General features: G+C 71.3%; 52 protein-coding genes and 3 tRNA genes (2 of these 55 cut by a window edge). 35 read left to right on the forward strand and 20 right to left on the reverse strand.

Translation table 11 applies throughout. The annotated features are described in order from the left end of the window. The 11 genes from dnaA to LCH29_RS27725 all read left to right on the forward strand — a co-directional run. On the forward strand, positions 1-1,040 hold the 3' portion of the coding sequence (gene dnaA, locus LCH29_RS27675) for a chromosomal replication initiator protein DnaA (RefSeq protein ID WP_446464421.1). Its footprint begins 937 nt before the window's first position; 1,040 of the gene's 1,977 nt are visible here — the last part of the coding sequence; its start codon lies beyond the left edge, outside the window; the stop codon is at positions 1,038-1,040. Positions 1,041-1,937: 897 nt separating this feature from the next. Then, complete coding sequence (gene dnaN / locus LCH29_RS27680) at positions 1,938-3,068, forward strand: DNA polymerase III subunit beta (RefSeq protein WP_123102369.1); 1,131 nt, start codon at positions 1,938-1,940, stop codon at positions 3,066-3,068. A gap of 112 nt (positions 3,069-3,180) precedes the next feature. After that, a complete protein-coding gene (gene gnd / locus LCH29_RS27685) occupies positions 3,181-4,059 on the forward strand; it encodes a phosphogluconate dehydrogenase (NAD(+)-dependent, decarboxylating) (RefSeq protein ID WP_446464422.1) in 879 nt (292 codons plus the stop codon). Positions 4,060-4,109: 50 nt separating this feature from the next. Then, entirely contained in the window at positions 4,110-5,255 is a 1,146-nt protein-coding gene (gene recF, locus LCH29_RS27690) for a DNA replication/repair protein RecF (RefSeq protein WP_446464423.1), read from the forward strand. Then, positions 5,252-5,776: a DUF721 domain-containing protein gene (locus LCH29_RS27695; RefSeq protein ID WP_446464424.1), complete on the forward strand. Its 525-nt coding sequence runs from the start codon at positions 5,252-5,254 to the stop codon at positions 5,774-5,776. Before recF ends, LCH29_RS27695 begins: the two co-directional genes overlap by 4 nt. 380 nt (positions 5,777-6,156) lie before the next feature. Next, the gene (gene gyrB / locus LCH29_RS27700) at positions 6,157-8,187 is read left to right on the forward strand and encodes a DNA topoisomerase (ATP-hydrolyzing) subunit B (protein ID WP_446464425.1); all 2,031 of its coding nucleotides are present in this window, start codon (positions 6,157-6,159) and stop codon (positions 8,185-8,187) included. Positions 8,188-8,231: 44 nt separating this feature from the next. Then, on the forward strand, positions 8,232-10,844 hold the full coding sequence (gene gyrA, locus LCH29_RS27705) for a DNA gyrase subunit A (RefSeq protein ID WP_446464426.1): 2,613 nt from the start codon (positions 8,232-8,234) through the stop codon (positions 10,842-10,844). A 3-nt stretch (positions 10,845-10,847) separates the two neighbouring features. Next, a complete protein-coding gene (locus LCH29_RS27710) occupies positions 10,848-11,669 on the forward strand; it encodes a DUF3566 domain-containing protein (protein WP_446464427.1) in 822 nt (273 codons plus the stop codon). Between the two features lie 71 nt (positions 11,670-11,740). Then, positions 11,741-11,814: transfer RNA gene (locus tag LCH29_RS27715), tRNA-Ile, on the forward strand. Positions 11,815-11,993: 179 nt separating this feature from the next. Further along, positions 11,994-12,128, forward strand: a complete 135-nt coding sequence (locus LCH29_RS27720; protein ID WP_003958712.1) for a DLW-39 family protein — start codon at positions 11,994-11,996, stop codon at positions 12,126-12,128. A gap of 142 nt (positions 12,129-12,270) precedes the next feature. Continuing rightward, the gene (locus LCH29_RS27725) at positions 12,271-13,686 is read left to right on the forward strand and encodes a hypothetical protein (protein WP_446464428.1); all 1,416 of its coding nucleotides are present in this window, start codon (positions 12,271-12,273) and stop codon (positions 13,684-13,686) included. 103 nt (positions 13,687-13,789) lie between these two features. Here the strand turns inward: LCH29_RS27725 and LCH29_RS27730 are convergent, their stop codons facing one another. Further along, the gene (locus LCH29_RS27730) at positions 13,790-15,397 is read right to left on the reverse strand and encodes a serine/threonine-protein kinase (RefSeq protein ID WP_446464429.1); all 1,608 of its coding nucleotides are present in this window, start codon (positions 15,395-15,397) and stop codon (positions 13,790-13,792) included. Between the two features lie 48 nt (positions 15,398-15,445). Further along, positions 15,446-15,991 (reverse strand): helix-turn-helix domain-containing protein, encoded by a 546-nt coding sequence (locus LCH29_RS27735; protein WP_446464430.1) that lies wholly within the window; start codon positions 15,989-15,991, stop codon positions 15,446-15,448. Positions 15,992-16,109: 118 nt separating this feature from the next. Between LCH29_RS27735 and LCH29_RS27740 the strand changes: the two genes are divergently transcribed. Further along, positions 16,110-16,182, forward strand: a tRNA-Ala gene (locus LCH29_RS27740). Positions 16,183-16,483: 301 nt separating this feature from the next. Continuing rightward, positions 16,484-17,629 (forward strand): response regulator, encoded by a 1,146-nt coding sequence (locus LCH29_RS27745; protein ID WP_446464431.1) that lies wholly within the window; start codon positions 16,484-16,486, stop codon positions 17,627-17,629. Between the two features lie 96 nt (positions 17,630-17,725). Here the strand turns inward: LCH29_RS27745 and LCH29_RS27750 are convergent, their stop codons facing one another. Next, positions 17,726-18,451: a DUF5324 family protein gene (locus LCH29_RS27750; protein ID WP_446464432.1), complete on the reverse strand. Its 726-nt coding sequence runs from the start codon at positions 18,449-18,451 to the stop codon at positions 17,726-17,728. A 283-nt stretch (positions 18,452-18,734) separates the two neighbouring features. Here LCH29_RS27750 and LCH29_RS27755 point away from each other — a divergent pair, with 283 nt between their 5' ends. Together LCH29_RS27755 and LCH29_RS27760 are read left to right on the forward strand one after the other, a co-directional pair. Then, the gene (locus LCH29_RS27755) at positions 18,735-19,268 is read left to right on the forward strand and encodes a peptidylprolyl isomerase (RefSeq protein ID WP_123107042.1); all 534 of its coding nucleotides are present in this window, start codon (positions 18,735-18,737) and stop codon (positions 19,266-19,268) included. A 94-nt stretch (positions 19,269-19,362) separates the two neighbouring features. After that, the gene (locus LCH29_RS27760) at positions 19,363-20,241 is read left to right on the forward strand and encodes a rhomboid family intramembrane serine protease (protein WP_446464433.1); all 879 of its coding nucleotides are present in this window, start codon (positions 19,363-19,365) and stop codon (positions 20,239-20,241) included. A gap of 327 nt (positions 20,242-20,568) precedes the next feature. Here LCH29_RS27760 and crgA read toward each other — a convergent pair whose 3' ends face one another. Then, positions 20,569-20,826: a cell division protein CrgA gene (crgA, locus tag LCH29_RS27765; protein ID WP_446464434.1), complete on the reverse strand. Its 258-nt coding sequence runs from the start codon at positions 20,824-20,826 to the stop codon at positions 20,569-20,571. 145 nt (positions 20,827-20,971) lie between these two features. Between crgA and LCH29_RS27770 the strand changes: the two genes are divergently transcribed. The 6 genes from LCH29_RS27770 to LCH29_RS27795 all read left to right on the forward strand — a co-directional run bounded on the left by LCH29_RS27770 (position 20,972) and on the right by LCH29_RS27795 (position 25,496). Then, the gene (locus LCH29_RS27770) at positions 20,972-21,742 is read left to right on the forward strand and encodes a DUF881 domain-containing protein (protein ID WP_446464435.1); all 771 of its coding nucleotides are present in this window, start codon (positions 20,972-20,974) and stop codon (positions 21,740-21,742) included. A gap of 21 nt (positions 21,743-21,763) precedes the next feature. Next, positions 21,764-22,459: a class E sortase gene (locus LCH29_RS27775; protein ID WP_446464436.1), complete on the forward strand. Its 696-nt coding sequence runs from the start codon at positions 21,764-21,766 to the stop codon at positions 22,457-22,459. Between the two features lie 84 nt (positions 22,460-22,543). Next, positions 22,544-22,720: a hypothetical protein gene (locus LCH29_RS27780; protein WP_039938336.1), complete on the forward strand. Its 177-nt coding sequence runs from the start codon at positions 22,544-22,546 to the stop codon at positions 22,718-22,720. Then, the gene (locus LCH29_RS27785) at positions 22,717-23,367 is read left to right on the forward strand and encodes an aminodeoxychorismate/anthranilate synthase component II (protein ID WP_446464437.1); all 651 of its coding nucleotides are present in this window, start codon (positions 22,717-22,719) and stop codon (positions 23,365-23,367) included. Before LCH29_RS27780 ends, LCH29_RS27785 begins: the two co-directional genes overlap by 4 nt. After that, a complete protein-coding gene (locus tag LCH29_RS27790; protein WP_446464438.1) occupies positions 23,364-24,722 on the forward strand; it encodes a class E sortase in 1,359 nt (452 codons plus the stop codon). Before LCH29_RS27785 ends, LCH29_RS27790 begins: the two co-directional genes overlap by 4 nt. 33 nt (positions 24,723-24,755) lie before the next feature. After that, on the forward strand, positions 24,756-25,496 hold the full coding sequence (locus LCH29_RS27795) for a class E sortase (RefSeq protein ID WP_446464439.1): 741 nt from the start codon (positions 24,756-24,758) through the stop codon (positions 25,494-25,496). A gap of 90 nt (positions 25,497-25,586) precedes the next feature. On the opposite strand, the gene pknB is transcribed toward LCH29_RS27795, so the two are convergent. The 6 genes from pknB to LCH29_RS27825 all read right to left on the reverse strand — a co-directional run bounded on the left by pknB (position 25,587) and on the right by LCH29_RS27825 (position 33,669). Then, positions 25,587-27,563: a Stk1 family PASTA domain-containing Ser/Thr kinase gene (gene pknB, locus LCH29_RS27800; RefSeq protein WP_446464440.1), complete on the reverse strand. Its 1,977-nt coding sequence runs from the start codon at positions 27,561-27,563 to the stop codon at positions 25,587-25,589. Positions 27,564-27,734: 171 nt separating this feature from the next. Next, on the reverse strand, positions 27,735-29,207 hold the full coding sequence (locus LCH29_RS27805; RefSeq protein WP_446464441.1) for a peptidoglycan D,D-transpeptidase FtsI family protein: 1,473 nt from the start codon (positions 29,205-29,207) through the stop codon (positions 27,735-27,737). Beyond that, entirely contained in the window at positions 29,204-30,631 is a 1,428-nt protein-coding gene (locus LCH29_RS27810; protein ID WP_123106730.1) for an FtsW/RodA/SpoVE family cell cycle protein, read from the reverse strand. Before LCH29_RS27810 ends, LCH29_RS27805 begins: the two co-directional genes overlap by 4 nt. Before the next feature lie 22 nt (positions 30,632-30,653). Then, a complete protein-coding gene (locus LCH29_RS27815) occupies positions 30,654-32,231 on the reverse strand; it encodes a PP2C family protein-serine/threonine phosphatase (protein ID WP_446464442.1) in 1,578 nt (525 codons plus the stop codon). 75 nt (positions 32,232-32,306) lie between these two features. Beyond that, on the reverse strand, positions 32,307-32,831 hold the full coding sequence (locus LCH29_RS27820; protein WP_446464443.1) for an FHA domain-containing protein FhaB/FipA: 525 nt from the start codon (positions 32,829-32,831) through the stop codon (positions 32,307-32,309). Between the two features lie 10 nt (positions 32,832-32,841). After that, a complete protein-coding gene (locus LCH29_RS27825; protein WP_446464444.1) occupies positions 32,842-33,669 on the reverse strand; it encodes an FhaA domain-containing protein in 828 nt (275 codons plus the stop codon). A gap of 308 nt (positions 33,670-33,977) precedes the next feature. Here LCH29_RS27825 and LCH29_RS27830 point away from each other — a divergent pair. Next, a tRNA-Leu gene (locus LCH29_RS27830) sits at positions 33,978-34,064 on the forward strand. 304 nt (positions 34,065-34,368) lie between these two features. Here LCH29_RS27830 and LCH29_RS27835 read toward each other — a convergent pair. Then, the gene (locus tag LCH29_RS27835) at positions 34,369-35,022 is read right to left on the reverse strand and encodes an FMN-dependent NADH-azoreductase (protein ID WP_446464445.1); all 654 of its coding nucleotides are present in this window, start codon (positions 35,020-35,022) and stop codon (positions 34,369-34,371) included. A gap of 119 nt (positions 35,023-35,141) precedes the next feature. Between LCH29_RS27835 and LCH29_RS27840 the strand changes: the two genes are divergently transcribed. The 4 genes from LCH29_RS27840 (at position 35,142) to LCH29_RS27855 (ending at position 38,487) form a co-directional block, all read left to right on the forward strand. Further along, positions 35,142-35,522 carry a winged helix-turn-helix transcriptional regulator gene (locus LCH29_RS27840; protein ID WP_446464446.1) on the forward strand — a complete coding sequence of 127 codons (381 nt, stop codon included), beginning with the start codon at positions 35,142-35,144 and terminating at the stop codon, positions 35,520-35,522. A gap of 162 nt (positions 35,523-35,684) precedes the next feature. Further along, on the forward strand, positions 35,685-37,130 hold the full coding sequence (locus tag LCH29_RS27845) for a DUF2252 domain-containing protein (RefSeq protein WP_446464447.1): 1,446 nt from the start codon (positions 35,685-35,687) through the stop codon (positions 37,128-37,130). A gap of 39 nt (positions 37,131-37,169) precedes the next feature. Further along, a complete protein-coding gene (locus LCH29_RS27850) occupies positions 37,170-38,093 on the forward strand; it encodes a hypothetical protein (RefSeq protein ID WP_446464448.1) in 924 nt (307 codons plus the stop codon). Positions 38,094-38,136: 43 nt separating this feature from the next. Next, complete coding sequence (locus tag LCH29_RS27855; protein WP_446464449.1) at positions 38,137-38,487, forward strand: rhodanese-like domain-containing protein; 351 nt, start codon at positions 38,137-38,139, stop codon at positions 38,485-38,487. 2 nt (positions 38,488-38,489) lie between these two features. Here LCH29_RS27855 and LCH29_RS27860 read toward each other — a convergent pair whose 3' ends face one another. From LCH29_RS27860 to paaA, 6 genes are all read right to left on the reverse strand, one after another. After that, on the reverse strand, positions 38,490-39,644 hold the full coding sequence (locus LCH29_RS27860; protein WP_446464450.1) for an acyl-CoA dehydrogenase family protein: 1,155 nt from the start codon (positions 39,642-39,644) through the stop codon (positions 38,490-38,492). A 197-nt stretch (positions 39,645-39,841) separates the two neighbouring features. Then, entirely contained in the window at positions 39,842-40,951 is a 1,110-nt protein-coding gene (locus LCH29_RS27865; RefSeq protein ID WP_446464451.1) for a 2Fe-2S iron-sulfur cluster-binding protein, read from the reverse strand. Next, positions 40,951-41,466, reverse strand: a complete 516-nt coding sequence (gene paaD / locus LCH29_RS27870) for a 1,2-phenylacetyl-CoA epoxidase subunit PaaD (protein ID WP_446464452.1) — start codon at positions 41,464-41,466, stop codon at positions 40,951-40,953. Before paaD ends, LCH29_RS27865 begins: the two co-directional genes overlap by 1 nt. After that, positions 41,460-42,161 carry a 1,2-phenylacetyl-CoA epoxidase subunit PaaC gene (paaC, locus tag LCH29_RS27875; RefSeq protein WP_446464453.1) on the reverse strand — a complete coding sequence of 234 codons (702 nt, stop codon included), beginning with the start codon at positions 42,159-42,161 and terminating at the stop codon, positions 41,460-41,462. The genes paaD and paaC overlap by 7 nt, the downstream gene beginning before the upstream one ends. Further along, positions 42,158-42,454, reverse strand: a complete 297-nt coding sequence (gene paaB / locus LCH29_RS27880; RefSeq protein ID WP_123101151.1) for a 1,2-phenylacetyl-CoA epoxidase subunit PaaB — start codon at positions 42,452-42,454, stop codon at positions 42,158-42,160. Before paaB ends, paaC begins: the two co-directional genes overlap by 4 nt. Continuing rightward, positions 42,451-43,407, reverse strand: coding sequence for a 1,2-phenylacetyl-CoA epoxidase subunit PaaA (gene paaA, locus LCH29_RS27885; protein ID WP_446464454.1), 957 nt, complete (start codon positions 43,405-43,407; stop codon positions 42,451-42,453). The genes paaB and paaA overlap by 4 nt, the downstream gene beginning before the upstream one ends. A gap of 253 nt (positions 43,408-43,660) precedes the next feature. On the opposite strand from paaA, the gene LCH29_RS27890 reads away from it, so the two are divergent. After that, positions 43,661-44,350 (forward strand): DUF5819 family protein, encoded by a 690-nt coding sequence (locus LCH29_RS27890; RefSeq protein WP_446464455.1) that lies wholly within the window; start codon positions 43,661-43,663, stop codon positions 44,348-44,350. 44 nt (positions 44,351-44,394) lie between these two features. Further along, a complete protein-coding gene (locus LCH29_RS27895) occupies positions 44,395-45,609 on the forward strand; it encodes an HTTM domain-containing protein (protein WP_446464540.1) in 1,215 nt (404 codons plus the stop codon). Between the two features lie 64 nt (positions 45,610-45,673). On the opposite strand, the gene LCH29_RS27900 is transcribed toward LCH29_RS27895, so the two are convergent. Beyond that, a complete protein-coding gene (locus LCH29_RS27900; RefSeq protein ID WP_446464456.1) occupies positions 45,674-46,567 on the reverse strand; it encodes a sigma-70 family RNA polymerase sigma factor in 894 nt (297 codons plus the stop codon). 159 nt (positions 46,568-46,726) lie between these two features. On the opposite strand from LCH29_RS27900, the gene LCH29_RS27905 reads away from it, so the two are divergent. Both LCH29_RS27905 and LCH29_RS27910 read left to right on the forward strand, forming a co-directional pair. Then, a complete protein-coding gene (locus LCH29_RS27905; protein ID WP_446464457.1) occupies positions 46,727-47,914 on the forward strand; it encodes an alkene reductase in 1,188 nt (395 codons plus the stop codon). 84 nt (positions 47,915-47,998) lie between these two features. Beyond that, positions 47,999-48,775 (forward strand): TrmH family RNA methyltransferase, encoded by a 777-nt coding sequence (locus LCH29_RS27910; protein ID WP_446464458.1) that lies wholly within the window; start codon positions 47,999-48,001, stop codon positions 48,773-48,775. A 142-nt stretch (positions 48,776-48,917) separates the two neighbouring features. Here LCH29_RS27910 and paaN read toward each other — a convergent pair whose 3' ends face one another. Beyond that, entirely contained in the window at positions 48,918-50,639 is a 1,722-nt protein-coding gene (paaN, locus tag LCH29_RS27915) for a phenylacetic acid degradation protein PaaN (RefSeq protein WP_446464459.1), read from the reverse strand. Between the two features lie 134 nt (positions 50,640-50,773). Here paaN and LCH29_RS27920 point away from each other — a divergent pair, with 134 nt between their 5' ends. Together LCH29_RS27920 and LCH29_RS27925 are read left to right on the forward strand one after the other, a co-directional pair. After that, a complete protein-coding gene (locus LCH29_RS27920; protein WP_446464460.1) occupies positions 50,774-52,315 on the forward strand; it encodes a 3-hydroxyacyl-CoA dehydrogenase in 1,542 nt (513 codons plus the stop codon). 2 nt (positions 52,316-52,317) lie between these two features. After that, positions 52,318-52,914 carry a TetR/AcrR family transcriptional regulator gene (locus tag LCH29_RS27925; protein WP_446464461.1) on the forward strand — a complete coding sequence of 199 codons (597 nt, stop codon included), beginning with the start codon at positions 52,318-52,320 and terminating at the stop codon, positions 52,912-52,914. Positions 52,915-53,070: 156 nt separating this feature from the next. On the opposite strand, the gene LCH29_RS27930 is transcribed toward LCH29_RS27925, so the two are convergent. Further along, positions 53,071-53,559: an Lrp/AsnC family transcriptional regulator gene (locus tag LCH29_RS27930; RefSeq protein ID WP_123101168.1), complete on the reverse strand. Its 489-nt coding sequence runs from the start codon at positions 53,557-53,559 to the stop codon at positions 53,071-53,073. A gap of 180 nt (positions 53,560-53,739) precedes the next feature. On the opposite strand from LCH29_RS27930, the gene pdhA reads away from it, so the two are divergent. The 3 genes in view from pdhA to LCH29_RS27945 are tightly spaced (each overlapping or abutting the next) and all read left to right on the forward strand, a layout consistent with a single transcriptional unit that may run on beyond the window. Then, on the forward strand, positions 53,740-54,867 hold the full coding sequence (pdhA, locus tag LCH29_RS27935; protein ID WP_446464462.1) for a pyruvate dehydrogenase (acetyl-transferring) E1 component subunit alpha: 1,128 nt from the start codon (positions 53,740-53,742) through the stop codon (positions 54,865-54,867). Next, positions 54,864-55,898, forward strand: coding sequence for an alpha-ketoacid dehydrogenase subunit beta (locus LCH29_RS27940; protein ID WP_446464463.1), 1,035 nt, complete (start codon positions 54,864-54,866; stop codon positions 55,896-55,898). Before pdhA ends, LCH29_RS27940 begins: the two co-directional genes overlap by 4 nt. Continuing rightward, positions 55,898-56,066, forward strand: partial view of a dihydrolipoamide acetyltransferase family protein gene (locus LCH29_RS27945; RefSeq protein ID WP_446464464.1) — the 5' end (the start) only. 1,124 nt of this gene lie beyond the right edge of the window; 169 of the gene's 1,293 nt are visible here — the first part of the coding sequence; its start codon is at positions 55,898-55,900; the stop codon falls past the right edge of the window. The genes LCH29_RS27940 and LCH29_RS27945 overlap by 1 nt, the downstream gene beginning before the upstream one ends.

Raw genomic sequence — 56,066 nt, forward strand, 5'->3', positions numbered from 1 at the left:
GTGAGCCGACCGCCCGGCTGAATCCCAAGTACCTCTTCGACACCTTCGTCATCGGCGCCTCCAACCGCTTCGCGCACGCCGCGGCGGTCGCGGTCGCCGAGGCGCCGGCCAAGGCGTACAACCCGCTCTTCATCTACGGGGAATCGGGACTCGGCAAAACCCATCTGCTGCACGCCATCGGGCACTACGCCCGCAGCCTCTACCCGGGCACCCGGGTGCGCTACGTGAGCTCCGAGGAGTTCACCAACGAGTTCATCAACTCCATCCGCGACGGCAAGGCGGACGCGTTCCGCAAGCGCTACCGCGACATGGACATCCTGCTGGTCGACGACATCCAGTTCCTGGCGAGCAAGGAGTCGACACAGGAGGAGTTCTTCCACACCTTCAATACGCTCCACAACGCCAACAAGCAGATCGTGCTCTCCTCCGACCGGCCGCCCAAGCAGCTGGTCACCCTGGAGGACCGGCTCCGCAACCGGTTCGAGTGGGGTCTGATCACCGATGTGCAGCCGCCGGAGCTGGAGACGCGCATCGCGATCCTCCGCAAGAAGGCGGTGCAGGAGCAGCTGAACGCGCCGCCGGAGGTGCTCGAGTTCATCGCCTCCCGGATCTCCCGCAACATCCGGGAGCTGGAGGGCGCGCTGATCCGCGTCACCGCCTTCGCGAGCCTGAACCGGCAGCCGGTGGACCTCGGCCTCACCGAGATCGTCCTCAAGGATCTGATCCCGGGTGGCGAGGACGCGGCACCGGAGATCACCGCCACCGCGATCATGGCGGCGACGGCCGACTACTTCGGGCACACGGTGGACGACCTGTGCGGCGCCTCCCGCAGCCGGGTCCTGGTCACGGCGCGGCAGATCGCGATGTACCTGTGCCGTGAGCTGACCGATCTCTCCCTGCCCAAGATCGGCGCGCAGTTCGGCGGCCGGGACCATACGACGGTGATGCACGCGGACCGCAAGATCCGGGCGCTGATGGCCGAGCGGCGCTCCATCTACAACCAGGTCACCGAGCTGACCAACCGCATCAAGAACGGCTGAGCGGGCCGCGGAGGCCGCAGAGGCACCCCGTACAGACACGCGCTGAGACACGCGCTGAGGCGCGCGCTGGGACGACCGCAATGGCACCGCAGACGCGCACAAGGGCGCTCCGGGACGGACAACTCCCGGGGCGCCCTTCGTCGTTCGGTCTCCCCGGCTGTTCGATTCCGTGCTCCGACAGGCCACTTCTCCACAGATCCACAGCGGATGGACCGTCCACACCTTGGGGACTTCTCCGTTGTCCCGAAACCGTCCACAGGCTTGGGGTGCAGGATGGGATCGGCCGAGGTCAGCCGGGTGTGGAATTGTGGTCAACGAGAGTCCACAGACTGTGGACAAATGAATTGCCCACAGGCCGTGCTTCGAGTTGTCCACCGGCCGCCCACAGCCACAGGCCGGTTGCCCACAGCTTCTCCACACGCCTGTCCACTGTTCGGCAACGAAACGGTCACGCTCACCGGACCGAGTGAAAGGCGTCACACCAAGGAGCCGGGTTGGGCTGTGGGGAAGGTGGGTAAAACTGGGGACGCCGCTGGGGAGAACCGGGCGTCTCCTGTGCATCGCGTGTGCAGAACTTTCCGGCGTCCACAGAACGACTGGGTTGTCCACGGGCGCCACCCACAGGAGCGGTGGACAAAAAACCGGTGCTGACCTGCACAAAGGCAGTTTTCCACGGTTTCCACAGGCCCTACTACTACGACCACACAGTTAGAGCCGGGAAATCGCTTCGAAGTGGGGCCTGTGCACAACTTCGGGCCGGGCCGCACGACACGTCTCGCCCCGACTTGACCCCGAGCCGCGCCGACTGTCAGCGGCGTGCGTCAGACTGGTCTCCGGCACATCAGCCGACGACGAAGGCCAGCAGGGCGAGCCAGCAACAGCAGGAGGCGGTTTCCGGTGAAGATCCGGGTGGAGCGCGATGTACTCGCGGAGGCAGTGGCCTGGACAGCCCGCAGCCTCCCGGCCCGTCCGCCGGTGCCCGTCCTCGCGGGCATCCTGCTGAAGGCGGAGGAAGGCGCTCTCAGCCTCTCCGGCTTCGACTACGAGGTCTCGGCCCGCGTCTCCGTCGAGGCCGACGTGGAGGACGACGGCACGGTCCTGGTCTCCGGCCGCCTTCTCGCCGACATCTGCCGCGCTCTCCCCAATCGCCCTGTGGAGATCTCCAGCGACGGCGTCCGCGTGACCGTCGTCTGCGGTTCGTCGCGCTTCACCCTCCACACACTGCCTGTGGAGGAGTACCCGGCGCTGCCGCAGATGCCGACCGCGACCGGCACCGTCCCCGGTGAGGTCTTCGCCGCCGCCGCCGCCCAGGTCGCCATCGCGGCCGGCCGGGACGACACCCTGCCGGTGCTCACCGGTGTACGGATCGAGATCGAGGGCGACACCGTCACGCTGGCCTCCACCGACCGCTACCGGTTCGCGGTCCGCGAGTTCCTGTGGAAGCCGGAGACGCCGGACGTCTCCGCCGTCGCGCTGGTCCCCGCCAAGACGCTGCTGGACACCGCCAAGTCGCTGACCAGCGGTGACACGGTCGCCCTGGCGCTGTCCGGCTCGGGCGCGGGCGAGGGGCTGATCGGCTTCGAGGGCGCCGGGCGCCGTACGACCACCCGGCTGCTCGAGGGCGACCTGCCGAAGTACCGCACGCTCTTCCCGACCGAGTTCAACTCCGTCGCGGTGATCGAGACCGCGCCCTTCGTCGAGGCCGTCAAGCGTGTGGCGCTGGTGGCCGAGCGGAACACGCCGGTGCGGCTCAGCTTCGAGCAGGGCGTGCTGATCCTGGAGGCCGGTTCCAGCGATGATGCACAGGCTGTGGAGCGCGTCGACGCCCAGCTCGACGGCGACGACATCTCCATCGCCTTCAACCCGACGTTCCTGCTCGACGGGCTCAGCGCGATCGACTCGCCGGTCGCCCAGCTGTCGTTCACCACGTCGACGAAGCCCGCTCTGCTCAGCGGCAAGCCCGCCGTGGACGCCGAGGCGGACGAGGCGTACAAGTACCTGATCATGCCGGTCCGGCTGAGCGGATGAGTGGCCGAGAATCGAGCGAATGAGCGGGTGTAGCCAACATCTGTGCGGACACCCGCGGGCGTAGGCTCGGTCTCGGGTACGAACCGCACTGACTACGGCATAAGGATCATTGATGGACCTCGGTCTCGTCGGCCTCGGCAAGATGGGCGGCAACATGCGCGAGCGCATTCGCCGCGCAGGCCACACCGTCATCGGATACGACCGCAACCCGGACGTCGCCGATGTTCACAGCCTCGGTGAGCTGGTGAGCAACCTCAAGGGTCCGCGCGTGGTGTGGATCATGGTTCCGGCCGGTGTCGCGACCCAGACCACCATCGACGAGCTGGCCGAGCTGCTGTCGCCCGGCGACATCGTCGTGGACGGCGGCAACTCCCGCTGGACGGACGACGAGAAGCACGCCGAGGAGCTGGGTGCCAAGGGCATCGGCTTCGTCGACTGCGGTGTCTCCGGCGGCGTCTGGGGCCTGGAGAACGGCTATGCGCTGATGTACGGCGGTTCCGCCGAGCACGTCGCCCAGGTCCAGCCGATCTTCGACGCGCTCAAGCCCGAGGGCAGCGCCGGCGCCGTCCACGCGGGCAAGGTCGGCGCGGGCCACTTCGCCAAGATGGTCCACAACGGCATCGAGTACGCGATGATGCAGGCGTACGCCGAGGGCTGGGAGCTGCTGGAGGCCGTGCACTCGGTCACCGACGTGCGCGAGGTGTTCCGCTCCTGGCAGGAGGGCACCGTCATCCGCTCCTGGCTGCTGGACCTGGCCGTCCGCGCCCTGGACGACGACGAGCACCTGTCCCGCTTGCGCGGATACGCCGACGACTCGGGCGAGGGCCGCTGGACCGTGGAAGCCGCGATCGACAACGCGGTGCCGCTGCCCGCGATCACGGCGTCCCTGTTCGCCCGCTTCGCCTCGCGTCAGGACGACTCCCCGCAGATGAAGATGATCGCCGCGCTGCGCAATCAGTTCGGCGGTCACGCGGTCGAGAACACCAAGTAACCAGCACCTCAAGGGTGTAGTACTGCCGGGGGAGGTCGGCGCAGCCCACCATGCACGTCACGCATCTGTCGCTCGCCGACTTCCGCTCGTACGCCCGGGCCGAGGTCGCCCTGGGCCCGGGCGTCACCGCCTTCGTCGGGCCCAATGGCCAGGGCAAGACCAATCTGGTCGAGGCCGTCGGCTATCTCGCCACCCTCGGCAGCCACCGCGTCTCCTCGGACGCCCCGATGGTGCGGATGGGCGCCGAGCGGGCGGTCGTCCGGGCCGCGGTGGTCCACGGGGACCGGCAGCAGCTGGTCGAGCTGGAGCTGAACCCCGGTAAGGCCAACCGCGCCCGCATCAACCGGTCCTCGCAGGTCAGGCCGAGGGATGTGCTCGGCATCCTGCGCACGGTGCTGTTCGCGCCCGAGGACCTGGCCCTGGTCAAGGGCGACCCCGGTGAGCGCCGTCGCTTCCTCGACGATCTGATCACCGCCCGTGCGCCGCGCATGGCCGGGGTCCGCTCGGACTACGACCGGGTGCTCAAGCAGCGCAACAGCCTGCTGAAGACCGCGGCGATGGCCCGGCGGCACGGCTCACGCGGCGGAGGCAGTGGTGACGCGGCGCTGTCCACCCTCGACGTCTGGGACCAGCATCTGGCCCGGACCGGCGCCGAGTTGCTCGCCCAGCGCTTCGATCTGATCTCCGTGCTCCAGCCGCTCGCCGACAAGGCGTACGAGCAGCTGGCCCCGGGCGGCGGCCCGGTCCTGCTGGAGTACCGCGGCTCGGCCGGTGAGGACCTGGCCGCGGCGGGCAGCCGCGAGGAGCTGTACGAGCGGCTGATGGTGGCCCTGGCGGACGCCCGGAAACAGGAGATCGAGCGCGGCGTCACGCTGGTGGGGCCGCACCGGGACGACCTCGTCCTCAAGCTCGGGCGGCTTCCGGCCAAGGGTTACGCGAGCCATGGCGAGTCCTGGTCGTACGCCCTCGCGCTGCGTCTGGCCTCGTACGACCTGCTGCGCGCGGAAGGCGCCGAACCCGTCCTGGTGCTGGACGACGTCTTCGCCGAGCTGGACTCCCGGCGGCGGGAGCGGCTGGCCGAGCTGGTCGCCCCCGGTGAGCAGGTGCTCGTCACCGCGGCCGTGGAGGAGGACGTTCCGGAGGTGCTGGCGGGCGTGCGCTACGCGGTGGCCGAGGGCGAGGTGCGGCGGGTATGACGGATCAGCCCCCGAAGAACCCCGAGCCCTCGGGCGTCGACCTGGCGCGCGTCGCGCTGCGCGCCGCCAAGGAGCAGGCGCGGGCCCGCGGCGCGGTCGCCCAGCAGAAGAAGCAGGCGCGTCGAGGGGGCTTGCGCTCCGGCGCGCGCGCCGATGGGCGCGATCCGCTCCCGCTCGGGGCGGCGATCAACCGGCTGATCACCGAGCGCGGCTGGGAGGCACCGGCGGCGGTCGGCGGGGTGATGGGCCGCTGGCCCCAGATGGTCGGCCCGGAGGTCGCCCAGCACTGTGAGCCCCAGCGGTACGACGAGGACGCCCGGGTGCTGACCGTGCGCTGCGACTCCACGGCGTGGGCGACCCAGCTGCGGCTGCTCGCACCGCAGCTGGTGGCCCGGCTGAACGCCGATCTCGGGCAGGGCACGGTGCGGTTGATCAAGGTGCTGGGCCCGGGCGGGCCGCCCCGGCGCTACGGTCCGCTGCGCTCCCCCGGCAGCACCGGCCCCGGTGACACCTACGGCTGACGGTGCCCGCCCGCAGGGCCCGTACGGACCCGCCCCGGGAGTCGCTCCGACGGTCGTCCCGAGGGTCGCTCCGGGCCCGCTTCCGGGCCCGTATGGACGCCTGAGCACAGGGTGACGGCTGAGACCCCGGTCACGGTAGCCGGTGGTTGACAGCTCGAAGCGCTGAGTGGCGGTGTGAGCCTCTTGGAGCCCGTCCCCGCATATGGGGAGTCGCTGGCGACCGGTTCAGGGCGGCACATGCGGACTCAGGCGCCAGCAAGCCCCCATTCTTGTCGGCGCTACCGGTAGACTGGGCGAGTACACCGTCGCCGCTGGCGCGCCGAGCGCTTGCGGACACATGTTGAACGACGCAGCCGCTCCTGCCTGCCCGGAGACGGCATGTGCTGTGCCAGAAAGGGCGCTTCGTGGCCGATTCCGGCAACCCCATCGAAAACATCACGTCCATCCCCGACGGCGAGGCCCTGGCTCCGCCGTCGTACGACGCCAGTGCGATCACCGTCCTGGAGGGGCTGGACGCGGTCCGCAAGCGACCCGGTATGTACATCGGTTCCACCGGTGAGCGCGGCCTGCACCACCTGGTCCAGGAAGTCGTCGACAACTCCGTCGACGAGGCCATGGCCGGTCACGCGGACAGCATCGACGTCACGATCCTCCCCGACGGCGGGGTCCGCGTCATCGACAACGGCCGCGGGATCCCGGTAGGGATCGTCCCCTCGGAGGGGAAGCCGGCCGTGGAGGTCGTGATGACCGTCCTGCACGCGGGCGGCAAGTTCGGCGGCGGCGGCTACGCCGTCTCCGGCGGTCTGCACGGAGTCGGCGTCTCCGTCGTCAACGCCCTGTCGACGAAGGTCTCGGTCGAGGTCAAGACGGACGGATACCGCTGGACCCAGGACTACAAGACCGGCGTGCCGACGGCGCCCCTGGCCCGGAACGAGGCCACGGAGGAGACCGGCACGACGGTCACCTTCTGGGCCGACGGGGACATCTTCGAGACCACCGAGTACTCGTTCGAGACGCTGTCCCGGCGCTTCCAGGAGATGGCGTTCCTCAACAAGGGCCTGTCGATCTCGCTGACGGACGAGCGCGAGGCCCATGTGGACGAGGAGGGCAAGCCGCTCTCCGTGCGGTACCACTACGAGGGCGGCATCGTCGACTTCGTCACGTACCTCAACTCCCGCAAGGGCGAGCTGGTTCACCCCACGGTGATCGGCTTCGAGGCCGAGGACAAGGAGCGGCTGCTCTCCCTCGAGATCGCGATGCAGTGGAACACCCAGTACTCCGAGGGTGTCTACAGCTTCGCGAACACCATCCACACCCATGAGGGCGGTACGCACGAGGAGGGCTTCCGGGCCGCACTGACGTACCTGATCAACAAGTACGCGCGCGACAGGAAGCTGCTCCGCGAGAAGGACGACAACCTCACCGGTGAGGACATCCGCGAGGGCCTGACCGCGATCATCTCGGTCAAGCTGGGCGAGCCGCAGTTCGAGGGCCAGACGAAGACGAAGCTGGGCAACACCGAGGCGAAGACCTTCGTCCAGAAGATCGTCAACGAGCACCTGACCGACTGGCTGGACCGGAACCCCAACGAGGCCGCGGACATCATCCGCAAGGGGATCCAGGCGGCGACGGCCCGGGTGGCGGCCCGCAAGGCGCGCGACCTGACCCGCCGCAAGGGGCTGCTGGAGACCGCGTCGCTGCCGGGCAAGCTGAGCGACTGCCAGTCCAACGACCCGTCGAAGTGCGAGATCTTCATCGTCGAGGGTGACTCCGCCGGTGGCTCGGCCAAGTCCGGCCGTGACCCGCAGTACCAGGCGATCCTTCCGATCCGAGGCAAGATCCTCAACGTCGAGAAGGCCCGGGTCGACAAGATCCTCCAGAACAACGAGGTCCAGGCACTGATCTCGGCCTTCGGCACCGGTGTGCACGAGGACTTCGACATCGCCAAGCTCCGCTATCACAAGATCATCCTGATGGCGGACGCCGACGTCGACGGTCAGCACATCAACACCCTGCTGCTGACGTTCCTCTTCCGCTTCATGCGTCCGCTGGTCGAGGCCGGGCACGTCTTCCTCTCCCGCCCCCCGCTCTACAAGATCAAGTGGGGCCGGGACGACTTCGAGTACGCGTACTCGGACCGGGAGCGGGACGCCCTGATCCAGGCCGGCCGCGAGCAGGGCAAGCGCATCAAGGACGACTCGGTGCAGCGCTTCAAGGGTCTGGGCGAGATGAACGCCGAGGAGCTGCGCGTGACCACCATGGACCTCGACAGCCGGGTCCTCGGCCAGGTCACGCTGGACGACGCGGCGCAGGCCGACGACCTGTTCTCGGTCCTGATGGGCGAGGACGTCGAGGCCCGGCGCTCGTTCATCCAGCGCAACGCCAAGGATGTCCGCTTCCTCGACATCTGAGTCGGCCACCCGCAGCCGCAGACGACAGAAGGACTTGACCAGCAATGGCCGACGAGAACAACCCCACCACGCCCGACGAACTCGCCGCGGGCGCCGCCATGCGCATCGAGGCGGTCGGCCTCGAGACCGAGATGCAGCGCTCGTACCTCGACTACGCGATGAGCGTCATCGTGAGCCGTGCGCTGCCCGACGTCCGGGACGGCCTCAAGCCGGTGCACCGGCGCGTGCTGTACGCGATGTACGACGGCGGATACCGCCCCGAGAAGGGCTTCTACAAGTGCGCCCGCGTCGTCGGCGACGTGATGGGCACGTACCACCCGCACGGTGACTCGTCCATCTACGACGCCCTCGTGCGGCTGGCCCAGTCGTGGTCCATGCGCATGCCGCTGGTCGACTCCAACGGCAACTTCGGCTCCCCGGGCAACGACCCCGCGGCGGCCATGCGGTACACCGAGTGCAAGATGGCCCCGCTGGCCATGGAGATGCTCCGGGACATCGACGAGGAGACCGTCGACTTCCAGGACAACTACGACGGCCGTAACCAGGAGCCGACGGTCCTGCCGGCCCGCTTCCCCAACCTGCTGGTCAACGGATCGGCGGGGATCGCGGTGGGCATGGCCACCAACATCCCGCCGCACAATCTGCGCGAGGTCGCCGAGGGCGCCCAGTGGTTCCTGGCGAACCCGGAGGCGACCCAGGAGGAGCTGCTCGACGCCCTGGTCGACCGGATCAAGGGCCCGGACTTCCCGACCGGCGCGCTGGTCGTGGGCCGCAAGGGCATCGAGGAGGCGTACCGCACCGGCCGCGGCTCGATCACGATGCGCGCGGTCGTCGAGGTCGAGGAGATCCAGGGCCGGCAGTGCCTGGTGGTCACCGAGCTGCCGTACCAGGTCAACCCGGACAACCTGGCGCAGAAGATCGCCGACCTGGTGAAGGACGCCAAGATCGGCGGCATCGCGGACGTCCGCGACGAGACCTCGTCGCGCACCGGCCAGCGCCTGGTCATCGTGCTCAAGCGGGACGCGGTCGCCAAGGTCGTCCTCAACAACCTGTACAAGCACACCGATCTCCAGACGAACTTCGGCGCCAACATGCTGGCGCTGGTCGACGGGGTGCCGCGGACCCTGTCGCTGGACGCGTTCATCCGCAACTGGGTCACCCACCAGATCGAGGTCATCGTCCGCCGGACGCGCTTCCGGCTGCGCAAGGCCGAGGAGCGGGCGCACATCCTGCGCGGCCTGCTCAAGGCGCTGGACGCGATCGACGAGGTCATCGCGCTGATCCGGCGCAGCGACACGGTCGACACCGCGCGCGGCGGCCTGATGGAGCTGCTGGAGATCGACGAGATCCAGGCGAACGCGATCCTGGAGATGCAGCTGCGGCGGCTGGCCGCCCTGGAGCGTCAGAAGATCATCCAGGAGCACGACGAGCTTCAGGCGAAGATCAACGAGTACAACGCGATCCTCGCCTCGCCCGAGCGGCAGCGGCAGATCATCAGCGAGGAGCTGACCGCGCTCGTCGAGAAGTTCGGCGACGACCGGCGCTCCAAGCTGGTCCCCTTCGACGGCGACATGTCCATCGAGGACCTGATCGCCGAGGAGGACATCGTCGTCACGATCACCCGCGGCGGCTATCTGAAGCGCACCAAGACCGAGGACTACCGTTCGCAGAAGCGCGGCGGCAAGGGCGTGCGCGGGACGAAGCTGAAGCAGGACGACATCGTCGACCACTTCTTCGTCTCGACCACCCACCACTGGCTGCTGTTCTTCACCAACAAGGGCCGGGTCTACCGGGCCAAGGCGTACGAACTCCCGGACGCGGGCCGGGAGGCGCGCGGCCAGCACGTCGCGAATCTGCTGGCGTTCCAGCCGGACGAGCAGATCGCCCGGATCCTGGCGATCCGCGACTACGAGGCGGTGCCGTATCTGGTGCTGGCCACCAAGTCGGGCCTGGTGAAGAAGACACCGCTGAAGGATTACGACTCGCCGCGCTCCGGCGGTGTGATCGCCATCAACCTCCGGGAGATGGACGACGGCCGCGAGGACGAGCTGATCGGCGCCGAGCTGGTCTCCGCCGACGACGATCTGCTGCTGATCAGCAAGAAGGCGCAGTCGATCCGGTTCACGGCGACCGACGAGTCGCTGCGGCCGATGGGGCGGGCGACCTCGGGCGTCAAGGGCATGAGCTTCCGCGAGGACGACGAGCTGCTCTCGATGAATGTCGTCCGGCCCGGTACGTTCGTGTTCACCGCCACCGACGGTGGGTACGCGAAGCGTTCGAACGTCGACGAGTACCGCGTCCAGGGTCGCGGCGGCCTCGGAATCAAGGCCGCCAAGATCGTGGAGGACCGGGGTTCGCTGGTCGGAGCGCTGGTGGTCGAGGAGAGCGACGAGATCCTCGCCATCACCCTCGGGGGCGGTGTGATCCGTACACGGGTCAGCGAGGTCAGGGAGACGGGCCGTGACACCATGGGCGTCCAACTGATCAACCTGGGCAAGCGCGATGCCGTCGTCGGCATCGCCCGGAACGCCGAGGCCGGTCGTGAGGCTGAAGAGGTCGAGGACGTCATCGAGACCGCGATCGAGGCAGCCGAGGAGGCCGCGTCCGAGGCGGCCGGGGGCACGCAGTCCCCGGCCGACGAGACCACCGAGGAGTAAGTCGTGAGTGGAGCCACGGGCGGAGCGGGTGGCGGTACGGGGGCCGAAGGGCGTCCGGGATCGAAGACCCCGCCCTCCGCGGGCGGTGCGTCCGCCGCGAAAGACGCCCGTGGCCCCGCCGCCGATTCCCCGGGCGGAGCCGACTCCCACGGGGGCACGGTGACGGACACCCGGAAGCTGCGTCCCGTGCCCGCCTCGGACCCCCAGCCCGAGCAGCAGCCCGAGCGGCAGGCGTCGAGCCCGCTGCCCAGTGAGCGGTCCGCCCCGCCGCAGCCCGAGCGGCCGTACCACCCGCCGCAGGCCTACGCGCCGCCGCCCGGCGGCGGTGCGGCCACGTCCGGCCGTGGCACCTCCGCGCAGCCCGCCGTGCCCGGGCAGCAGCCCCACGGGGCGGCGGCGCGCCGTCCGGGCCCCGGCACGGGCGGCGGTGCGCCCGCCGCGCGTCCGGCGCCGCGTACGCGCAAGGCGCGGCTGCGGGTCGCCAAGGTCGACCCGTGGTCGGTCATGAAGGTGAGCTTCCTGCTCGCGATCGCGCTCGGGATCTGCACGGTGGTCGCGGCGTCGGTGCTGTGGATGGTCATGGACGCCATGGGCGTCTTCAGCGCGGTGGGCGGGACCATCAGCGAGGCCACGGAGGGGCAGCAGGGCGGCGGCTTCGATCTGGAGTCGTTCCTGTCGCTTCCCCACGTCATGACGTTCACCTCGGTGATCGCCGTGATCAACGTGGTGCTGGCGACCGCGCTCGCCACGCTGGGCGCGTTCATCTACAACCTGTCGGCGGGCTTCGTGGGCGGCGTGGAGCTGACGCTCGCCGAGGACGAATAGCCGAGCGGGGACCGCCGCCGTTACCGATTTTGGGACTGGGCAGGTGGTGCGCTAATCTTTCGGTGCAGCGCGGGGCTATAGCTCAGACGGTTAGAGCGCTTCCCTGATAAGGAAGAGGCCACAGGTTCAAGTCCTGTTAGCCCCACCGGCGCGATCAGCCTGGACGGAGATCCTCCGTCCAGGCTGATTCATTTGGGTGCCCGGCGAGTTGATGACCGGATACCGCCCGAGCGATGCCGAGCATAGGTCACCGAACGGTATCGGTCGGTGTGTATCATCGGGCGCCAGAGGTCCCCTACGTCAAGAAAGAGACGAGGTAGCGCGGTGAAGAAGCTTCTCCTGGTCGCACTGGCCGCCATCGGCGGGCTCCTCGTGTACCGCCAGATCCAGGCGGATCGCGCCGAGCAGGATCTGTGGACGGAGGCGACCGACTCCGTGCCCGCAGGTTCGGGTGTGTGACCCCCACAGTCCCGTTACGAGGGCCCCGATCGCTGCAGCGGTCGGGGCCCTCGTCTTTACTCTCGCAAATGAATCGCTTGCATAAGCAAAAGTGACGTGCTGGTCGACCGGTATGCCGACCGGGACGACGAGGGGGGACGCGATGAAACACCGCAGCAGGGACAGGGCCGGTCTCACCGCGGTGGCGGCGCTGTGCGCCGTGGCGACGATGGCGGTGCAGCTCCCGGCCGCGGCCGCCGACAGCCCCACGGGGGCCCGGGAGTACGAGGTCCGGGGCACTCCGGTGCACGGCGCCGGGAGCGGCGCGGACGCCCCGTCCCTGAGACCCGGCCGGACGTACGCGGACCGGCTGGGACCCGGCGAGAAGCGGTTCTACCGCGTGGACCTCGACGCGAAGTCCGCCGCATACGTCTCGGCGGTCGCCGCGCCCCGGCCGGGCGCGGGCGTCGTCTCGTACCGCGACGGCGTCACGGTGACGCTGAAGAACCCCGCGGGCGGGATCTGCGACACCGTCCCCCGGCGGATCGAGACGAAGGGGGTCGCCTATCCCCTCGCCGACTACGTCACCCGCCAGACCGGCTCGGGCTCGGTGGCGTCCTGCCGCGCGGCGGGCCGGTATCTGGTCACCGTGGAGCGCCAGGCCGGCTCCGCGGACCCCGAGAGCTGGCCGCTGGAGCTGCGGCTGATGGTGGAGCCGCCGGTGAAGGGCGGCTCCACGGAACAGGCTCCCCAGGGCAGTTGGCACGCCGAGCCGCCCCGGCCGCCGTCCGGCAGCGCCAGGCCGCGGCCGGGCGGGCGGGGCTTCTCCGACGCGCCGCTGGTGTCCACCGGGGTGTGGCAGGACGACTTCGAGCCGGGGGAGACGCACTTCTACCGGGTGCCGGTCGACTGGGGACAGCAGATATCCGCCATCGCCGAACTCCCCGCCGACGGGGCGGACAAGAGCACCGCGCTGCTCCAGCAGGCGATCGCCATGCGCGCCTACAACCCGGCGCGGGGGCTGGCGAAGCGCGGCACCGCCCTGGCCCAGGAGGGCGAGCGGCCGCAGACCGAGGTCAGCACCGCCCCGGCGGCGTACGGGAACCGGTACGCGAAGGCCGACTACTCGGTGCGCGCCATGAGCCTCACCGGCGGCTACTACCTGGCGGTCACGCTCAATCCCCCGAATGTGGAACCCCACTTGGACCGCACGGTTCCGGTGACGTTGCGGCTGCGGGTCGCGGGCACGACACATGACGGCCCGTCCTACGCCGGAAACGCGGTCACGGCGGGCTTCGGGCTCACCGACGCCGAGAAGCAGGAGGCCCGCAAGGCGGCCTCGCCGATCCAGCCCGACCCCATGGGCCGCCCGGCGGGCGAGCATCGCGCCACGCTCCGGACGGTGGCCTACACGAGCTTCGGGACGGGCTCGCTGCTGCTGATCGGGCTGGGCGTATGGATCCTGACCGCCCGGCGCCGCGCCGCGGCGGACGGTCCGGGGGGTGGCCCGGGGGACGGGGCGGAAACGGCGGATCCGACGACCGGCCAGCACCGGTACGGGCCGCCGCCCGCCTGGTAGTTCGGCTCGGTGGTTCAGCTCACCGGTTCAGCTCACCGGTCAGTCCGCTGGTTCAGTCGGCTGGTTCAGTCGGCTGGTCCAGTCCGCTGGTCATTCCGCTGCTTCAGCCTGCCGCGGCCAGTGCCCACGCCCCCACGGCGAAGCACAGCACCGCGACGATCAGGATCAGGACCGTCGTCTTCCGGGACGGGCCCCCCCGCCGCGCGGCGGGGGTGGGAACCCGGGGGCGCTGAGCGGTGTATGCACGGGTGAGGGGGTAGTCACGCGGCGCCGACAGGGGCGCGGCGGACGGCGTGGGAGTGGGGGCGGGCGTATGAAGGTGCGCGGGCTGGGTCGAGGGGCCCGGCTGTCCGGGCTGTTGTGGGCCCTGTGGCTGGTGTACGGGCGGCTGGGGCGGCTGCGGGAGCGGCGCCCCGGTCGACGGGGTCGGCGGCTGCTGCGGGGGCTGAGGGTGCGGTGCCGGCGGATGCTGGGGCGGTGGTGTGTGCGGAGGCGGCGTGCCGGGAGGCGCCGGCTGAGGCCGTATCTGCGCGGGCGGCGTTCGCGGCTGCGGCGTCTGGGGGTGCGCTGTCTGCGGGTGCGGCGTCCGGGGCTGCGGCGGCGGGAGGGTGAAGCTGCCGGTGTCGGACATCGAGGGCTGGGCGGGCTGGGCGGGCTGCTCGGCCGCGGGCGGCCGGGCGTCGGGCTCGGCGGTCGGCCCGGCGGCGGGCTCGGCAGCGAGTTCGGCGGCGGGCGCGGCGGGTTCCGTCGGCTTGGTGGCGGGCGGCGAGGGGCGCGGCACCGTTCCGTTGTCATCGGGAGGGTCGGCCTTCGCATGACGGCGGCCCGGCCGGGCCGGACCGTGCGGGCCGAATCCGGTCGGCAGCGGTCCGAGATGGTCGAAGACCTCGATCACCTCGTCGTCGAGGTCGCCCTCGGGCAGCATCTCGACCGCCGCTACGAGCGCCTTGCGCGCCCCCGTGGCGGAGCGGAAGCGGTCCTCCGGGTCCGGTTGCAGCAGCCCGGCTATGACCTGCCACAGCGGCTCGGGCACGCCTTCGGGGGCGTGCGGCACGCCGTGCTCGCCGAACAGCTTCACGATCGCTTCCCCGTCGGGCTTGTGGCCGCGGAGCAGATAGAGCGTCACCAGGCCGACCGCGAACAGGTCGGCGGGGAAGTCCGGTTCCTCGCCCATCATCTGTTCGGGTGCGAAGTAACCGGGCGTTCCCATCACGTAGTTGGCCTCGGTGAGGCGGGGCTCGCCTTTGGTGAGCGCGATGCCGAAGTCACCCAGCCGGACATGGGGCCGACCCGTTCCGGTGGCCTCCAGCAGGATGTTCGCGGGCTTGATGTCCCGGTGGACCACCCGCTCCTCGTGGACCGCGGCCAGCCCGGAGAGCAACTGGTCCAGCAGGGTGCACACATAGCGGGGCGGCAGGGGGCCGTAGTCGCCGATGAGGTGTGCGAACGAGCCGCCGGCCACCAGGTCCATGGTGAACAGCACCTTGTCGTCGTCCGCCGCCCAGCTCGCCGGTGCCAGCACATGGGGGTGGTCGATCCGCAGGGCCTGCTCCCGTACGAAGCGCAGGAGCGTATGTGCGTCGCGTTGCTGAAGCACCTTCGCCGCGACGTAACGGCGGCGGCGATGGTCCCAGACCCGCCATACGGCGCCCACGCCTCCGTGCCCGATCGGGTCCACCAGTTCGTACCGGCCCGCGAAGATCTCACCCATCGCGCCGTGCCCGCCCCGTCATCGACTCGTCAGCAGTCCATCAGCCCGTCAGCTCTGGTGCGCCTCGTAGTGCGCGACCGCCTCGGCGGTCCGCCCGGCGCCGTACACACGGAGGAACTCTGCCAGCTCGGGATGGACGGGGGCGAGGGAATCGGCCGCATCGATGATGTCCCCGGCGGCGGCCACGGACCGCAGCAGCGACTGGATTTCGCGGACCACGCGCCGTACGGTCGGGGCCCCCGTGCTGGCGGCGGTCTGCGTGGAGTTGAGGACCGATCCGCCGGCGGTCTTCTTGATTTCCTCCATGCGCTCCGCGGCCTCGGCGGCGCTCACCCGGCCGTCCGCCGCCTGACTGGAGAGTTCCTGGAGCGCCTGCACTCGCTGGACCACCGCAGGATTGCCGATCTTGGCGCGCTGGCCGCTCATGAGCTGGGACAGCATGGGCGCGGAGAGCCCGAGGACGGCGGCCAGGCGCGCCTGGTTGAGGCCGAGATCGTCGATGAGACGGCGAAAGAGCGCCCCCAGCGGTTCCCCGTACCAACTGCGCTGAAGCTCTCGTGCGCGCGCGGTGGCATCCTGCTGTGTTGCGTCCATCTCGCTCTCCCCTTCGCTTCGCTGCCGCGAATCTTGCGTGGCATCCTACGGAGAGCGGTACCCGCGAGCGATACCCGGTCGGGAAAGGCCGCCGGTAGCGGGTATCCTGATCGGCGAAGGGGCCTTAGCTCAGTTGGTAGAGCGCCGTCTTTGCATGGCGGATGTCAGGAGTTCGACTCTCCTAGGCTCCACTCTATGAGAGGTCTCCTGACCTGCAAAAATGCAGGTCAGGAGACCTTTTTGCATGGGTGCCGTCAGTGCCGGGGCGATGGAGCGGCTGGAATGTCCGGCGGCCCGGCGCGGGACGGCGGGCGTCTCGCGTGCGTAAGCGAACAGCGGATCGAGCGGATCGAGCGATCTGCAAGAGAAGTGGTGTTGCCGCTCCCGGCATTGGCCCGCGCAACACTTCCCCGATGCCTCACGCTGTCTCACAACTCGGGCAAGCCGCCCGGGAATCGTCGATCGGCGCGAGTCGTTGCACAGGGGGACGTAATGGGTGAACTGCATCCACTGGGGCAGAATCTGCCCGAGGAGTGCCGGGCGTTCGCCGTGGAGCTGCGGAAGCTCTTCGACGGGCTGGGCGTCTCGGTGCGCCGGTACGCCGCACGCAGGTTCCGGGACCCCAGCACGATCTCGCGCTATCTGAGCGGTACGAGAGTCCCGCCGTGGGAGTTCGTGGTCGATCTGCTGGCGGATCTCGCGGAGTGCCGGGGTTCGGCGGCCACTCCGGCCGCCATCGAGGTGGTGCGGGAGCTGCACCGGGCCGCTGTGCGCACCAGCGGGTCCCCCGGGCACGCCCTGGAGATCCTTCAGATCCAGCTGGCCGACGCGGACCGGGAGGCGCGGCGTTCCAGCGTGCACGAGGACGCGCTGGGCGAGGCGCTGCTCGACCGCCGGCACCGGATCGCCGACCTCGAGGTGCGGCTGAGCCAGACCGAGGCGGCGTGGGCGGCGGAGCGGGCCCGCGCGGACGCCCTGGAGCGGAACTTCCCGGATCACCAGGAGCTGGTCAAGGAGCGGGACCGGCTGCGGCAGGAGGTGCACCGGCTCACCGAGGAGCTGGAGGAGGTGCGGCAGCTGGGGCGGCTGGCGGAGGACCGCTGCCAGATGCTGGAGCGGCAGCTGGCCATGGTGGAGTCCCAGCGGATGGCGGCGGTCCCCCGGCAGGACGAGGAGCCCGTCGTGCCCGCGGGCCCGGCCGTGCCCGAGCCGTGCGCCGGGCCGCGGCCCAAGATCCTGGTGGTCGACGACCAGCAGAACAACCTGCTGGCCATGGAGGCGGTGCTGGCCACCCTCGACCAGGAGCTGGTGACCGCGACCTCGGGGCAGGAGGCGCTGAAGGCGCTGCTGGACCACGACGACTTCGCGGTGATCCTGCTGGATGTGCAGATGCCCGAGATGGACGGCTACGAGACGGCCGCCCACATCAAGCGGCGACCGCGCAACCGGGACGTGCCGATCATCTTCCTCACCGCGATGGGCGCCGATCCCGAGCACACCTCGCGGGGTTACGCGGCGGGCGCGGTGGACTACATGGCCAAGCCGATCGACCCCTGGGCGCTGCGGGCCAAGGTCTCCGTCTTCACCGAATACTTCCTGGAGCGGCGCCGCTACAGCGAGCGGGAGGCCAAGGAGTGACGCCGGGGAGTGAACGGGCCGAGGGGCGGAAAGACCGCGCGGTCCTCCGCCCCTCGGCCGGGTGCGACGAGGGGTGTCGGCGCTACGACGAGGGCGTCAGCGCTGCTCGTCGTCCTTCCCTGCCTCGGTCTCCGCCTGCTTGGCCTGCACCTCGGGATCGAGGGTGCTCTGGTCGCTGCCGTCCACCGCGGCCAGCCGCTCCCGGTCGCCCACCTCGGTCGCCGCCGGGGGCTCGACCAGCCAGTCGGGGTTGGCCTGCCGGTCCCACCACTTCCAGGCGGCGAAGACACCGGCGCCCACCAGGCTGATGAAGGTGGCCCGCTTGGCGACGCGGCCCACGCGGGCCCGGCGACGGCGCTTGCGGGCGAGCTTCTCGATGTCGGCCGCCGTCACATGGGTGCGCAGCGCCGCGACGGCCGCGCCCGCACGCGTGACGGCCTCCTCGCGTACCGGACCGGCGGCCGCGCGCGCTCCGGCCACCGCGTGCTCGACGCGCGGCCCGGTGTAGTCGGCGGCCTGCCGGGCGGCCTTGCGGGTCCGCTTGGCGGCCCGGGTGGCGGCCGCGTCCACCTTGGGCGGCAGGGTGCCGCGGGCCTGGTTGAGCCGGGGTGCGACATGCGCGTGGTACTGGCTGCCGGCGGCGCAGCGGGCTTGGTGCGCGGCGCTGGAGACCTTCGGTGCCAGCCGTACGCGGGCCTCGTGCGCGTAATGCGTGGCGGTGTCCTTGGCCGTGCCGGCGTAGGGCGCCACCGCCTCCGCGGCGTGCAGGACGCTGTCCTTCGCGGTGCCGGTCGCGGCTCGCACGCTGTCAATGCGGGTCACGGGATCCTCCTCCTCGGTGGCGTGGTGATGCTCCGGGGTGCAGAGTGCTGAGCTGCATGTGCGCAGTTTCGTGTTTCCATCCGAAGAAAGATCATGCCTGTTTGTGGAGATCATGCCCGTTCGCAGCCCACGCGGCATGCGTGAACCGGCATCCGGGTCATAGGTGAGATTCTCCCGGAAAACGCGCGGAACGGCGCGCCGCGTGCGCCTTCGGCGGCTACTCGTCGCGCTCGGGTCCGTGCGAGGATCAGGGCAAGGAAGCGAAAACGATGGAAGGTAGATCGTGGCCGAGCAGCTGTACGCCACCCTCAAGACGAACAACGGCGACATCGTGGTCCGGCTGCTGCCGAACCACGCCCCCAAAACCGTGAAGAACTTCGTGGAGCTCGCCGAGGGCACCCGCGAGTGGACCCACCCGGCCACCGGCAAGAAGGCCGCGGAGAAGCTCTACGACGGCACCGTATTCCACCGCGTGATCAGCGGTTTCATGATCCAGGGCGGTGACCCGCTGGGCAACGGCACCGGCGGCCCCGGCTACGAGTTCGGTGACGAGTTCCACCCGGACCTGGCCTTCAACAAGCCGTACCTGCTGGCCATGGCCAACGCCGGTCCGGGCACCAACGGCTCGCAGTTCTTCCTCACGGTCGCCCCGACCACCTGGCTGACCGGCAAGCACACCATCTTCGGCGAGGTCGTCGACGAGGCCAGCAAGAAGGTCATCGACACCATCGCGGGTGCCGCGACCAACCCGCGCACCGACCGCCCGCTCCAGGACGTCGTGATCGAGTCCGTCGTCGTGGAGACCCGGGAGGGCTGAACCCCGCACGGGAACTCCGCGCCCCGCTTGTCCGTGTGAACAAGCGGGGCGGGGGAACGCGCGCAAGTCTGCGGACAGGGGGCGAAGGGACACCATGGAGGACCAGGCGGTCTGCTGTTACCGGCACCCGCAGCGGGAGACCGGCATCAGCTGTACCCGCTGTGAGCGCCCGATCTGTCCGGAGTGCATGATCAGCGCGTCGGTCGGGTTCCACTGCCCGGAGTGCGTGCGCGGTGGCGCGTCCGCCCCCGGTGAGCCCCCGGCGCCCCCGCGGCGCGCGTCCGAGCCGCGCACCATAGCCGGCGGCGCGTACACCGCCGATCCGCGGCTGGTCACCAAGATCCTGATCGGCCTCAACATCGCCGTATGGCTGGCGGTGCTGGGGACCGGTGACCGGCTGGTGGAAGCCTTCGACCTGGTGGGCCGGGCCTACAACCCGGGCACGGCCGACATCGTGGGCGTCGCCGAAGGACAGTGGTACCGGCTGCTCACCGCGGTCTTTCTGCACCAGCAGCCGATGCACATCGCGTTCAACATGCTGTCCCTGTGGTGGATCGGCGCCCCGCTGGAGGCCGCGCTCGGCCGCGCCCGCTACCTCACGCTCTATCTGCTGTCGGGGCTCGGCGGCAGCGCGCTGTCGTATCTGCTCGCCGCGCAGAACCAGCCCTCGCTCGGCGCCTCCGGAGCCGTCTTCGGCCTGCTGGGCGCCACCGCCGTGCTGATGCGCCGGCTCAACTACGACATGCGCCCCGTCATCGCGCTGCTCGTGCTGAACCTCATCTTCACCTTCGGCTGGTCCGGAATCGCCTGGCAGGCGCACGTCGGAGGCCTGGTGGTCGGCACGGTGGTGGCGTACGCGATGGTGCACGCACCGCGGGAGCGGCGCGCCCTGGTGCAGCGGGGCGCCTGCGCCGTGATGCTGCTCGCGATCGTCGCGACGGTGTGGGTCCGTACGCTCCAGCTCACCGGCTGAGCGCCGACACGCAGCTCCCCGGTCGGTCTCGGGTGTTCTTGGAGCGCCCTCGGGCGTCTCAGCCGTCTCGGGCCGCCTCGAACGGGGGTGGACTCGGTCAGTTGTCCACAGCACGTGGTGGATCTTGCGCACCCTGTGGAGAACGTCTGTGCGTTTCCGTGCTGACCTGCGTTTTCGCAGGAAGAAGCCGGTGTGAGTGATCGAACGCGACCGTTCCATCAGTCACACCGGCGTCAACGCGGCAGAGGTTATCCACAGATCTTCTGAGTTTTCCCCGCCTGTGGATAACCCTGTGGACAGGCGCTGCGGCACCCCCGCGGAGCGGGTCTACTTCCACTGGGTGGAGACGACGAACCCCGCGGCGATGAAGCCGAAGCCGACCACGATATTCCAGTTGCCCAGGGACTTGACCGGCATGTCCCCCGTCGTCACGTAGAAGAGGACGATCCAGGCGAGGCCGATCAGGAACATCGCCAGCATCAACGGGGCCACCCACCGGCGGCCACTGCCCAGGTTGATGTTGGTTGCCTGCTTCGCCGGCGGCGGCGTGAAATCGTCCTTCTTGCGGATCCGTGACTTCGGCACGAGGAACTCTCCTGTCGATGCGCTGCGTGACCGCGCGGGGATGTGTACGGACGGCGCCGGGGCGGGACGGTGAAGGGGATCACTTCCCTCCCCCACACGTCAGTTAGCGTAGTCCTTCCGCGGCGTCGTAAGGAGTAAGGGTACGTTGAGCAATTCCGCTGACTCCCCCACCCCGGCGTCCCGCCGTCCCCGGTTCCGACCCGTCCGGCTGCTGACCGGAGCCGTCTTCGCGCTGGCCGGGATCATCTTCTGGACCAGCTTCAACACGGCTCAGGGCACCGACATCCGCAGCGATGAATCGATGCTGCGGCTGTCCGATCTCATCCAGGAGCGCAGCCGCAAGAACGGCACCCTCGACGAGAGCGCCGCCAAGATGCGCTCCGACGTCGACGCCCTCGCCCGCCGCGACAACGGCAGCACCAAGGCCGAGCAGCGCAAGCTGGAGGCGCTGGAGAAGACCGCGGGCACCCGGGGCCTCAGCGGTCCCGGGCTCACCGTCACCCTCACCGACGCCCCGCCGAACGCCACCCCCAAGATCCCCGGCGTGCCCGAGCCGCAGCCCAACGACCTCGTGATCCACCAGCAGGACCTCCAAGCCGTGGTCAACGCGCTGTGGCAGGGCGGTGCCAAGGGGATCAAGGTGATGGACCAGCGGCTGATCTCCACCAGCGCCGTGCGCTGCGTCGGCAACACCCTGATCCTCCAGGGCCGGGTCTACTCCCCGCCCTACAAGATCACCGCCGTGGGTGACCGGGACCGGCTGAGCACCGCGCTCACCGCCTCCCCCGCCATCCAGAACTACCGCTCCTACGTCGAGGCGTACGGCCTCGGCTGGAAAGTCGACCAGCACGACACGGTGACTCTTCCCGGGTACTCCGGCACAGTGGACCTGCACCAGGCACAGCCCGTCCCGTAGCCGCGCGCCGATGGGGGGCCGATGAGGATCCGGCTGGTCGTCAGGACGCTCAGTGAGCTGTGCGTCACCGCCGGCACCCTGATCCTCCTCTTCGTCGTCTATCTCCTCTACTGGACCTCCGTCCGCGCCGACCAGGCCATGGACGGCGAGATCGACCACCTCCAGGACCGCTGGGCCGCCGGGCCGGTCGCCGCGGCCGACGCCGACGCCGACGCCGGCCGGCCCGCGCCGCGGCCGCGCCCCTACGCGAGCGGCAGATCCTTCGCGATCATGTACATCCCGCGCTTCGGCGCCGACTGGGCCAAGCCCGTCCTCCAGGGCACCTCCACCGCCACCCTGCGCAAGGGGCTCGGGCACTACGCGGCCACCGCCGGCCTCGGCGCCACCGGCAACTTCGCCGTCGCCGGGCACCGCCGCACCTACGGCGACCCCTTCAAGGACTTCCCCCGGCTGCGCCCCGGCGACGCGGTGGTGCTGTCCGACGGCACCACCTGGTACACGTACCGCATCACCGGGCGGCCCTACCGCACCCTGCCGACCGACGTCGGGGTGCTCGACCCGGTGCCGCGCGCCTCCGGCTTCCGCGGCCCCGGCCGCTATCTGACGCTCACGACCTGTGAGCCGGAGTGGGGGCACAGCCACCGGCTGATCGCCTGGGCGCACCTCGACGCGACCCAATCCGTTGCCCAAGGCAAGCCCAAGGCTTTGTACGGCTGACCCTCCGGGCCCACCCCCGGACCTTTACTCTGGTCCTGCACTCCGGTGCTGCATTGGACTTCGTCATCGGTGAGTAGGGACGGCATGTACGGCTGGATCTGGCGGCATCTGCCGGGTAACGCATGGGTGCGGGCGGCGATTTCGCTCGTGCTCGTGCTGGCGATCGTGTTCGTGCTCTTCCAGTACGTCTTCCCGTGGGCGGAGCCGCTGCTGCCGTTCAACGACGTGACGGTCGACCAGGGAATGGCGGGTCCCCGATGAGCGCGCGCGTCCTGGTCGTCGACAACTACGACAGCTTCGTCTTCAACCTCGTCCAGTACCTCTACCAGCTCGGCGCCGAGTGCGAGGTGGTGCGCAACGACGAGGTCTCCCTCGCACACGCCCAGGACGGCTTCGACGGCGTGCTGCTCTCCCCCGGCCCCGGCACCCCCGAGAGGGCGGGCGTCTGCGTCGACATGGTGCGGCACTGCGCGGACACCGGGGTGCCGGTGTTCGGCGTCTGCCTGGGGATGCAGTCCATGGCCGTCGCCTACGGCGGCGTCGTCGGCCGCGCCCCGGAGCTGCTGCACGGCAAGACCTCGCTGGTGACCCACGAGGGCGCGGGCGTCTTCAGCGGGCTGCCGTCGCCCTTCACCGCCACCCGTTACCACTCCCTCGCGGTCGAACGGGGCACCGTTCCCGACGCGTTGGAGATCACCGCCTGGACGGAGACGGGCATCGCCATGGGGCTGCGCCACCGCGAACTGCGGGTCGAGGGCGTCCAGTTCCATCCCGAATCGGTCCTCACCGAATGGGGCCACCGCATGCTCGCCAACTGGCTGGTGGAGTGCGGCGACACGGACGCGATAGAGCGGTCGACGGGGCTCGCCCCGGTGGTCGGGGCGGTCGGCGGCAAGGCCGTCGAGTGACCGCACCGCGCCCGGGGCGCGAGGACGCGGCCCAGGGCGCCCCGGAATCCGCCGCGGGCGCCGCACCGGCCCCCGAGCCGCCGCCCACCGGGCGCCGCCGCCGCGCCCGCGCGGCGGCCCCGGACGAGCGCCCCGAGGAGGCGGCCGCACCGCCCACCGGACGGCGGCGCGCCACCGCCTCCGGCGGCGGCGCGCCCGGCGGCAGCGCTCCCGGTACCACCGTCCCCGGCGGCAGCGCTCCCGCGAACCCCGCCGAGACGGCCGTCCTGGCCCCGGTGACCCCGGCCCCTCCGGCGGCTCCCGCGGCCTCGGAGGCTCCGGCGGAGGCCGCCGCGGAGGACGACGAGACGGTGGCGCTGCGGGCCGTGACCGTCCGCGCGGCGCCCGTCCACGACCGGACCATGCCGCTGCGCACCGTCGAGCCGGGCCGTACGGCAGGCGGGACGGCGAACGGGACGCCGGCCGAGGGAGAGGGTGAGGCGCCGCCCACCGGCGGCCGTGCGGCTCGCCGCAAGGCGGCTCAGGAGGCCGCGAAGCGCGGCGGACGGCACGGTGCCCGGGCGCGCGGCGGTTCGGCCGTCAGAGGGGCCACAGGCGCCTCGGGGGCGGGCCCGTCGGACGCGGAGGCGCGACCCCGCACCCGTATGGAGGCCAAGCGCGCCGCCCGGGCGCGCAAGGACAGCCCGGGCGTGGTGGCGAGCCGGGTGGTCGGCGAGGTGTTCATCACCCTCGGTGTGGTGATGCTGCTCTTCGTGACGTACCAGCTGTGGTGGACGAACATCCTGGCGCACCAGCAGGCGAACGGCGCGGCGGGCGATCTCCAGAAGAAGTGGGACACGAAGGGCGCGGACCGCGATCCGGGCGTGTTCTCCCCCGGCCAGGGGTTCGCGATCATCTACATCCCCGAGCTGGACGTGAAGGCCCCGATCGCCGAGGGGATCGACAAGCACAAGGTCCTCGACCGCGGGATGGTCGGCCACTACGCCAAGGGCAAGCTGAAGACCGCGATGCCGTGGGACAAGAAGGGCAACTTCGCGCTCGCCGGGCACCGCAACACCCATGGCGAGCCGTTCCGCTACATCAACCGCCTCAAGCCCGGCGACAAGATCGTCGTCGAGACGCAGAGCCGGTTCTACACCTACGACATGACCAGCATCCTGCCGCAGACGTCCCCCTCGAACACGGGCGTCATCGGGCCGGTGCCGCCCGGCTCCGGCTTCACCAAGCCGGGCCGCTACCTCACGCTGACGACCTGCACACCCGAGTTCACCAGCACGTATCGGATGATCGTCTGGGGCAAGATGGTCGACGAGCGGCCGCGCAGCGAGGGGAAGCCGGACGCACTGGTCGAGTAGGACCGGGAAGATCCAGAAAAGGGGTACGACGCGGTGGCACGGACCGACCACGACCAGCGGCAGGGCCGGGACCCCGCCCCGCCCGCCACGCCGACCCGCCGCTCCGGCCGCGGACGGATCGCGGCGGCCATCGGGGTGCTGGGCGAGCTGCTGATCACCGCGGGGCTGATCCTGGCCCTCTTCGTGGCCTACTCGCTGTGGTGGACGAACGTCCTCGCCGACCGCGAGGCGAAGAAGCAGGGCGACCAGGTGCGCAAGCACTGGGCCGATCAGGGGCCGGGCAGGCTCGACACCAAGGACGGCATCGGCTTCCTCCACGTACCGGCCATGGGCGACGGCGAGGTGCTGGTCAAGAAGGGCACCTCGGCCGAGGTCCTCAACGACGGCGTCGCCGGGTACTACACGGAGCCGATCAAGTCCGCGATGCCCTGGGCGAAGTCCGGCAACTTCTCGCTGGCCGCCCACCGGGACGGGCACGGCGCCAAGTTCCACGGCATCGACAAGATCAACGACGGTGACGCGGTGGTCTTCGAGACCCGGGACACCTGGTACGTCTACAAGGTCTACGCGACGCTGCCCGAGACCTCGAAGTTCAACGTGGACGTGCTGAAGGCGGTCCCGAAGGAGTCGGGCAAGAAGAAGGCGGGCCGCTACATCACCCTCTCGACCTGCACCCCGGTCTACACCTCGCGGCACCGCTACATCGTCTGGGGCGAGCTGGAGCGCACCGAGAAGGTCGATGCGGACCGCACGCTCCCCGAGGAGCTGCGCTGACGGAAGGCCCTCCGCACACGGGGAAGCCCCCGGCGCCCTCTCCCGGGCGCCGGGGGCTTCCCCGTGCGGTGGTGCCGTGCGGACGGCGCGCTAGCCGAGGCCGCCGAAGAAGCCTCCGTCGTCGCCTCCGCCGCCGTTGCCCTTGACCGTGACCAGGTTCACCGACTGTCCCTTGGGCACCTGGGTGCCGGCGCCGGGGTTGCTGGCGACCACGGTCGCGTTGTCGCCCTGGTCACCCTGGATGTTGCCCACGTTGAGCCCGAGGTCCTGGAGCGCCTTCTTGGCGTCCTTGAGCTTCTGGCCGCCCAGGTTGGGCACAGGGACCTGCTCCTGCTGGGCCGGGGCCTTGGCGACGGTCAGGTTGATGGTGGATCCGGGCGCCGCCGTCCCGCCGCCTGCCGGGTCCTGGCGGATGACCGTACCGGCCTGGGCGTCGGCGCTCTCCTCTTCCGTCGACTCGACCTTGAAGCCCTGCGCCTTGAGGGTGGCCTCGGCCTCCGCCTGCTGCTTGGTCGTCACGTCGGGGACGGGGACCTGCTGCTGCGGCGTGGCGACGGTCAGGGTGATCGAGGTGCCCCGCGCGACCTTCTTGCCGGCGTCCAGGCTCTGGCGGGTGACCTTGCCCGGGGTCTGGTCGGACTCCTCGGTCTCCTTCTGGACGTCGAAGCCCTTGGCCTCCAACGACGCCTTCGCCGACGCGAACGGGACGTTGAGGACGTCGGGGACCTCGACCTTCTCCGCCGGCTTCTTGCCCTTCGACATGATCAGCTCGACCGTGCCGTAGCGCTTGATCTCGCCGCTCTCCGGGTTCTGCTCACAGACGGTGTTCTTCGCCTGCTCGCAGAACTTGGAGCCCACCTGCTTGACCTCGAAGTCGCCGTTCTTCCCCTGGGCGGTGGCTTCCTTGAGCGACTTGCCGGCCAGCGACGGCACCGGGACCATATCGTCGTTCTTGCCACCGGTGAAGATCGACTTCCCGATGAAGATCGCGCCGACCAGCACCAGGACGCCGGCGATCACCAGCAGGATCGTCGAGAGGTTGCTCTTCTTCTCCGGTCCGCCCCGGCGGCGCTCCGGCCGCTCGTCGTAGCCGAAGCCGCCGTCGTCGTCCCGCATCGGGGGAAGCATCGAGGTCGCCGGACCGGAGTCCTGCGGCCGCAGCATCGTCGTGGGCTGGTCGTCGGAGCCGTAGCCGACCGCGCCCAGCGCGGCGGTCGCGGCGACCGGCTGGCCCTCGAGCGCCGCCTCGATGTCGGCGCGCATCTCGTCGGCCGACTGGTAGCGGTAGTCGGGGTCCTTGACCAGGGCCCGCAGGACGATCGCGTCCATCTCCGGGGTGATCTCGGGGTCGTACGTGCTCGGCGGCTGCGGCTCTTCCCGCACGTGCTGGTAGGCCACGGCCACCGGGGAGTCCCCGACGAACGGCGGCCGCACCGTCAGCAGCTCGTACAGCAGACAGCCGGTGGAGTACAGGTCGCTGCGCGCGTCGACGGTCTCGCCCTTGGCCTGCTCGGGGGAGAGGTACTGCGCGGTGCCGATGACGGCCGCCGTCTGCGTCATGGTCATACCGGCGTCGCCCATGGCCCGGGCGATGCCGAAGTCCATCACCTTGACCTGGCCGCTGCGCGTGAGCATCACGTTCGCCGGCTTGATGTCCCGGTGGACGATGTTGTTCCGGTGCGAGTACTCCAGGGCCTGGAGGATCCCGACCGTCATCTCCATCGAGCGCTCGGGGAGCAGCTTTCTCCCGGAGTGAAGAAGCTCACGCAGAGTGGAGCCGTCGACGTACTCCATCACGATGTACGGGATCGAGACACCGTCGACGTAGTCCTCGCCGGTGTCGTAGACCGCGACGATCGCGGGGTGGTTGAGCGAGGCTGCCGACTGGGCCTCTCGGCGGAACCGGGCCTGGAAGGACGGATCGCGGGCGAGGTCCACCCGGAGCGTCTTCACGGCGACAGTACGGCCGAGGCGGGTGTCGTGCGCGAGGTAGACCTCCGCCATGCCACCGCGGCCGAGCACCGAGCCCAGCTCGTACCGGCCGCCGAGGCGACGCGGCTCTTCCATAGCTACTCCAGCCCTCTTCCGTCATTCCCGGCCGCACCCTGTGTGGGGGGCCGGCGAAGTGCTGCTCGCGCATACGGTACCCGGCACGCCTTACGGGACCCGGCCTCGGCCGATTCTTGATACCGGACCGGTACGACGACGTGCGGCATTGGTATCAGGGCGTGACCGGCGTCACTTGTCGCGCTCGCTGTCGAGTACCGCCTTCATCACATCCTTGGCGATCGGCGCCGCCAGCTTGCCGCCCGCGATGTCGTCGCGGAGGGTGTCGGAACTCTCCACCACGACGGCGACCGCGACCGGGGAACCCTCGTCGGTCTTGGCGTACGAGATGAACCACGCGTACGGGTTCTCGCTGTTGTCGACACCGTGCTGCGCGGTACCGGTCTTGCCGCCGACCGTGGCGCCCGGGATCTGGGCGTTGGTGCCGGTGCCCTCCTTGACCACGGTCTCCATCATGTCCTGGAGCTTGCCCGCGTTCTCCGAGCTGAGCGGCTGGCTCATCTGCTCCGGGCTGGTCTGGTCGACCGTGTTGAGGTTGGGGGCGCGCAGCGAGTCGATCATGTACGGCTTCATCAGCTTGCCGTCGTTGGCGATCCCGGCGGCGACCATGGCCATCTGGAGCGGGGTGGCGCGGGTGTCGAACTGGCCGATCGACGACAGGGCGTTGCCCGGCCGGTCCATCTTCTCGGGGTAGACGCTCTCGGCGGCGCGGACGGGCATGAAGACCTCGTCGTTGAAGCCGAACTTCTTCGCCTCCTCCAGCATCTTGTCCTTGCCCAGGTCGTCGCCGAGCTTGCCGAAGACGGTGTTGCAGGAGTAGCGCAGGGCCTGCCGCAGGGTGGCGTTCTCGCAGGGGATGTTGCCCTCGTTGCGCAGGGGCTGGGTGGACAGCGGCAGCCGCCACGGCAGCGGCGAGTTGGTCGGGCTGTCGATGTCGGTGTACTTGCCGTTCTCCAGCGCCGCCGCGGCGGTGACGACCTTGAACGTGGAGCCGGGCGGGTAGGTCTGCCGCAGTGCGCGGTTCAGCGTCGGGTTGTCCTCGTCGACCTCACCCTGCATCGCCTTCCAGGCTTCCTCGTCGCTCTTCGAGCTGCCCGCGAACTTCGACGGGTCGTAGCTCGGGGTGGAGACGAGGGCGAGGACCTTGCCGGTGCGCGGGTCGAGCGCGGCGACGGCGCCCTTGTTCTTGCCGAGGCCCTTGTAAGCGGCCTCCTGGGCCTTGGCGTTCAGGGTGGTGATGACGTCACCGCCCTTCGGCTTCTTGCCGGTGAACATGTCGACCGTCCGGTTGAAGAACAGCCGGTCGTCGTTGCCGGTGAGGATGCCGTCCTCGAGGTTCTCGATCTGGGTGGAGCCGTACGCCTGGGAGGCGTACCCGGTGACCGGTGCCCACATCGCACCGTTCTTGTACGTGCGCTTGTACTTGAAGTCGACCCCGTCGGTCTCCTTGGAGCCGGTGATCGGGCGGCCGTCGACGATGATGTTGCCGCGCGGCTGGCTGTACTGTTCGATCGCCACCCGGCGGTTCTGCTTGTGGGTCTTGAGGCCGTCGGCCTGGACGTACTGGATCCAGTTGTCCCGTACCAGCAGGGCGAGGACCAGGAGGCCGCAGAAGATCGCGATTCGGCGCAGGGGCTTGTTCACGGTCGGACCACCTGAGTCATCTCGGCGTCAGTGGACGGGGCGGGCGCGGGCGCCGGCCGCCGGGCGGTGTCGCTGATCTTGATGAGGAGCGCGACCAGCGCCCAGTTGGCGAGCACCGACGAACCGCCGTACGCCACGAACGGCATCGTCATACCGGTCAGCGGGATGAGGCCCATCACACCGCCCGCGACGACGAAGACCTGGATGCCGAACGCGGCGGACAGGCCCGCCGCCAGCAGCTTGCCGAACGGGTCCCGGGCGGCCAGGGCGGTGCGCATGCCGCGCTCCACGATCAGGCCGTACAGCAGGAGGAACGCCATGGTTCCGGCCAGCCCCAGCTCCTCGCCGACGGTGGCGAGGATGAAGTCGGAGTTGGCCGCGAAGCCGATCAGGTCGGAGGCGCCCTGGCCCCAGCCGGTGCCGGAGACGCCGCCGGAGCCGAAGGCCATCAGGGAGAGGGCGATCTGGTCGGTGGTCGCCCAGCTGGGCCGGGGGGTGTCGTAGACGGCGAACGGGTGCAGCCACGCCATCACACGGACCTTGACGTGCGACTCGAACGACGCGACGCCGACCGCGCCGACCGCGGACATCAGCAGGCCGAAGACGATCCAGCTGGTGCGCTCGGTCGCCACGTACAGCATGACGACGAACAGGCCGAAGAACAGCAGCGAGCTTCCGAGGTCGGTCTCGAAGACCAGGATCAGGATGCTCATGGCCCAGACGATCAGGATCGGACCGAGGTCACGGCCGCGCGGCAGGTACAGCCCCATGAAGCGGCGGCTGGCCAGCGCGAGCGCGTCGCGCTTCACCATGAGGTAGCCGGAGAAGAAGACCGCGATGATGATCTTGGCGAACTCGCCGGGCTGGATGGAGAAGGAGCCGACGGTGATCCAGATGCGTGCGCCGAACCGGGCCGGGAAGAACATCGGCAGGATCAGCAGGATCAGCGCACCGATCATGGAGATGTAGGTGTACCGCTGAAGGATCCGGTGATCCTTGAGGAGGATCAGGACGGCCACGAACAGGGCCACGCCCATCGCCGAGTACATCAGCTGGTTGGGCGCCGAGGGCGCGAAGGTCTGACCGATGTCCTCCGCCCGCACGGCCAGCCGCCTCGACTGGTCCAGCCGCCAGATGATCACGAGCCCGAGGCCGTTGAGGAGCGTGGCGATCGGCAGCAGCAGCGGATCGGCGTACGGGGTGAACTTGCGCACCACGAGGTGGCCGACGCCCGCGAGCAGGCCGAGTCCGATGCCGTAGCTGAGCATGCCCGAGGGCAGCTCGTCGCTGAGCGCCAGGCCCGCGTTGGCGTACGCGAAGACCGGAATGATCACCGCGAACACCAGCATGGCCAGCTCGGTGTTGCGGCGGCTCGGTGGACCGGCCGTACTGATCGTGGTCGTGTTGGTCGTACTACTGCTCATGGGTGGGCGGCCCTCTCACGGCTCACGGCTGGGTGCTGCTGCACTGCGGGACCAGCTCCTTCTCCTGCTCCGACAGGGTGGGCCCCGGCTTCGGAGTGGGAGAGGGCGACGCCGAGTTCGTCGGCGTCGGTGTGGCCTTGGCAGCGCGCAACCCCGTCGCGCTCTGACTCTGCTGCGGCGTGCTGCCGCTGCTACCTGTCTTGCCTCCGGATCCGCCGCCGGCCTGCCCCTTGCCGCCGGTGAGGTCCTTCTGGCTCTCCTCGGCCTTGCGCTGTGCGTCAGCCTTTCTGCAGGCGCTGGCGAGTGTGGCGAGGTCCTTCGTCTTGTCCTCGGCCTGGCCGAGCCCGCTGACCGCGATGGTGTCCTCCACGCGGCTGCGCTGGTCGGTCGGGAGGTACTTGAGTTCGATCTCGCGGTGGTCCTCATGGACCTTGTTGAGCTTGATCCACGCGAGGTCCTGGCTGATGCCCCGGTAGATCGCGACATGGTCTCCGTTGGAGCCCACGTAGTACTGCGTCTGCGTCCACTGATAGCCGCTGTAGAGCCCGCCGCCGATCACGGCGAGGCCCAGTGCGATGAACAGCGACCGCTTGACCCAGGTCTTACGGCCGCTCTTCTTGGTGTAGTCGCCGTCCGCGTAGGCCCCGTAGCTGCCCTCGGCGGGCGGGACGCCGAGGCCCGGGTCACCGCTGCCGGGCGGCCCGAAGCCGCCCGGTGCGTCGCCCTGCTGCGGAACGGGACGGTTCCGGCCCAGCTCGGCGGCGCGGCCCGCCGGGGTGTTGCCGGCACCGCCGTCCCCGAGGGGGACCTGGTTCTCGGCCACCGCGCCCACGATCACCGGGGTGTCGTTGAGCTGGCCGGCCAGGGTGTCGCCGCCGTCCACGTCGAGGACGTCGGCGACGATGCAGGTGATGTTGTCGGGGCCGCCGCCGCGCAGCGCGAGCTGGATCAGCTCCTGCACGGTCTCGTGCGGGCCCTGGTAACTGGCGAGGGTGTCCTCGAGGGTCTGGTGGCTCACGACGCCGGACAGGCCGTCGGAGCAGATCAGATAGCGGTCGCCGGCCCGGACCTCACGGATGGACAGGTCGGGCTCGACGTGGTCGCCGCTGCCGAGCGCGCGCATCAGCAGGGAGCGCTGCGGGTGGGTGCCCGCCTCCTCCTCGGTGATGCGGCCCTCGTCGACGAGCCGCTGCACCCAGGTGTGGTCCTGGGTGATCTGGGTGAGCACGCCGTCGCGCAGCAGATACGCGCGCGAGTCGCCGACGTGCACGAGGCCGAGCCGCTGGCCGGTCCAGAGCAGGGCGGTGAGCGTGGTGCCCATGCCCTCCAGCTGGGGGTCCTCCTCGACCATGACGCGCAGCTGGTCGTTGGCCCGCTGCACGGCGCTGCCCAGGGAGGTCAGGATGTCCGACCCGGGGACGTCGTCGTCGAGCTGGACCAGGGTGGAGATCACCTCGGAGCTGGCGACCTCGCCGGCGGCCTGGCCACCCATGCCGTCGGCGATGGCGAGCAGCCGGGGACCGGCGTAGCCGGAGTCCTCGTTGCCCTCCCGGATCATGCCCTTGTGGGACCCGGCGGCGAAACGCAGTGACAGACTCATGCGCACCTCGCCCGTCGGCTCCGGGTACAGCCCCTTGCCAACCACGCTGCCCACCCTCCGGTCGTCATGGTCCTACTACTTCCGCAGCTCGATGACGGTCTTGCCGATGCGGATCGGTGCACCCAGCGGAATCGGTGTCGGTGTGGTGAGTCGGTTCCGCTCGAGATAGGTGCCGTTGGTGGAGCCGAGGTCCTCGACGATCCACTGGCCGTCACGGTCCGGGTAGATCCTGGCATGCCGGCTGGAGGCGTAGTCGTCGTCCAGCACGATTGTTGAATCGTGCGCACGACCGAGAGTGATGGTCTGCCCCTGGAGCGCGACCGTGGTGCCGGTCAGCGTGCCCTCGGACACCACCAGCTTGGTGGGGGCCCCACGGCGGCCGCGGCCCGAGGGCTGCTGGCGCTGCTGGGGCGGTGCGGCCTGCTGTTGCTGCCGCGGTTGCTGCTGCGGCCGGTCGGGGGCGCCACGGCGCGCCGAGCCGCGCTGGGTCACGCGAGTCCCGAACAGGTCGCTACGGATGACCTGAACGGCCACGATGACGAACAGCCACAGTACGGCGAGGAAACCCAACCGCATGACCGTGAGGGTCAGCTCTGACATTGCCCCCGCTTCACCCTTCGGCTTGCCGGTAAACGATGGTGGTGCTGCCCACGACGATCCGTGAGCCGTCGCGGAGCGTAGCGCGGGTGGTGTGCTGTCCGTCCACCACGATGCCGTTCGTCGACCCCAGATCCTGGATGGTCGGCGGTGTTCCGACCCGGATTTCGCAGTGCCTGCGGGAGACACCGGGATCGTCAATGCGCACGTCAGCGTCGGTGCTGCGGCCCAGAACCAGGGTGGGCCGGGAGATCTGGTGGCGAGTGCCATTGATCTCAATCCAGCGCCGGGTCTGCGCCTGCGGCTGCGGGCCGACGCCCGCGCCTCCGCTCCGGGCCCCGGGGCGGGCGCCGGGAGGGGCGCTGGGCATGGGCGGCGCACCCGCGGGCTGGCCGTAGCCGCCGGGGCGCTGCTGCGGCGCCCCGCCGCGGGCCGGAGCCTGCTGGGCGGCCGGGCTCTGGGACTCGCTGGAGGCCAGCGTCCGGCTGCGCACCCGGTACAGGCCGGTGTCGAGGTCGTCGGCCTTCTCCAGGTGGACCTTGACGCCCCCCATGAAGGTGTACCGCTGCTGCTTGGCGTAGTCGCGGACCATGCCGGAGAGCTCGTCGCCGAGCTGCCCGGAGTACGGCGCGAGCCGCTCGTAGTCGCCGGTGCTCAGCTCGACGATGAAGTCGTTGGGGACGACGGTCCGGTCCCGGTTCCAGATGGTCGCGTTGTTGTCGCACTCACGCTGGAGCGCGCCCGCGATCTCGACGGGCTGGACCTCCGACTTGAACACCTTGGCGAAGGTGCCGTTCACGAGACCCTCGAGACGCTGCTCGAAGCGCTTCAGTACTCCCACGGGGCACCTCCTTCCTCAGTCGTGCTCAGTGTCGTCCTGGTACTGCTTACTGATCGTATCCACGCGTCGGGAAATCGGGTGGTTCCCCTTCCTGGCCCTGCGGAGCAGTGTCACCTCTCACAGGATCGTAGAGGTGCCCTCTGGACAGTGTCCCGCAACCGCGACGGAGCCCCTCCGGGCGGGGGCGTCGACAACGAGTGTGAATCCACCCTGCCCAGCGTGCTAGTGTTCTGGATGTCGGAAGGCGCCGCGGGGCGCCGGGCCGGAAGGCCCGGAAAACCAAGCGGTGAACGGAAGACAGCACCCATGCGCGGGTGGCGGAATAGGCAGACGCGCTGGATTCAGGTTCCAGTGCCCGAAAGGGCGTGGGGGTTCAACTCCCCCCTCGCGCACCACAGTCGGAGCGGGCCTCTCCGGAGTGACGAAAGTCGCTCGGAGGGGCCCGCTTCGCGTATGTCCGGCTTGCGCCCCACTCGTGCCCGGCCCGTGCCCGGCTCGACTTCGGCTTGATCCACCGCCAGTTCGGCTTGATCCACATCGGTTGGCCGCGGCTCGTCCCGGCACGTGTCCGGGCGCTCGTCCCGGCGCTCGTCGCGGAGTGTCCCGGTGCCGTCCCGGACAAACGGAAGCGGGGCCTCCCCGGTGGGGCGGCCCCGCGGTTCCGTGCCGGGCAGCGGATCGGTCCGCGACGGCCGCGGGTCAGGCGGCGAAGCGGGTGGCGAGCTCCTTGGCCTTCGAGGCGGCGTCCTCGTGGGCCTTGGCCTTGGAGGCGTCGGACAGCTCGACCAGGTCGGCCATCGCCGGGTTGCTGCGGGCCAGGGTGAGCTCGGGCACGACGAACTCGACGTCGAGGTTGAGCCCGTCCTTGAGTGCCTTCTCCAGGTAGGTCGTGACGAACTCGAAGCTCTCCCGCGGCGTGCCCGGGCCGTAGCCGCCGCCCCGGCTGGCGACGACGATCGTCGGGGTGCCCGAGGTGGTGGTCTGCTCGGCACCGGCGGTGCGACCCATGATGATCACGTGGTCCAGCCACGCCTTGAGGGTCGAGGGGATCGTGAAGTTGTACATCGGGGCGCCTATGAGGACCACGTCGGCCCGCTCCAGCTCACCGGCCAGGGTGTCGCGCAGCGCGAAGGCGGCCTGCTGCTCGGGGGTGTGGTTCTCGGCGGGGACGAACCCGGCCTGGGCGGCGAGGCCGTCCAGGTGCGGCAGCGGCTCGGCGGCCAGGTCGCGGTAGATGACCGTGCCGTTCGGATGCTGGGCCTCCCACTCCTGTCGGAAGGTGGCGGTCACCGCGCGGGAGGCGGACGCCTCGCCGGGGAAGACGGACGTGTCGAGGTGAAGAAGCGTGGGCATGGGGGTGCCTCCGTGGACAAGGCGCTCCACTAAGGAGCGGGTGTTTTCTACGTACCTGCAATTGGCACAGTAGCTTACTTTTCTTCAGCACCCAACGAGAGCGCAGTATCGTGTATTCCATGGCGGACGGAGGCGGGCGCGAGGTCCACGGCGAGCACGCGTGCAAGCGGGTCGACGGCTCGATGACCCGGGTCTTCGAGCTGTTCGGGAAGAGATGGACCGGGCTGATCGTGGCCGTTCTGACCGAGCAGGGGGCGTACTTCGCGGAGTTGCGACGGGCCATCCCGGGGATCAGCGAGCGGATGCTGTCGGACCGGCTCACCGAGCTGTCGACGGCGGGGCTGGTGCTCCGGGAAGTCGACCACGGGCCTCCGCTGCGGGTGGCCTACCGGCTGACGGAGGCGGGGAAGGCGCTGGAGCCCGCGCTGAAGGAACTCGCGCGGTGGGCCGAGACGTATCTGCCCGAAGGCGGCGGCTGCCCCGAGCAGTTCCGGTCCTGAGCAGGGACTTCACCGGATTCGCCGGGTCGGTCCGCCGGGCTCGCCGGAGTTGTCCACAGGCCTGACGGGACGTGGGCGATCGGGGGTACGGTGCTGGTCGGTCGACGGCGTGAGCCGCTGTCGGACGTGCCGGTGACGTGCGAGAACGAAGCGGGGGGCGTGATGGGTGACGGCGCGGGTGTGAGCGGGGCGGCCCGGCGGCTGCCCCAGGTCCCGGGGTTCGCCGCCTGGCGCGGCGAGGGTCCCTCTCCCAAGCAGGAGGGGAAGGCGCTGCGGACGCGGGTGCCGCGCTCGGCGCACGCCGCGCTGCCGTCGCCCGCCCCCGGGCGGCCGGACGCGGTGGCGGCGGTCGAGCGGTCGAACGCCGGGCGGCTGCCGGAGCTGACGCCGATACGGGTGGGGCGGATGATCGCGACCCCGTTCTCCTTCCTCCGCGGCTCGGCCGGGCTGATGGCGCACGACCTGGCGGGCACCCCGGTCACCGGCGTCGGCGCACAGCTCTGCGGTGACGCGCACGCCGCCAACTTCGGCCTCTACGGGGACGCGCGCGGCGGTTTGATCATCGACCTGAACGACTTCGACGAGACCGTCCACGGTCCGTGGGAGTGGGATGTGAAGCGGCTCGCGGCCTCGCTGGTGCTGGCCGGGCGGGAGGCCGGTGCCGACGAGGACTCCTGCCGGTCGGCGGCCCGTGACGCGGCGGGCGCCTACCGGCGCACCGTGCGGCTGCTGGCCAAGCTGCCGGCGGCCGACGCGTGGAACGCGATCGCGGACGAGGAGCTGGTCTCGCACACCGGTGCCCGGGATCTGGCGGGCACGCTGGAGCGGGTCGCCGAGAAGGCCCGGCGGAACACGAGCGCGCGCTTCGCAGCCAAGGCCACGGAGGCGGTCCCGGGCGACGGGGGCTCCTCCGGCCGGCCCGTGGCCCGGCGCTTCGTGGACGCCCCGCCGGTGCTGCGGCGGGTGCCGGACGACGAGGCGGTGGCGGTCGCGACGGCGCTCGGCGACTATCTGGGGACGCTGCCCGAGGACCGGCTGCCGCTCCTCGCCCGGTACGAGGTGCACGACGTGGCGTTCCGGGTCGTGGGCACGGGCAGCGTGGGGACGCGTTCGTATGTGGTGCTGCTGCTCGACCACCGGGGCGAGCCGCTGGTGCTCCAGGTGAAGGAGGCCCGGCCGTCCGCGCTGCTGCCGCATCTGGGGCGGGCCGGTTTCGAGATACCCGACGTCGTCCACGAGGGGCGGCGGGTGGTGCTCGGCCAGAAGCGGATGCAGGTCGTGAGCGACATTCTTCTGGGTTGGACGACGGTGCTCGGGCGGCCGTACCAGGTACGGCAGTTCCGGAACCGCAAGGGGAGCGTCGACCCGGCGGCGCTGGCCGCCGACCAGATGGACGACTACGGGCGGATGACGGGCGCGCTGCTGGCGCGGGCGCATGCGCACAGCGCGGATCCGCGGCTGCTCGCCGGGTACTGCGGCAAGGGGGAGGAGCTGGACGAGGCGATCGCCGACTTCGCGGTGGCGTACGCGGACCGTACGGAGGCCGATCATGCGGAACTGCTGGCCGCGGTGCGTGCCGGGCGGATAGCGGCCGAGCCGGGGGTGTGAGGCTCAGGCACCGGGGGCAGCCCCACGTAGGCTGAGCGGGTGACGAACCGGGAAGCGCAGCAGCAGGCACAGCGGGCGGTGTCCGAGGCGGAGCCCCAGGAGGAATCTCAGGCACCGGCCGAGGCCCAGTCCGAGCAGGCACCGTCCGAGGAGGCGCGATCCGAGGAAGAGGCGCGGGCCGAGGAGGAGGCGCGGGCCGCCGAACGACTTGAGCGGGCGGTGCGGGCGGCCGAGCAGGCGCTGATCGAGTTCGAGATCGCGGTGGAGACCTTCCGGGTCGAGGTGGAGAACTTCTCCCGGCTGCACCATCAGCGGCTCGGACCGATGTACTCGCGCCTGGACGAGCTGGACGCGCTGATCGCCGAGGCGGTCGCGGCGCGCACCGGCGATCCGGAGGACCAGCGAAGGGCTCGGGAGGCCCGCGGACTGGTGCAGCCGATGCCCGGAGTGGAGGAGCTGTTCCACGGCTGGATCGACTCGGACGGACTGTCGCCGGAGGCGTCCGCGATGCTCACCGAGCAGCCGGTGCAGCCCCCGCCGCGGGTGCGGCCGAGCGAGGAGGCCCGCCGGATCTACCGCGACCTGGCCCGCAAGGCCCATCCGGACCTGGCCGAGGAGGAGGCCGAGCGGGAGCGGCGCGGTGAGTTCATCGTGCGGGTCAACGCCGCATACGCGGCCGGGGACGAGGCGGCGCTGCGGAAGCTGGCCGAGGAGTGGGAGGCCGGTCCGCCGCCGCCCGAGCGGCGGGCGAGCCGCAGCGAGGAGCTGTACGCCCGGCTGGAGTGGCTGGCCGAGCGCAAGGAGATGCTGGCCGAGGTCGCCTCCGAGCTGGAGTCGAGCGCGATCGGCGCAATGATCAAGATGGCGCCGGAGGATCCGGACCGGCTGCTGGACGAGATCGCCGAGCAGTTGCTCGCCCAGGTCTCCGAGAAGGAGGCCCGGCTCGCGGAGCTGGTGCGGTAGTAGGTTTTGCCGGGTTGTCGATGTCATGTGAGAGGTGTGTGTGATGCATTTTGCCCAGCTTCCCCAGGTGGAGGCCGCGGCGGTCCCGGCCGATGGCTTTCTGCTGGACGTCCGGGAGGACGACGAGTGGGCGGCCGGGCACGTCGAGGGCGCCCTCCACATTCCGATGGGTCAGGTCGTCGCCCGGTTCGGTGAGCTGACCGAGTCGGTCGGCGAGGGGCACCGGGTGCATGTGATGTGCCGGGTCGGCGGGCGGTCCGCGCAGGTGACGCAGTATCTGGTCGCCCAGGGGCTGGACGCGGTGAACGTGGACGGCGGGATGCTCGCCTGGGAGGCCGCGGGCCGCCCGATGGTCGGCCGCGAGGGCACGGCCGACGGCGCCTTCGTCCTCTAGCCTCACGCGAGGGTGTGGGCGGCGAGGAGTTCGCCGAGTTCCTCCTCGTGGGCGGCGGCCGGGCCCAGGGACAGCTCCAGGTGCTTGGCCCAGGCGTGATAGCGGTGCAGCGGATAGTCGGTGACCGCGCCGAAGCCGCCGTGCAGATGCTGGGCGGTCTGGACGACCCGGCGTACGCCGTCGGCGGCCCACATCTTGGCGACCGCCACGTCCCCGGCGACCGGCAGCGCCCCGTTCGCCGTCGCCTCCGGGTCCTTCCCGTCCCGGGAGAGCCGCCAGGCGGCCTGCCAGAGCGTGGCTTCCATGGCCCGCAGATCGATGTACCGGTCGGCGGTCTGGACGGCGACGGCCTGGAACGTGGCGAGCGGATGGCCGAACTGCTCCCGCGTGGACGTGTACGAGCTGGTCAGGTCGAGCACCGCCGTGCCGACGCCCAGGGCCAGCGCACAGGTGCCGGTGGTGAGCAGCGCGCGCAGCCAGTCCCAGGCGCCGTCCGCGTCCAGCACCTCATGGGCGGCCGCCCGCACGCCGTCGAGGCGGACCTCGGCCAGCCGCTCGCCGCTGGTGGACACCTGCTCGTCCAGGCCGATGCCCGCCCGGTCGCGGGGGACCAGGGCGAGGAGCGCCGGGCCCGCGCCGGGGTGGGCCGGGATCAGCAGGTGATCGGCGTCGGCGGCCCAGGGGACGGCGGTCTGCACACCGTCCAGCACCCAGCCGCCGCCGTCCCGGCGGGCCTGGACGGCGAGTTCGGCCCGGCCGTGGCCGGTGCGTCCGGCGGTGGCCACGGTGAGCACGAGGTCGCCGCGGGCGGCCCGGGGCAGCACGGCCGCGCACAGCTCGGGCGCGCCGTACCGCTGCACGGCGAGGGCGGCCGCGGCGGTCTCCAGCAGGGGCACCCGGGCCAGTACTTTCGCGGACTCGCGCAGCACCAGGCACAGCGCGAGGGGGTCGAGCCCGGAGCCGCCGTGGCGCGGGTCGAGGGTCAGCCCGAGCAGATCGGCGTCGGCGAGTCTGCGCCACAGTGCCCGGTCGATGTCGTCGGCGACGGCGCCGGAGGTGAGGGCGGGGCTGGGCACGCCGTCCGGTGTGGTGGAGGAGAAGACGGCCTTCGCCGCCTCGACGGCCGCCTGTTGCTCCTCGGTGAAGGTGAAGTCCACTGTCCGTCCTCCCGCGCCGTCGAGCCTTGCCTGACGGCCCGTCAAGATAGAACAGGTTCTACAAGAAGGGAACGCCCCGAACGCCCCCGCCGCGCCACCCGGCCCCCGCCGCGCCACCCGGCCCCTGCCGCGCCACCCCGCCCGCGCCGCGCCACCCCGCCCGCGCCGCGCCACCTCGCCGGGGCGGACGGCGGGGATCAGCGGTCGAAGTCCAACTCCACCCGCTCGCCGACCGGATGGGACTGGCAGGACAGCACATAGCCCGCCTCCACCTCGTCCGGCTCCAGCGCGAAGTTCCGGTCCATCCGCACCTCCCCGGAGACCAGGAACGCCCGGCAGGTCCCGCACACCCCGCCCTTGCAGGCGTACGGCGCGTCGGCGCGATGGCGCAGCACGGTCTCCAGCAGCGGTTCCCCGTCCCGCACGGGCCAGCTGCCCGACCGGCCGTCCAGGGTCGCCGTCACCGTGCTGTGCGAGGGCGCGGCGGCCGGGCGGGGCGCGGGGGAGACGCCCTCGCCGGGCTCCGCCGCCACGTGGAAGATTTCCTGATGGACCCGGCCGCGGGGCACCCCGAGCCCGCGCAGCGCCCGCTCGGCGGCCCGCACCAGCCCGTACGGACCGCACAGGAACCAGCCGTCCACCGAGCGCACCGGCAGCAGCGAGGGCAGCAGCCCGGTCAGCCGCTCCTCGTCCAGCCGCCCGGACACCAGCCCGGTCTGCTGCTCCTCCCGGGAGAGCGCGCACACCAGCTGGAACCGGTCGGGCCAGTGGTCCTTGAGGTCGGCGATCTCCTCCAGGAACATCGTGGAGGCGGCGGTGCGGTCGCTGCGGATCAGACAGAACCGGGCCTCGGGCTGCCGCTCCAGCAGGGTGGCGGCGATGGACAGCACGGGTGTGATGCCGCTGCCGCCGACGACCGCGGCGAAGTGGCCGGGCCGGGGGTCGAGCACGAACCGGCCCGCCGGGGCCATCACCTCCACGACCTCCCCGACCGCCAGTTCCTTGAGGGCGTACGTGGAGAACGCGCCGCCCTCCACCAGCCGCACCCCGACCCGCAGCAGCTCGGGTCCCTCCGGGCCCGGGGCCGGGGTGCAGATCGAGTACGTACGCCGGATCTCCGCGCCGTCGGTGAACCGCCGCACCGCGATGTGCTGCCCGGGGGCGAAGCGGAACGTCTCGCGCAGCGCGGGCGGCACCCGGAGGGTGACGGCCACCGCGTCGTCGGCGAGCGGGTCGACGGCCGCCACCCGCAGCGGATGGAACGCGCCGTGGTGGGGCGCGGCGACGGGCACCGCTTCCGCGGCCATCACAACTCCTTGAAGTGGTCGAACGGTTCGCGGCAGGTCTCGCAGCGGCGCAGCGCCTTGCAGGCGGTGGAAGAGAAGCGGCTCAGCAGCGTGGTCTCGATCGAGCCGCAGCGCGGACAGCGCACCGTCAGCTCGACGGGGACCGGACCGCCCGCCGCGGCCCTCCGAGGCGCTGGCGGCGCTATGCCGGACTCCGCGAGCTTGCGGCGGCCCTCGGCGCTGATCGCGTCCGTCGTCCAGGGCGGCGCGAGCACGGTGCGGACCTCGACCTCGGCCATGCCCCGGTCGTGCAGCACCCGCTCGATGTCGGCGGCCATCGTCTCCACCGCGGGGCAGCCGGTGTAGGTGGGGGTCAGCTCGACCTCGACCCGGCCCGGTGCGAGGACCCGCAGCCCCCGCAGCACGCCCAGCTCGGCCAGGGACACCATCGGCAGCTCCGGGTCCGGCACGGATCCGGCCAGCCGCCGCAGCTCCTCTTCGAGCGCGGTGGGGGCGTGAGGCGCGGGCGTCACCATGCCGCCCCCGGGTGGCTGCGGTGCAGATGCTGCATCTGCGCGAGCATCGGGCCGAACGGCTCGGTGTGGATGCCCTGGCGCCCGGCCCCGGCCGCCCAGGCGCCGCGCCGCGGCCCCTCGGGCAGGCTCAGCGTGGCGCGGGTGAGGACGGCCGTGATGCGCTCCAGCCATGCGGCGCCCAGCGCGGACCACTCCACCTCGCACCCCTCGACCGGCTCGAACAGCTCGCCGGTGAACCGCCACAGCGCGTCCAGTCCGCGGCGCATCCGCTGGTGGCTCTCCTCCGTGCCGTCGCCGAGCCGCAGCGTCCATTGCTCGGCGTGGTCGCGGTGGTACGCGACCTCCTTGACCGCCTTGGCGGCCAGCGGTGCGAAGGGGCCGTCGCCGCGCGCCAGCTCCTCGTACAACAGCTCCTGGTAGGTGGAGAAGTAGAGCTGGCGGGCGATGGTGTGGGCGAAGTCCCCGTTGGGCTGCTCGACCAGCTGGACGTTGCGGAATGCCCGCTCATCGCGCAGGTACGCCAGCTCGTCCTCGTCGCCGACGAGGGAGAGCAGCACCCGGGCCTGGCCGAGCAGGTCGAGCGCGATATTGGCGAGCGCGACCTCCTCCTCCAGCACGGGGGCGTGGCCCGCCCACTCTCCCAGCCGGTGGGAGAGCACCAGCGCGTCGTCGCCCAGGGCGAGGGCCGCGGTCACAGGTGCCGCACCCCCTCCGGGATCTCGTAGAACGTGGGGTGCCGGTAGGGCTTGTCGGCGGCGGGCTCGAAGAACGGGTCCTTCTCGTCCGGCGAGGAGGCGGTGATCGAGGCGGAGGGCACCACCCAGATCGAGACGCCCTCCGAGCGGCGGGTGTACAGATCGCGCGCGTTCCGCAGGGCCATCTCCGCGTCCGGGGCGTGCAGGGAGCCCGCGTGGGTGTGCGCGAGGCCGCGCCTGCCGCGGACGAACACCTCCCACAGCGGCCATGCGCCGTTTCCGTCGCCGCTCATGCCCGTGCCTCCCCGTGCTTGGCCGCGTACGCCGCGGCCGCCTCGCGCACCCAGGCGCCTTCCTCATGGGCCCGGCGGCGCTGGGAGATCCGCTGGGCGTTGCACGGCCCGTTTCCCCGCAGCACCTCGCCGAACTCGTCCCAGTCGATCGGGCCGAAGTCGTGGTGTCCCCGCTCCTCGTTCCACCGCAGATCGGGGTCGGGGAGGGTCAGGCCGAGGGACGCGGCCTGGGGGACGCAGATGTCGACGAAGCGCTGGCGCAGCTCGTCGTTGGAGTGGCGCTTGATCTTCCAGGCCATCGACTGGGCGGAGTGCGCCGACGCGTCGTCGGGCGGGCCGAACATCATCAGTGACGGCCACCACCAGCGGTCCACCGCGTCCTGGGCCATGGCGTGCTGGGCCTCGGTGCCCCGGCTGAGGGCCAGCAGCAGCTCGTACCCCTGGCGCTGGTGGAAGGACTCCTCCTTGCAGATGCGGACCATCGCCCGGGCATACGGCCCGTAGGAGCAGCGGCACAGCGGGACCTGGTTGGTGATCGCCGCGCCGTCCACCAGCCAGCCGATGGCGCCCACGTCGGCCCAGGTCAGCGTCGGGTAGTTGAAGATCGACGAGTATTTCTGGCGGCCCGAGTGGAGCTTGTCGAGCAGCTCGTCCCGGCTGGTGCCCAGGGTTTCCGCCGCGCTGTACAGATACAGGCCGTGGCCCGCCTCGTCCTGGACCTTCGCCATCAGGATCGCCTTGCGCCGCAGCGAGGGGGCGCGGCTGATCCAGTTGGCCTCGGGCTGCATGCCGATGATCTCGGAGTGGGCGTGCTGGGCGATCTGCCGGACCAGGGAGGCCCGGTAGTCGTCGGGCATCCAGTCCCGCGGCTCGATGCGCTCGTCCGCGGCCAGGGCGGCGTCGAACACCGCCTCGTACGCCCCCGCCCCGGCATCCGCCGCCGTCGTCGTCATGCGAAGCCCCTTCGCCGTCCGTCCCCGCCATCCGTCCCGACGACCAGCCCGGCAACCAACCGACCGATCGTTCGGTTCAATGGTGTGCCGGAGGAACGTAGGGTGTCAAGCCTGTGGATAACGCTGAGGGTGCTGTGCCGGAGGGGCCGCATCGGTAGCGTGCGGGCGGAGAGGACGCCCACCGGGGGGCCGTGGGCGCGCAGCCGTCCGGGCCCGGGTGCGCAGACCTGGACCATCGGGAGTGGGGCGGGGCATGGCGGTTACGGATCCGGGTGAGCCGGGTGAGCCGGACGACGAGGCGGCGGAACGGCTCGCCGCGCTCTCCCTGCCGTCCCAGCTGATCGTCGCGGTGGCGGTCGCCGCCGTCGCGGTCGCCGCGGCCCTTCACCTGGGGATGGCGTTCCTGAGCGTCGCGCCGCCCAACACGATCAGCAAGCGGCACGGCGCGGCGATGGACGACTACACCTACCCCGAATTCGAGCGGAACTGGAAGCTCTTCGCGCCCAATCCCCTCCAGCAGGACATCGCCATCCAGGCCCGGGCCGAGATACGCACCCCCGAGGGCGGCCTCACGACCACCGACTGGACCAACCTCTCCGCCCAGGACGGCGCCGCCATCCACCACAACCCGCTGCCCAGCCACACCCAGCAGAACGAACTCCGCCGCGCCTGGGAGTTCTACCTCGGCTCGCACGACGCGCAGGAACGGCCGAACGGCACCCGCGGCAGCCTCTCCGAGCGGTACATACGCCGGATCGTCATGCTCCGCCTCGGCCCGGAGACGGACGGCGGCACGGTGCAGCGCGTCCAGGTGCGGTCCGCGACCACGCAGCTCGCCGCGCCGCCGTGGAGCGACGAGAAGACCGACACCAGGACGTTCTACCGGACCCTGCCCTGGTGGACGGCGACCGCGGCCGACCTTCCCGAGGGGGCTCGCCGGTGACGCTATCCGCTGTCCAGACCGCCCTGGTGCGGGTCCAGGCCGCCATGGCGCGCGGCCACGCCCGCGTCACCGGATCCGCGCTCGGTCCCTACCAGACGGCCGTGGTGCGCATCGGCTTCTCCTTCACCTGGCTGCTCTTCCTGCTCCGCGAATGGCCCCACCGCCGGGAGCTGTACGGCCCCGACGGTCCCTGGAGCTGGGACATGGCCCGTCAGCTGATCGACGGCAACCGGGCCTTCACCACGCTCATGTGGTCCGACAGCGGCCTGTGGTTCGAGACCGTCTACGCCCTCGCCCTCGTCTCGGCCCTGCTGCTGCTGCTCGGCTGGCGCACCCGCACCATGTCCGTGCTGTTCATGCTCGGCGTGCTGTCGCTCCAGAACCGCTCCATCTTCCTCGGCGACGGCGGCGACAACCTCATCCACCTGATGTCGCTCTACCTGGTGCTCACCCGGTGCGGCCAGGTCTGGTCGCTCGACGCCCGCCGCGGCGCCCGCCGCCCGGACGGGCAGGAACCGCCGCGCGATACGACCGGAATCGTGCTGTGGACCGTCCTGGGGCTCGCCCTGGCCTGGGTCCAGCTGTTCACCGACGCCGGGCTGTCCCCGATCGCCGACGGCCCGCTCCCCGGGTTGGGCTGGGCCACGGTCCTGTGGGGGCTGTGGCTGGTCCAGGGCGGCTGGTGGCTCGCGCGCCGTTACGCACCGGGGGAGCCGCGCACCGTCCTGGACATGCTCGCCAACCTCGCGCACAACGGCGCCCTCGTGGTGATCATGGGCGAGGTGTGCCTGCTCTACGCCTCCGCCGGCTGGTACAAGGTCCAGGGATCGCGCTGGCAGGACGGCACCGCCCTCTACTACCCGCTGCACCTGGACTACTTCTCGCCCTGGCCGTCCCTGGCCGACGCGCTCGCGAGCAGCGGCACCCTGGTGATGCTGCTGACCTACGGCACGGTCATCGTCCAGGTCGCCTTCCCGTTCACCCTGCTGAACCGCCGGGCCAAGAACGCCATGCTGGTGCTGCTGATGCTGGAGCACATCGGCATCGCCGTCGCGCTCGGCCTGCCCTTCTTCTCGCTGGCCGCCATCGCCGCGGACGCGGTCTTCCTGCCGACCGCCTTCCTGCTCTGGACCGGCCGGAAGGCGACCCGGGCCCGCGACCGGCTGGCCGCGCGCGCCGTCCGCCTGCCACGGCAGCGGGCGGGAGAGCACGACGAGCAGCCGGACGACGAGAAGCCCGCCCCCACGCTCACCGGCTGAACGCCCCCGGCCCGCGCCCGGTGCGTCAGCCGTCTGCGTCAGCCGTCTGCGTCAGCCGTCTGCGTCAGCTGTCGAGGACGGCCAGCTCCAGCCCGCGGAGCCGGGCCGGGTCGGCGATCACCTCGTACGCCGCGATCCGCCCGTCCTCGACCGTGAAGGTGAGGGCGAGCAGCAGCCGCCCGCGCGGCGCCACGACCACGCCCACCGAACCGTTCACCAGCGCCGGTGCGGCGAACCGCGCCCGGCGCCCGAGCACGGTGGTCTCCTCGGCGACCGCGCGCGCACCACGGGACGTCGTCGGGACGCCCGGCGGGAGGGCCGCCCGGTCGGCGCGGCGTACGACGTCCGGGGCGAGCACCGCCAGCAGCGCCTCCAGGTCGCCGTCGCGCGCGGCGGCGAGGAAGGCGTCCACGACCCGGCGCTGGGCGGCCAGCCCGTCGGCGGAAACCGCGGGCGAGCCGCGCACCTTGTGCCGTGCGCGGCTGGCGAGCTTCTTCGCCGTCGCCGGGGAGCGCTCCACGACGGGGGCGATCTGGTCGAACGGCACGGCGAAGGCGTCGTGCAGGACGAAGGCGATCCGCTCGGCGGGGGCGAGCGTGTCCAGCACCACGAGCAGCGCGCGGCCGACCGAGTCGATCAGCACCGCCTCACCCTCGGGGTCGCTCCCGCCGCCCGCACCGCCGTCGTCCCGGACCCGGTGGGCGGGCTGCCGCTCGATCGGCTCCTCGCGGCGGGCGGAGCGCGAGCGGAGCATGTCCAGGCACAGCCGGGAGACGACCGTGTACAGCCAGGCGGGCAGGTTCTCGATCCGGTCGGCGTCGCTGCGGCTGAGCCGTAGCCACGTCTCCTGGACGGCGTCGTCCGCCTCGCTGAGCGAGCCGAGCAGCCGGTAGGCGACCGCCCGCAGATGGCTGCGATGGGCCTCGAACCGTTCCGCCAGCCGGTCCTGCTCGTCCATGGGTCACCTTTCGCCTCCGTGCACCGTCACCGGGATGACGCGCGAAACGGGCCTGACGTGACCGTAAGCCGCCGACCGTCCGCCCCGTGCCCGCGCCGCACGGCAGGAAGCCAGGAAGCCCAGGAAAGCCAAGGAAAGCCAAGGAAGAGGAGACAGGCCATGTACACCGCCGAGACCACCGACACTGCCCACGCCGCCGACACCGCTGTCGCGACAGCCCTGGGACAGCCGCTGCTGAGCCCGGCGGACCTCGGCGCGTTCCGGCTGCCCAACCGGGTGGTGATGGCGCCGGTCACCCGTGCCCGCGCCGCCGGTGACGGGCTGGTGCCGACCGCGATGCACGCCGCGTACTACGGCCAGCGGGCCAGCGCCGGGCTGATCATCGCCGAGGGGACCTGGGTCGGTGAGCAGGCGATCGGCTTCGTCAATGTGCCCGGCATCTACACCGAGGAGCAGGTGGACGCCTGGCGGAGGGTCACCGGCGTCGTGCACGCGCTGGGCGGCCGCATCGTACTCCAGCTGTGGCACACCGGTGCCGCCTCGCACCCCGACCACCTGGGCGGACGACGGCCCGCGGGGCCCTCGGCGATCAATCCCCGGATGCGGTCCTTCACCTCCGGCGGATTCAAGGAGACCGTCACGCCCCGGGCCATGACCCCGGCCGATATCGCCGCCGCGGTCGCCGACTTCGGCGCCGCCTCGGAGAATGCCCGGCGGGCCGGGTTCGACGGGGTCGAGATCGGGGCCCTCGGCTCGTTCCTGATCGCGCAGTTCCTCAATCCGCGGCTGAACCACCGCACGGATGCCTACGGCGGCGACCGCGCGGCCCGGAGGCGGCTGCTGCTGGAGATCGTCGACGCGGCCGCCGTGCCCTGGGGAGGGCGGGGCGTCGGGGTCCGGCTCGGGCCGTACTGGACGGACGGAGAGCTGTTCCGGGCGGACGAGGAGACACTCGCCGACTACGACGCGCTGGTGTCGGCGCTGAACGACCACCCCGTGGCCTATCTGCATCTGCGCGGACGGGACCTCGCCGCACCGGACGAGGCTCCGGACGCCGGGGAGATCGCCCGGTACCGGCGGCGGTTCGACGGCCCGTTGATCGCCAACAACGGCTACGACCGCGCCTCGGCGAATGCCCTCATCGCCTCGGGGAAGGCCGACGCCGTCTCCTTCGCCACCCACTTCATCGCCAATCCGGATCTGGTCACCCGGTTCGCCCTGGGCCGCGAACTGGCGGCCGGTGACCGCGCCACGTACTACACCGGCGGGGCCGACGGCTACCTCGACTACCCCGTCAGCGACTGGCGGGACGGCCCCGGGCAGTGGCCCTGCCAACGGCCCGGATGACGACCCCGGACGACGGCCCGGGCCCGGGTCCGGACCGCCGGTGGACCCGCCTGGTCACGGCCCCGGCCCCCGTACGCTGAGGGGATGACTGAGGACCAGGCCGCGCTCGCCGAGCGGCAGTGGCGCGAGACGGCGCCCGAGACCGTGCTGCTCGACGGCTTCCATGCGCTGAAGCACGCGCTCCGCTTCGGTGCCGAGGTGCGGGTCGCGGTCACCAGCGACAAGGCTGCCGCGGTGGAGCTGGCGGCGGGGCTGGCCGGTGATCTCACCGAGGTGATCACGGATCTCCTGGTGGAGGTGCCGGACCGGACCCTGCGCGCTCTCGTCCCCCGGGTGCACCCCACCCGCGTCGCCGCGCTGGCGGTCAGGCGCGGGCGGCAGGGGAATCTGGACGCCCTGGCGCGGCAGCCGAGGCCCGCACCGGTCGTCGTCCTGGACAACCCCCGCAACCTCGGGAACGTCGGCGCCGTGGTACGCCTCGCCGCCGGGTTCGGTGCCGCGGGGGTGGTCACCACCGGGAACATCGACCCCTGGCACCCGAACGCCGTGCGCTCGGGTGCGGGCCTCCACTTCGCCACCGCGGTCGAACGGCTGCCGTCCGACGCCCTTCCACCGGGGCCGCTGTACGCCCTGGACGCGGAGGGGGAGGACATCCGGTCCCTGGCCATTCCCGATGACGCCCTTCTGGCGTTCGGCTCCGAGCGGCACGGGCTCTCGCCGGAGCTGCGCAAGCGGGCGACCCGGCTGGTGGCCCTCCCCATGCGGCCCCAGGTGTCCAGCTACAACCTGGCCACCAGCGTGGCCATGGCCCTGTTCCACTGGGGAGGACCTCCCGCGCACCCGCAGGACGGCAAGGGCTAGCTAGTGCCGCGTCAGCCAAGGTTCACCCCGCTCGCCGCCCTGGCACGGCCATCTGCGGCGTTGCCGAATCGACCGAGTAGGCCCACTACGCGGCCACCAGGACGCCTCGCTACCGGGCAAACCTTGACTGACGCGGCACTAGCTAGGCCGGGCGCCGCACCTCCACCACGCGGAAGCGGCTCGCCACGAACGCCCCGTCGCACAGCGCGGCGTTGGCCGACGGGTTGCCGCCCGTGCCGTGGAAGTCGGAGAAGGCCGCGGTCTGGTTCACATACACCCCGCTGGTCAGGTTCAGCGACAGCTGGGCGCACTCCTCCAGGCACGCCTCCTCGATCAGCCGCTCCACCTCGGGCGACGTGGTGTACGCACCGACCGTCATCGCGCCCTTGTCCCGGGTGGTGCGACGGAGCAGGGCGACCGCGTCCGCCGCCGAGTCGACGGCGACGGCGAAGGACACCGGGCCGAAGCATTCGGAGAGATAGGGCGCGTCCCCGTCCGCCCCCTCCCAGAACTTCCGCGCCCCGTCGGCCTTCACGACCAGCGGCGTACGCACCGTGGCGTCGGGGAAGTCGGGGTGGGTCACCGCACGGGAGGCGAGCGCGACGCCGCCGAGCCCGGGCGCGGCCTCCAGCCGCTCCCGCACCCGCGGGCCCACGATCGCGCCGAGCAGCGCGCTCGCCCGCGCGTCGTCGCCCAGCAGCCCGTCGACCGCCGCCGCCAGGTCGGCCACCACCTCGTCGTACGACTTGGGACCGGCGTCGGTGGTGATGCCCTCGCGGGGGATCAGCAGGTTCTGCGGGGTGGTGCACATCTGGCCGCTGTAGAGGGACAGGGAGAACGCCAGATTGGCGAGCATGCCCTTGTAGTCGTCGGTGGAGTCGACGACGACCGTGTTGACCCCGGCCTTCTCGGTGAAGACCTGGGCCTGGCGGGCGTGGGTCTCCAGCCAGTCACCGAAGGCGGTCGAGCCCGTGTAGTCGATGATGCGGATCTCGGGGCGCACGGCGAGGACCTTGGCGATGCCCTCGTCGGGCCGCTCGGCCGCCAGCGCCACGAGATTGGGGTCGAAGCCCGCCTCCCGCAGCACCTCGCGCGCCGTCTGCACGGTCAGCGCGAGCGGCAGCACCGCCTGTGGATGCGGCTTGACCAGCACCGGGTTGCCGGTGGCGAGCGAGGCGAACAGGCCCGGGTAGCCGTTCCACGTGGGGAAGGTGTTGCAGCCGATCAGCAGCGCGATGCCCCGCGGGACGGCGGTGAAGGTCTTGCGCAGCTCCAGCGGGTCGCGCTTGCCCTGCGGCTTGGACCAGTCGGCGGCTCCCGGCGTGCGCGTCTGCTCCGCGAACGCGTACGCCACGGCCTCCAGACCGCGGTCCTGGGCGTGCGGGCCGCCCGCCTGGAACGCCATCATGTACGCCTGTCCGCTGGTGTGCATCACCGCCTGCGCGAACTCGTGCGAGCGGGCGCTGATCCGGGCCAGGATCTCCAGGCAGACCACGGCCCGCGCCTCGGGCCCGGCATCCCGCCAGGCGGGCATCCCCGCCCGCATCGCGGGCAGCAGCACGTCGATATCCGGGTGCGGATACTCCATGCCCATCTCGGCCCCGTACGGCGAGACCTCGGAGCCCGTCCAGCCGTCGGTGCCCGGCTGGTCCAGCTCCAGGCGCGTGCCGCGCAGCGCCTCGAAGGCGGCCTGGCCCTCGGCGACGCTCAGGCTGGGCCGCCCGCCCTGGCCCTCCCCGCCGTACGCCTTCGGATGCTCGGGGTGCGGGGACCAATAGGCGCGGGTACGGATCGCCTCCAGGGCCTGGTCGAGGGTGGGACGGTGCGTCTTCGTCAACTGGTCTGTGGTGAGTCCGGCGGTCACGGCTGACCAACTCCTCGTCGAGCTGGGATTGAGCTGGGCTGGAAGTGGCGACAGAGTTAGATTAACCGAACGATCGGTCGGGACAAGAGGGCCCGGCGGACCTGTGGATAACTTCGTCGAAAAGGACCAGCGGCATGACTGCGAGCGGCACGAGCGACCGTGGGATCCCGCGCACCGGCACCGTAGCCGTCGTCGGCACCGGCACCATGGGCCAGGGAATCGCCCAGGTGGCGCTGGTCGCCGGGCATCCGGTGCGGCTCTATGACGCCGCGTCCGGCCGCGCCGCCCAGGCCGCGGACGCCATCGCGGCCCGCCTCGACCGGCTGGTCGCCAAGGGCTCCCTCGCCGCCGCCGACCGCGACGCCGCCCTCGGCAGGCTCGCCGCCGTCGACCGCCTCGCGGACCTGGCCGACACCGAGCTGGCCATCGAGGCCATCCTGGAGGAGCTGGGCGCCAAGCAGCAGCTGTTCACCGCCCTCGAAACCGTCGTCTCGGACCGCTGTCTGCTCGCCACCAACACCTCCTCCCTCTCCGTCACGGCCGTCGCGGGCGCCCTGCGCCGTCCCGGCCGCCTCGTCGGCCTCCACTTCTTCAACCCGGCCCCGGTACTGCCGCTGGTCGAGGTCGTCCGCGGCTTCGCCACCGACCGGGTCGCCGCCGACCGCGCGTACGAGACCGTCGCCGCATGGGGCAAGACCCCGGTGTGCTGCGCCGACACCCCCGGGTTCATCGTCAACCGGATCGCCCGTCCCTTCTACGCGGAGGCGTTCCGGGTGTACGAGGAGGGCGGCGCGGACCCGGCCACGATCGACGCCGTGCTGCGCGAGTCCGGCGGGTTCCGGATGGGCCCCTTCGAGCTGACCGACCTCATCGGCCAGGACGTGAACGAGGCCGTCACCCGATCCGTCTGGGAATCGCTGTTCCACGATCCGAAATTCACCCCCTCCCTCGCTCAGCGCCGCCTGGTCGACGCCGGACTGCACGGGCGCAAGACGGGCCGCGGCTGGTACGACCACGCCGACGGCGCACCGCGCCCCCGCCCGCACAGCGCCGACCCCTGCGACGCCCCCGCGAAGATCGCCCTCCATGGGGATCTGGGGCCCGCCGCCGGGCTCGTCCCCCTCATCGAGGAGGCGGGCATCACGCTGGTGCGCGAGCCCGTGGCGGAGGCCGGGCACGGCGGCTTCCTCGCCCTGCCCGACGGCACCCGGCTGTCCCTGACCGACGGCTCCGCCGCCACCACGGACCCCTTCGCCCCCGGCATCCGGTTCGACCTGGCGCTGGACTACCGCACCGCCACCCGCATCGCCCTCGCCCCCTCCGCGACCGCAGACCCCTCGGCCACGGCCGCCGCGACCGGCCTCTTCCAGGCGCTCGGAAAGCAGGTGAGCGTGGTGGGAGACCTTCCCGGCATGATCGTGGCCCGCACCGTCGCGATGCTCGTGGACTTCGCCGCGGACGCCGTCGCCCGCGGGGTGGCGAGCGCCGGGGACATCGACACCGCCATGCGCGCCGGCGTCAACTATCCGCGCGGCCCGCTGCACTGGGGGGACCAGCTCGGCGCGGGCTGGGTGCGCGATGTCCTGAAGAACCTCCACGACGCCTGCCCCACCGGCCGCTACGCCCCCTCCCAGGCCCTGATCCGGCGTGCCGCCACCGAGGGAAAGCTGCTCTAATCATGACCATGGTCAAGCGCGACACCTATACGCCCGAATCGCTGCTCGCGGTCGCCGTGGAGGTGTTCAACGAGCGCGGATACGACGGCACCTCCATGGAGCACCTCTCCCGTGCCGCGGGGATCTCCAAGTCGTCGATCTACCACCACGTCAAGGGCAAGGAAGAGCTGCTCCGGCGGGCCATAAGCCGTGCGCTGGACGGGCTGTTCGGCATCCTCCAGGAGCCGGGCGCGCGCGAGGGCCGGGCGATCGAGCGGCTGGAGCACGTGACCCGGCGCACCGCCGAGGTGCTGATGGAGGAGCTGCCCTACGTCACGCTGCTCCTGCGGGTCCGCGGCAACACGGACACCGAGCGATGGGCCATGGAGCGCCGGCGGGAGTTCGACCACCAGGTCGCCGATCTGCTCAAGCGGGCGGCCGCCGACGGCGACCTGCGCGCCGACGTGGACGCGCGGCTGGCGACCCGGCTGCTCTTCGGCATGATCAACTCCATCGTGGAGTGGTACCGGCCCGGCCGGGGCGGGGCCGCGGGAGCCGACGAGGTGGCCGAGGCCGTGGTCCGCACCGCCTTCGCGGGACTGCGCGTCCCGGACAGCTAGACAGCCCTAGGGGGTGTCTCGCCGATCATGCCGGGCTCCCGACGCCTGGCACGGCACCTCGCGGCCCCGCGCTCGTCGCACGCAGCGCCGCTGCGCTCTCCTCACGCGGGTTGCGATGTACCGCTCGCTGATCCGGCCTGATCGACAAGACACCCCCTAGACCTCCGGGTCCAGGTCCGTTTCCTCGAAGACCAGCAGGGTGCGGGTGCTCAGCACCTCGGGGATGGCCTGGATCCGAGTGAGGACCAGTTCGCGCAGCGAGCGGTTGTCCTCGGTGTGCACCAGCAGCAGCACATCGAAATCCCCGCTGACCAGGGCGATATGGGCGGCTCCCGGCAGCATCCCGAGCTGTTCGCGCACGGTGCGCCAGGAGTTCTGGACGATCTTCAGCGTGATGTACGCGGACGCCCCCTGCCCGGCCCGCTCCTGGTCCACCCGGGCGCTGAAGCCCCGGATCACCCCGTCGTCCAGGAGCCGGTTGATCCGGGCGTAGGCGTTGGCGCGCGAGACGTGGACCTGCTCGGCCACGGACCGTATGGAGGCCCGGCCGTCCGTCCGGAGCAGTCGCAGGATGTCACGGTCGATGGGGTCCAGGGGACGCGCGGGATGTTTGCCGCCCGGATTGGCCATCTGTTCGTCCTGCATACCGCCCCGCCTCCCCTTCATGGACGTCCTGTCTTCATCACAGGCTGTGCAGAACCGTTTGTCCACAGGCTCGGGTCGCCTGTAGCCAAAATGCGTCAACGACCGAACAATCGGTAGGTGAGGGCGCTGCCGCACGGCACGCCCGCCCTCCAGCAGTCTGCCCGCCCAGGAGGTCGTGTCATGACGGTCCTAGAGCAGCCCGGCGCCTACCACCCCACTCCCCCGCCCGCATGGCGGCCCCGCACCGACGCCGCACCGCTGCTGCCCGACCCCGAGCCGTACCGCCTGCTGGGCACCTCCGCCGCCGCCGATCTCGCCCCCGACCTGCTGACCAGGCTCCACCGGGAGCTGGTGCACGGCCGCCGCTACAACGTGCAGGCCACCGCCCTCACCCGGCAGGGCAGGCTGGCCGTCTACCCCTCCTCGACCGGGCAGGAGGCCTGCCAGGTGGCCGCCGGTCTGGTGCTGGAGGAGCGCGACTGGCTCTTCCCCAGCTACCGCGACACCCTGGCCGCCGTCGTCCGCGGGCTCGACCCCGTCCAGGCCCTCACCCTGCTGCGCGGCGACTGGCACTCGGGCTACGACCCCCGGGAGCACCGGGTCGCCCCGCTGAGCACCCCGCTGGCCACCCAGTTGCCGCACGCGGTCGGCCTGGCCCACGCCGCGCACCTCAAGGGCGACGACGTCGTGGCGCTCGCCCTGGTCGGCGACGGCGGCACCAGCGAGGGCGACTTCCATGAGGCGCTCAACTTCGCGGCCGTCTGGCAGGCCCCGGTCGTGTTCCTGGTCCAGAACAACGGCTTCGCGATCTCCGTTCCGCTCGCCAAGCAAACGGCCGCCCCCTCCCTGGCCCACAAGGCGGTCGGCTACGGGATGCCCGGGCGGCTCGTGGACGGCAATGACGCGGCCGCCGTCCACCAGGTCCTCGGCGAGGCCGTCCGCCGGGCCCGCGGCGGGGGCGGCCCCACCCTGGTCGAGGCCGTCACCTACCGGATCGACGCCCACACCAACGCCGACGACGCCACCCGCTACCGTTCCGACGCCGAGGTCGAGGCATGGCGCGAACACGACCCGGTCGCGCTCCTGGAGGCCGCCATGCGGGACCGCGGGCTGCTCGACGACGACGGCGCCCGGGCCGTGCGCGAATCCGCCGAGCGGCTGGCCGCCGATCTGCGGACCGGCATGCACCAGGACCCGGTCCTCGACCCGCTGGAGCTGTTCGAGCACGTCTACGCCGAGAAGACCAGCCAGCTGCGGGAGCAGGCGGCGCAGCTGCGGGCCGAGCTCGACGCCGAGGGGGAGCGATGACCACCGCCACCGAGCGCAAGCCCGCCACCATGGCCCAGGCCCTCGGCCGGGCGCTGCGCGACGCCATGGCCGCCGACCCGGCCGTCCATGTCCTCGGCGAGGACGTCGGCACCCTGGGCGGCGTCTTCCGGATCACCAGCGGGCTCGCCGAGGAGTTCGGCGACGACCGCTGTACGGACACCCCGCTGGCGGAGGCGGGGATCCTGGGCACGGCCGTCGGCATGGCCATGTACGGGCTGCGGCCCGTTGTGGAGATGCAGTTCGACGCCTTCGCCTACCCCTCCTTCGAGCAGCTCGTCAGCCATGTCTCCCGCATGCGCAACCGCACCCGGGGTGCGGTGCCGCTGCCGCTGACCGTGCGCGTGCCGTACGGGGGCGGCATCGGCGGCGTCGAGCACCACAGCGACTCCTCCGAGGCGTACTACATGGCCACCCCCGGCCTCCATGTCGTCGCCCCGGCGACCGTCGCCGACGCCTACGGGCTGCTGCGGGCCGCCATCGCCTCCGACGATCCGGTCGTCTTCCTCGAACCGAAGCGGCTGTACTGGTCCAAGGCCGACTGGGACGCCGACCACCCGGCCGAGGTCCCGCCGATCGGGCGGGCGGTGGTCCACGCCGGGACCGGCGGGGGCCGCAGCGCCACGCTGATCTCGTACGGGCCCTCCGTCCCGGTGTGCCTCGAAGCCGCCGAGGCGGCGCGGGCCGAGGGCTGGCGCCTGGAGGTCGTGGACCTGCGCTCGCTCGTGCCTTTCGACGACGAGACCGTGTGCGCCTCCGTGCGCCGGACCGGGCGCGCGGTCGTCGTCCACGAGGCCGCCGGTTTCGGCGGTCCCGGCGGCGAGATCGCCGCCCGTGTCACCGAGCGGTGCTTCCACCATCTGGAGGCGCCGGTGCTGCGGGTCGCCGGATTCGACATCCCGTATCCGCCGCCGATGCTGGAGCGGCACCATCTGCCCGGCGTGGACCGGGTGCTGGACGCCGTCGCCCGACTCCAGTGGGAGTCGGAGTGGACCGAGGGGAGCGCGGTCTGATGGCTGTCGTGCGGGAGTTCACGCTGCCCGACCTGGGGGAGGGGCTCACCGGGGCGGAGATCGTGCGCTGGCTGGTCGAGGTCGGCGACGTCGTGGCGGTCGACCAGCCGGTCGTGGAGGTCGAGACCGCGAAGGCCATGGTGGATGTGCCGTGCCCGTATGCCGGGG

The organism is Streptomyces sp. BRA346, from assembly GCF_052851135.1.

Bases quoted from the DNA above. Each gene is read 5' to 3' on its own strand.
- LCH29_RS27745 (WP_446464431.1), top strand. From the start codon at position 16,484: ATGGGTGAACTGCATCCACTGGGGCAGAATCTGCCCGAGGAGTGCCGG.
- LCH29_RS27725 (WP_446464428.1), top strand. From the start codon at position 12,271: ATGAAACACCGCAGCAGGGACAGGGCCGGTCTCACCGCGGTGGCGGCG.
- LCH29_RS27775 (WP_446464436.1), top strand. From the start codon at position 21,764: ATGAGGATCCGGCTGGTCGTCAGGACGCTCAGTGAGCTGTGCGTCACC.
- pdhA (WP_446464462.1), top strand. From the start codon at position 53,740: ATGACGGTCCTAGAGCAGCCCGGCGCCTACCACCCCACTCCCCCGCCC.
- LCH29_RS27695 (WP_446464424.1), top strand. From the start codon at position 5,252: ATGACGGATCAGCCCCCGAAGAACCCCGAGCCCTCGGGCGTCGACCTG.
- LCH29_RS27930 (WP_123101168.1), bottom strand. From the start codon at position 53,559: ATGCAGGACGAACAGATGGCCAATCCGGGCGGCAAACATCCCGCGCGT.
- LCH29_RS27810 (WP_123106730.1), bottom strand. From the start codon at position 30,631: ATGAGCAGTAGTACGACCAACACGACCACGATCAGTACGGCCGGTCCA.
- LCH29_RS27920 (WP_446464460.1), top strand. From the start codon at position 50,774: ATGACTGCGAGCGGCACGAGCGACCGTGGGATCCCGCGCACCGGCACC.
- paaD (WP_446464452.1), bottom strand. From the start codon at position 41,466: ATGGTGACGCCCGCGCCTCACGCCCCCACCGCGCTCGAAGAGGAGCTG.
- LCH29_RS27735 (WP_446464430.1), bottom strand. From the start codon at position 15,991: ATGGACGCAACACAGCAGGATGCCACCGCGCGCGCACGAGAGCTTCAG.
- LCH29_RS27925 (WP_446464461.1), top strand. From the start codon at position 52,318: ATGACCATGGTCAAGCGCGACACCTATACGCCCGAATCGCTGCTCGCG.
- pknB (WP_446464440.1), bottom strand. From the start codon at position 27,563: ATGGAAGAGCCGCGTCGCCTCGGCGGCCGGTACGAGCTGGGCTCGGTG.
- gnd (WP_446464422.1), top strand. From the start codon at position 3,181: ATGGACCTCGGTCTCGTCGGCCTCGGCAAGATGGGCGGCAACATGCGC.
- LCH29_RS27905 (WP_446464457.1), top strand. From the start codon at position 46,727: ATGTACACCGCCGAGACCACCGACACTGCCCACGCCGCCGACACCGCT.
- LCH29_RS27845 (WP_446464447.1), top strand. From the start codon at position 35,685: ATGGGTGACGGCGCGGGTGTGAGCGGGGCGGCCCGGCGGCTGCCCCAG.
- LCH29_RS27835 (WP_446464445.1), bottom strand. From the start codon at position 35,022: ATGCCCACGCTTCTTCACCTCGACACGTCCGTCTTCCCCGGCGAGGCG.
- LCH29_RS27940 (WP_446464463.1), top strand. From the start codon at position 54,864: ATGACCACCGCCACCGAGCGCAAGCCCGCCACCATGGCCCAGGCCCTC.
- LCH29_RS27840 (WP_446464446.1), top strand. From the start codon at position 35,142: ATGGCGGACGGAGGCGGGCGCGAGGTCCACGGCGAGCACGCGTGCAAG.
- LCH29_RS27730 (WP_446464429.1), bottom strand. From the start codon at position 15,397: ATGGGTGAGATCTTCGCGGGCCGGTACGAACTGGTGGACCCGATCGGG.
- LCH29_RS27895 (WP_446464540.1), top strand. From the start codon at position 44,395: ATGGCGCGCGGCCACGCCCGCGTCACCGGATCCGCGCTCGGTCCCTAC.
- LCH29_RS27910 (WP_446464458.1), top strand. From the start codon at position 47,999: ATGACTGAGGACCAGGCCGCGCTCGCCGAGCGGCAGTGGCGCGAGACG.
- LCH29_RS27785 (WP_446464437.1), top strand. From the start codon at position 22,717: ATGAGCGCGCGCGTCCTGGTCGTCGACAACTACGACAGCTTCGTCTTC.
- LCH29_RS27855 (WP_446464449.1), top strand. From the start codon at position 38,137: ATGCATTTTGCCCAGCTTCCCCAGGTGGAGGCCGCGGCGGTCCCGGCC.
- LCH29_RS27780 (WP_039938336.1), top strand. From the start codon at position 22,544: ATGTACGGCTGGATCTGGCGGCATCTGCCGGGTAACGCATGGGTGCGG.
- LCH29_RS27815 (WP_446464442.1), bottom strand. From the start codon at position 32,231: ATGAGTCTGTCACTGCGTTTCGCCGCCGGGTCCCACAAGGGCATGATC.
- LCH29_RS27865 (WP_446464451.1), bottom strand. From the start codon at position 40,951: ATGGCCGCGGAAGCGGTGCCCGTCGCCGCGCCCCACCACGGCGCGTTC.
- paaB (WP_123101151.1), bottom strand. From the start codon at position 42,454: ATGAGCGGCGACGGAAACGGCGCATGGCCGCTGTGGGAGGTGTTCGTC.
- paaA (WP_446464454.1), bottom strand. From the start codon at position 43,407: ATGACGACGACGGCGGCGGATGCCGGGGCGGGGGCGTACGAGGCGGTG.
- gyrA (WP_446464426.1), top strand. From the start codon at position 8,232: ATGGCCGACGAGAACAACCCCACCACGCCCGACGAACTCGCCGCGGGC.
- LCH29_RS27760 (WP_446464433.1), top strand. From the start codon at position 19,363: ATGGAGGACCAGGCGGTCTGCTGTTACCGGCACCCGCAGCGGGAGACC.
- LCH29_RS27890 (WP_446464455.1), top strand. From the start codon at position 43,661: ATGGCGGTTACGGATCCGGGTGAGCCGGGTGAGCCGGACGACGAGGCG.
- LCH29_RS27820 (WP_446464443.1), bottom strand. From the start codon at position 32,831: ATGTCAGAGCTGACCCTCACGGTCATGCGGTTGGGTTTCCTCGCCGTA.
- LCH29_RS27900 (WP_446464456.1), bottom strand. From the start codon at position 46,567: ATGGACGAGCAGGACCGGCTGGCGGAACGGTTCGAGGCCCATCGCAGC.
- recF (WP_446464423.1), top strand. From the start codon at position 4,110: ATGCACGTCACGCATCTGTCGCTCGCCGACTTCCGCTCGTACGCCCGG.